The organism is Luteimonas sp. KH_071, assembly GCF_057838005.1.
On record NZ_CM174458.1, the window covers coordinates 3635362 to 3692603 of the forward strand.

The window sequence follows — 57242 nt, forward strand, 5'->3', positions numbered from 1 at the left end:
GCCATTGTCGGAAGTCCGCGGCATCGGTCATCTCCTCAACGCGCTGGTAGTGGACCAGACCCCGGATCCCGGCGGCGCCGGAATCCGGGCCAGCCTGCAGGCGCTCGTGCTCGACGATGTCTCCGCCCTGTCAGACATGAAGCCGAGGCCGGCGACCGCCAAGCCGGCCCACGGCGCAGGCGGGCGAAAATGACCCGTCGCATCTCCTCGGCTTCCCCAATGCAGCAGTAAGCCCGGGTTGGCAGCATGCGGCTGGCGTGAGGCTCTTTGTTTCAACATCATTGGAAAGGAATCCATGCATCAGACGGGCAGTGACGGGAAGGCTATGCGGGCCAGTTCGCACACGCCGGGGGTGCGGTGTCGGCTCACCGTGGTACTGGCGATCGTGCTGTCCAACCCGGGCTGCGCTGGCGCTACTCCAGAGGGCGACGCAGTGCGCACCGTGCAGGATGTCGCCTGGTTCGAAGGTATGCGGAGTAACGGTGCACGCGTCGACGAGGTCGAGAACTGGGCTGATTGGCTGGAGCGGCCCTGGGTTTCGGAGGCGGGTGATCCGATCGGTTTCCATGTCCACCGTCTCGGCGGCGCTCCGGAACCGAACCTGGTGGACGAAGCGAGGGTCACCACCTGTACGCAGCTATTCGAGGCCGATCTACGCGCGCTGCAGCCGCCCACGCAGCGTGAGCGCGTGCCGTACGCGGGCGTTCGGCGGCAGTGCTACGCGGCCCGCGTGATCAGCCAGGGCCTGACGGCCGAGACGTCGTTCGTGACCGATTTCGAAATGGACGAACCGACGTTTCGCACCCTGCCCGCGCAACTGGTGACCGTCATGTCACCGGGACGGCAGGCCGCGCGAGTGGATGAGATCCTCCGTAGCGGCGGCACGCTGGGTGAGGCCATCGACGACACGATGGATGCGCCCGCGACGGACGCCTCCGGTATCGAGCGCCTGAAGCAGATTGCATTCGTCGATCAGGACGGCTGGCGCCAGGACTGGACCTGGCTGGCACGCGGGGATTTCAATCACGACGGGGTCGAGGATCTCCTGGTGTCATCGAGACTGCGCGCGCCTGTGAGCGAACATCTCGACGACTACCGGCTTTTCCTGCTGACCCGTCGTGCTGCGGATTCTCCGATCGAATTGCTGCAGGAAATCCCGCTCTCCGCTGGAGACGAGAAGGACGCATGCAGTGATCCGGTGATCCGATGCGGACGTGAAATCGTGCGTTGAGCGTGGAGTCGCTCCATCCGCTGAAACGTCCATAGCAGCGGTCGAGGTGACGATCGCGAGCGCGCGTCGGACGCGTGCGTGAAGCGGGTGAGATTCTGTTGAGGTTTCGCACGTCACGAGCACGCTCAGGACGTGGCATGGGTGACCGGATCGGGCGCCCCCAACTGCAAGGAGATGTGGGATGTTCGGATCGCGTTGTGTACCTGCCGCCTGTCTGGCACTGCTGATCGCTGGTTGCACGGCCGAGGATGCCGTTGCGCCGGCCGATACCGGCGACGCCGTGGACGCTGCGGTGGTCGAGCAGTCACCCGACGTCGATGCCGACGTGGCGACCCACCCGGCCCCCGATACGCAGACCGACGCGTCCGACGGGACGGCCGTTGCCGGTTTCGACATCGAGGCATTGCCGGTCTCGGAGCATCCGCTGGGCGAGTTCCCGTTCTTCACGGTGCCCGCGGGGTACCGGGAAACCGCCAACACCACGCGCCGACTGGAGTTCGGCGAAGCCATGTTCTGGACCGGTTCGGGACTCGAACGGGTGGAAGGACGCGTGTACTCGACCGGTATCCGCGCCGACCGTCAGGCATCCGCCGGGACGTTCTCCGACCTGGAGGTCGTGCGCAACCTGCAGCACGTGGTACTCGCCGCCGGCGGCGTGGAACTCGCGTCGGGCCAGACCCCCGCTGATCTGCGTAAAGAGATGACCGAGGCGATGGCCCAGCACCATCCCGAGGCCAAATGCTGGGGCCACTCGGTGCAGCAGGTGTTCGTGCTGCGCCGGGCGGAGGGCAACGTCTGGGTGCGCACCTGCCGTGGCGGCAGGTATGCAGGCCTGATCGTGATCCAGCAGCAGCCGCTGGAGGTCACCTCCACGCTGTTGCCGGCCAGCCGGTTGCAGCAGGCGCTGGCCGACGCCGGCCGTGTCGCGCTGCAGGTGCATTTCGCAACCGACCGCGCGGAGATCCTGCCCGACTCCCAGCCGCAGATCGCAGCGATCGTCGAGCTGTTGCGGGCCGACGACACGTTGTCGCTGTCGGTCGAAGGCCATACCGACAACACCGGCGACGCCGCTCGCAATCGCACGCTGTCACAGGCACGCGCTGCGTCCGTGGTCGCCGCGATCACGGATGCGGGCATCGCGGGGCATCGCCTGGCATCCGTGGGTCACGGCGACACCCGACCCGTCGCCGACAACACGACCGATGACGGCCGCGCGCAGAATCGCCGTGTCGAACTGGTGCGACGGGACTGACACGCCGCCGGAAAAACCGCGTGGGGTAGCATGGCCGGTCACTCGCTATCGGCGACCATGCCAGTGACCACACGCTTCCGCATCCCGCATACGCTCGTCCTGCTGTTCCTGATCATGATCGCTGCGCTGGTCGCGACGTGGCTGCTGCCGCAGGGCAGCTTCACCACCGAGGCAGATGACGCGGGCCGGATGATGGTCGTGCCCGGCACGTATGCGGTGCATGCCGAGCGCGTCTGGCTCAGCCCCGCCGCGCTGTTCACCTCGGTGCCGCGCGCGCTCGCAGACGCCCAGGCGATCATCTTCTTCCTGCTGATCGTCGGCGGCGCGATTGCGGTGCTGCGCGCGACCGGCCTGATCGACGCGCTGCTCGGCTGGTTGCTGCGCACGCTGGGCGGGCATCCGGCGCTGCTGATCCTGTTCGGCACGGCCGCCTTCGCCGCCGGCTCCGGCACGCTCGGCGTGTCCACCGAATACATTCCATTCGCGGCGGTCCTGGTGGCGCTGTGCCTGGCCATGCGTCTGGATGCGATGACCGCGATGGGCATCATGATCGGCGGCTACGTGGTGGGCTACGGCGTGGCCTGGACGAACCCGTACACGGTGCTGGTCGCGCAGGACATCGCCGAACTGCCGCCAACTTCGGGCATCGGCTTCCGGCTCGCGCTGTTCCTGCCGTTCGTGCTGATCGCCGCGCATCACGTGTGGCGCTACGCACGCCGCGTCGCCGCCGATCCGGGCGCAAGCCTGATGGTCGGTATCGACAGCGCAGCGCCGGCCGCCGCCAACGAGCATCCGCCGTTCGACCGCCGCCACGCGGCGATCGCCGTCGTCGTCGTCGCCGCAGTCGTGCTGATGGTCTACGGCATCTCGCAGCGCGGCTGGTATCTCACCGAACTCGGTGCGCTGTGGCTGGTGGTCGCACTGGCGGCGGGCCTGATCGGCCGGCTCGGCGTGGACGAGACCGCGCGGCGTTTCGCCGCGGGCGCCGCGGAACTCGCGGTGGTCGCGCTGCTGGTCGGCTTCGCGCGGTCGATCGCATTGATCCTCGAAGACGGCCAGGTGCTGCACACCATCGTGCATGCGGCTTCGATGCCGCTGTCGCGGCTGGGGCCGGAACTGTCGGCCGTGGGCATGCTGCTGATGCAGACGCTGATCAACTTCTTCATCCCGTCCGGCTCCGGCCAGGCGTTCGCGACGATGCCGATCATGACCCCGCTGGCCGACGTCGCCGGCGTCGAACGCCAGGTCGCGGTGCTCGCGTTCCAGTTCGGCGACGGCTTCGCCAACCTGATCCTGCCGACCAACATCGTGCTGATGGCGATCCTCGGCATGGCCGGCGTGCCGTACGACCGCTGGTTCCGCTTCGCCTGGCCGCTGATGCTCAAGCTGATGGCGGCCGCGTCAATCGCGCTGGTGATCGCAGTGTGGATCGGCTACGCCTGATGCGCCGCGTGCAGTGCAGGGCCTGACGCCACCCGCCACCGCCGGCTACCATCGCGACATGCGAATCCTCGTTCTCGGCGCCGGTGGCACCGGCGGTTACTTCGGCGGTCGCCTCGCGCAGGCCGGTGTCGACGTCACCTTCCTGGTGCGTCCCGCACGCGCGGCGCAGCTCGAGCGTGACGGCCTGCGGATCCGCAGCGGGCTTGGGGACGCGCAGTTCCCGGTTGCGCATATCACCGCCGACGCGCTGCCTGCGCTTGCTGCGGACCGGCCGTTCGATCTGGTGCTGCTGAGCTGCAAGGCCTACGACCTCGACAGTTCGATCGAGGCGATCGCGCCGGCCGTCGGTGCGGACACCGCGGTGCTGCCGATCCTCAACGGCCTGCTGCATTACCCCGCGCTCGATGCGCGCTTCGGCGCGGAGCGTGTGCTGGGCGGACTGTGTTTTATCAGCGCGATGAAGGGCGAGGATGGCGAAGTGGTGCACCTGCCGTCGCCGCCCTCGATGACCTTCGGCGAGCGCGATGCGGCGCATAACGGCAGTGCGCGCACGCGTGCGCTGGAGGCGGTGTGCGCAGACGCCGCCGGCTTCGACGCGGTGCGCAGCGACAGCTTCATGCAGGCCGCCTGGAACAAGTTCACCTTCCTCGCCGCGCTGGCCGCAGCGACCTGCCTGATGCGCGCCAGCATCGGCCGCATCGTCGAGACCGATGGCGGCACCGCATTCCTGACGGCGCTGCACGACGAATGTCTCGCAGTCGCCGCCGCGGACGGCCATGCGATTCCGGTCGAAGCCGCGCAACAGGCGCGCACGTTGCTGACCAGGGCCGGCTCAACGGTCACCGCCTCGATGCTGCGCGACCTCGAAGCCGGACAGGATGTCGAGGCGCTGCAGATCATCGGCGACCTGCGCGCACGTGCGCGCGCAGCGGATCACGCGGTGCCGCATCTCGATGCGGCCTGGGTGCATCTGCAGGCCTACCAGTCGCGCCGCGAGACGCCGCAGACGCCCTGAAGCAGAACGCCTGGCCTTCGCAACGCCTTTGCTAGGCTCGCCGCTCCCCTGATGGAGATGGCCGCATGACGCTTCCCCGTACCCGACGTTTCGCCTGCCTGCTCGTGCCCGCGGTGTTCGGCCTCGCCGCGTGCAATCCCGCGCCGCAGCCCGCGACTGATGAGGCAGCGCAGACCCAGCCGGTCGAGGACACGCAGACCCAGCCATCGGAAGCCGCGCAGGCCCAGATCGAATCGGGCACACCACCGGTCGATGCCCCGCTGACGGGCGACGCCGCCACGACGATGCTGACCCAGATCGCCGGGATCGCCGGCGCGATGCACGCCGCCGCGAAGCTGTGCGACCCCAATGTGTCGGACGCGCAGCTCAACCAGGCCAAGGACCAGCTGCGCCAGGAGTTCACGAAGATGGGGGGCGATGTCGGCACCTTCGACGGCGAGTTCGCCTCCGCGCACGAAAAGACCAACGCCCAGTTCACCCAGGCCACGCCGTCGCAGCAGAAGCAGATGTGCGACGAACTCGAAGCGATGGCGTCTCAGTCGACGCCCACGCCTGCCGGCTGAGGCCTCTGGCTTTTGAGCACCTCTTCCTATGGGGGAGGTCGACGCGCACGGCGCGTCGGGTGAGGGATGGAATAGAGGAAGCGTTCACAAGCGCCCTCATCCGCCCTTCGGGCACCCCGTATCAAGTACGGGGCAGGCTCTTCTCCCAGAGGAAGAAGGGCTGAAGAAGAGAAGCGCTGTAACACGCAGCGTTGACCGGTCAGGCGCCGATCCATCGGCAGCAGCGAAGCAGCACCTCTCCTTCTGGGAGACGGGCTCCGACGCCACAGTGACCAGGTCTGTCCTTGTTCGTCATTCCCGCGAAGGCGGATGCGCTTTTCAACAGCCAAATGGCTGGTCAATCCAGCGCCTTTGTTTTCAACGGCTCGAGAGCCTCTGGATTCCCGCCTCCGCGGGAATGACGATTTTCAGCGTTGCTCTAACGCCACTCAATCCTTGAAATCCCCGCCGATAAACACCGACAACGCCTCCGGCTGCAGATGCCGCTTCATCGCCGCCCGCACCGCTTCCGGCGTCAGCGCACGCAACTTCTCTTCGAACGCCGCCGAATACGCCATGTCGCGGCCGGTGTAGAGATTGCTGTCGAGCATGCCGACGAGTTCTGGATCGTTCGCGCGTGAGGTGCGGCGGGCGCGCAGCATGCCTTCGAGCGCGTCGTCGAGCTCGGCCTGGGTGATGCCTTCGCTGCGGATGCGCTGCAGTTCTTCGCGCATCGCGGTTTCCACCTGCGCCATGTTTTCCGGCGCGGCGATCGCCGACACGCCGAACGCACCCGCATCGTCGAATACGCTGGCCGAGAAATTCGAGCCCACGCCATAGCTCAGGCCTTCACGCTGGCGAATGCGGTCGCCCAGACGCGACTTCATGCCCGAGCCGCCGAGGATGTAGTTGCCGATCAGCAGCGCCGGGTAATCCGCGTCGTCCTGATTGATCTGCAGGGACTGCCGCGCGACCAGCGTCGCGTTCGCCTTGTCGGGCGTGACCAGTGTCTGGCGCACCGCCTCACGCGCGACGTACGGTGTTTCGATGCGCACGAACGGTGTCGGCAGCGCCCAGTCGCCGAACAGGTCTTCGAGTTGTGTGCGGACCGCATCCGGATCGACATCGCCGACCACCGCGATCGTCGCGCCCTCGCCCATTCCGTAGAAATCACGGTGGAACGCGCGCACGTCGTCGAGATGGAGGCCTTCGATGTCCGCGATGCGTTCGTCGAAGCTCTTCGCATAGTACGGATGGCCCTTGGGAAACACGTTGAAGTGCTGCGACAGGGCCTCGTTCGCCACCGCGCCCGGCTCGGTCATACTGTCGCGGATGCCGGCCAGCTGCCGGTTGCGCAGCTGGGTGAACTCGCTCTCCGGGAACTTGGGGGTGCGCAGCACATCGGCGACGAGATCGAGCAATGCGCCGACATTGTCGCGGTCGGTGGTTGCCGCGACCGTCACCGTGGTCGCAGTACCGCCGATGCTCAGCGTCGAGCGCAGTGCAGTAAGCCGCCGCGCCAGCGCCGCACGGTCGAGCTGCCCGCTGCCGCGCATCAGCATCGTCGCTGTGGCAGAACCGGCCATCGCGCGATCCTGCAGGCGTGTCGCATCGCCCAGGCGCAGGCTCATCCGCAGTTGCACCGAACCACCGCGCGTGGACTTGTCCAGCACCGCGAGCTTCGCGCCGTTCGACAGTGTCGCCAGCCTCGTGCGCGCGTCGATGTTGGCGTAGGACGGATCGAAGGCTTCGCCGGCATCGAGTGCGGGGCGGGCGACGAATCCTTCCAGTGCGGCTTCGGCGGTCGGCGCTTCGGTGATCACCACGCGTTCGACCTTGTCGGTCGGCAGGAACTGGCCGGTGGTGCGGTTGTCGCGGCGCAGGTAGGTGCCTGCGACACGTGTCACGTCATTGGCCGTGACCGCTTCGATCTGATCACGATTGAGCAGCAGCAGGCGCCAGTCACCTTGCGCGATGGCCTCGGACAGCGCAACGCCGATTGCATTGGGGTCGCGCATCGCGCGTTCATAACCCAGCAACATCTGCTTCTTGGCTTCCCCGACCTCTGTTGGTGTGAATGGTTTGGCGGTTCCAACTTCCACCAGCGTCAGCAGTTCCCTCTGCACTGTGTCGAGATCACTTCCTTCCGGCACTTCTGCGGTCAGCGTGAGATAGCCCGGCTCGTCCATGGCCATCGCCGAAACACCCGTGCTCAAGGCGCGGCCTGACTCGACCAGCGCGCGATGCATCCGGCCATTGGGTATGTCGCCGATAACCTGCGAGAGAACAGCTACAGCGGCCGTATCGGGATGGCGTCCTGCAGGGATGTGATAGCCAGCCGCTATATAGGGCGTGCTGCCGACACGTCGCACCACCACATGACGTTCGCCGTCCTGTGCGGGCTCACGCGTGTAGGTGACGGGCAATGCCCGTGTCGGCTTGGGCAGCGCGCCGAAGCTCTCGGCCACCGCGGCCAGCGCCTGTGCCGGATCGAAATCGCCGGCGATCACCAGCACCGCGTTGTCGGGCTGGTACCAGGTCCGGTAGAACGCCTGCAGCCGGTCGATCGGCACGTTCTCCACATCGCTGCGCGCACCGATCGTCGAGTTGCCGTAGTTGTGCCACTGGTAGGCCGCGCCCATCACCCGCTGCATCAGCGCGCGCACCGGATTGTTCTCGCCCGATTCCATCTCGTTGCGGACGACGGTCATCTCGCTGTCGAGATCAGCGCGCGCGATGTGCGAGTTGACCATGCGATCGGCTTCCATGCGCAGCACCCAGTCCAGGGTGTCGGCATCGGTGGAGAAGCTGGCGAAGTAGTTGGTGCGGTCCAGCCACGTGGTGCCGTTGAAGCGCACGCCGCGGCGGCGCATCTCGCCGGGAATGTCGGTGTGCGTCGGTGTGCCCTTGAACACCAGGTGTTCGAGCAGATGCGCCATGCCGGTCTCGCCGTAGCCCTCGTGGCGCGAGCCCACCCGGTAGGTCACGTTGACCGTGGTCACCGGCTTGCTCGTGTCGGGAAACAGCACCAGCGCCAGGCCGTTGTCGAAGCGGTATTCGCGGATGCCCTCGGCTTCGTGCACCGGCGCGTCGAGCTGCGGCGGCGCGGCCCAGAGCGGCCATGCGCTGCCGAGCAGCAGCACCACAACGCAGGCACGTAGACGACGTTGCATGCGGATCCCCCGTTGGCGAAGACGATCGACGAAAATAGCAGATCAGTGGCGGCCGACCGGCTGCGACACGTCAGTGGATTCACGATGATCGAGGTGCGCTACGCGGACGACTGGCTGGCCGTCGTCAACAAGCCGGCGGGCCTGATGGTCCACGACAGCGCGCTGGCGCGCGACGAGCACGACTTCCTCGCCGATCGCCTGCGCGAACAGTTCGGCCGTCCCCTGTTCCTGATCCACCGCCTCGACCGCGCGACCAGCGGCGGCCTGCTCGTGGCCTTCGATCGCGACACGGCGTCCGCGCTCGGCACGCAATGGATGGCGCGCAGCGTCGACAAGCACTACCTCGCGATCTGCCGTGGCTGGCCGGATGACGTCGTCGTCGACCACCCGCTCGACGGCGGCCCCGGCAAGCCGGTGAAGAAACCCGCGGTCACCCGGTTCACGCGACTGGCGACGACCGAACTGGCGGTGCCGTCATCGGGTTTCCCGACCTCGCGTTACGCATTGCTGCGCGCCGAGCCGATGACCGGCCGCTTCCGCCAGATCCGCCGGCATCTCAAGCACCTGTCGCATCACCTGATCGGCGACACCAGCCACGGCGACGGCCGCCACAACCGCAACTTCCGCATGCTCGGTATCCACCGCATGCTGCTGCACGCCGAGCGGGTGGGGTTCGACCATCCGCAGACCGGCGCGCGGCTGGTGGTCGACACGCCGCCCGGCGACGAGTTCGCGAAGGCGTTGTTGCTGTTTCCGGGCACCGCGACGGTGTGAGCGTCGCGGTGCAGGGTTGACTCACTCCGCCGGCGTCGCCGGATCGGTCGCAAGTTCCGAGCGCATGTCCCGCTCCATCTGCTGCAGCATCGGGATCACCAGCTGCTGCACCGCCGACATGGTGTTCTGCATCAGCAGCGGCATCTTGTCGAGCAGGTTCTGCCCGGCCGGGCTGCTGTAGAACGTCACCATCGCTTCGGCGTCCTCGGCGGTGAACGTGTCCATGTAGATCTTGCGGTACAGCGGCTGCAGCGACTCCCACGACAGCGCCGACTCCACCGCGCGCAACGACGACGCGGCGGCCCGCTGCGCGGCTTCGCGCTGCTGGGGATCGGCGTCCTGGGTGAGCTGGGCGATCATCTGCTGCTGCGAGGCCATGACCTGCGGGACCATCGCAGTCGCGGTCTGCTCGGCCCGCATCACCTCGAGCAGGCGATCGATCTGGGCTTCGCTCGGTGGTGCGGCCAGGGCGACCGGCGCGCAGAACGCGAGGGCCAGCAGGGCGGCCAGTGGGAAACGACGTGCCATCGGAGAACTCCATTTGTCCGTGAGTGGCCGCTACTGTAAACCGTGCCCACCGGGCGCCGCGCACCACGGGGTTATGCGGTCGCGGCCCGGGCCACCGTCTACAATCGCCGCCGATGTCCACGCCGCCCGCCATTCCCGAAGACGAGCTCGTCGAGCGTTTCGTGCGCGCGAGCGGTCCCGGTGGCCAGAACGTCAACAAGGTGTCGACTGCGGTGGAACTGCGTTTCGACATCGCCGGCTCGCCCTCGTTGCCCGAACACGTCCGCACGCGGTTGCTGGCGCGCCGCGACCGGCGCATCACCGAGGCCGGCGTGCTGGTGATCAACGCGCAGCGCTTCCGCACCCAGGACCGCAACCGCGAAGACGCGCGCGAGCGTCTGGCGGCCTTCGTCGCCTTCGGCTACGAAGTGCCCAAGGCCCGCGTGGCGACCAAGCCCACGCGCGGATCGAAGGAGCGACGGCTCGGGGCGAAACGCGAACGCAGTACCATCAAGCGCGGTCGCGCCACGCGCGACTGGGATTGACCCGCATTGTTGGCCTTGCGCCGAGGACGCATGAGTACTTCGAAGTATCCGTTCCTGATTCCGGTTCCACCGCGCGCGCCGCGCGTCAAACCCAGTCGTCTTGCGCGCTGGATCGGCCGCAGCATCCTGCGGCTCGGCGGCTGGCGCATCGTCGGCGAACTGCCTGACGTCTCGCGTCTGGTGTTGATCGGTGCCCCGCATTCCTCCAACTGGGACGGCATCTGGGGCTTCGCCGCCAAGGCGGCGCTGGGCCTCGACATCCGCGTGCTCGGCAAGGATTCGCTGTTCCGCATTCCGGTGCTCGGCTGGGCGCTGCGCGGGCTGGGCGTGATTCCCGTCGACCGCAGTCGCGCCTCGCGCGTGATCGAACAGGCCGCCGCCGCGATCCACGGCAAGGAGGCCTTCTGGTACGGCCTCGCGCCGGAAGGCACGCGCAAGCGCGTCGAGCGCTGGAAGTCCGGTTTCTGGAAGATCGCCAAGGCCGCCAACGTGCCGATCCTGACCATGTACTTCCATTACCCGGACAAGGTCATCGGCTTCGGCCCGATCATCCATCCCAGCGACGATCCCGACGCCGACATGGCGATGATCCGCACCTGGTACGCGCCCTTCATGGGCAAGAACCGCGGCACGGTATGACGCCGCGCGTCCGCACCGCGGTGTTCGGTGCGCTTGCGATTACAGCCGCGGTCGGCCTCGGCGTCGTGCTGCTGCAGGGGCGCAACGCCGGCGAGCGCGCGTCCACCGCGGCGCCGTCGACAGGGTCCGGCGCCGAAGTGTCGGCCGATGTCGACGCCCGCTCTGCCAGTGCGCAGGCCCGCCGCCTGGCCGACCAGCCGTTGCCGGCCGACGACCAGCCACTGCGCCTGATCCATGACGAACTTCGCAGCCGGGCCGCATCCGGTGATGCGCGTGCGGCCTGCCGGCTGGCCGCCGAGATCGAACGCTGCGATGGCCTGCGCGAGCGGCATCGCGGCTTGCAGGTGTTCGTCGACGGCCAGGACGCCGCGCTCGAGCGCGGCGCATTTCCCGAACCGCTGCGCGCGCGTCTCACGGCCGCGCAGCAGGCCCAGCGCGCGCAGATCGAGCAGCTCGGCGTCGGGGTGGTGCATTGCGAGGGCGCGCCGACGCTGAGCGCCGAGGCACGCGCCCGCACCTGGCGGCAGGCCGCACTGGCCGGGCACCTGCCATCGATGCGGCATTACGCCAGCGGCAATGCCTTCCGCCGCAGCGACCTGCTCGATGCACTTCCAGCGCTGCAGGTCTATCGGCGCGAAGCGGAGGCCATCGCCATCCAGGCGGCCGCGCACGGCGACATCGAGACCATGCGCGCCCTCGCGGTCGCATATTCGGATGGCGGCGACGGCCGCTTCCGCCCCTTCCTGGCCCAGGTGGTGGTGCCGGATCTCACCCGCGCGCTGGCCTGGTACCAGTTGCTCGACAGCCATCCCGACATCGTTGCCCTGGCCCCGCAGCAACCGCAGCGCGAAGCCATCGCCCGCGAACGCGCCAGCTTGGAGGCCGCGGCTACGCCGGCCGAGCGCGAGGCCGCCGCCCGTCTCGCGGCGTCGTTCCCGAAGGCACACGCGCGCGTGGCCGGGGATGTGCCGCCGATGCGCCGGCTCGCCACCGGCAACGGCGCCGTGCAGGACATCGCGCCTGCCACCTGCGCCGAGTCCCGGTTCACCGGCACCTGATCCGGACTTTGCCGATCCCGGGGATTGGAGAGCGGCCAACGAACGGCCTATTCCCCGGCCCGCGCGACAGGCGCACGCTGCACGGTTGGCGGGCCGCGTACAGCGACCGACGCTATCCCTGCGTTGTTTTTCCGGAGTGTCCTCCCATGTTGCGTACGTTGCTCCTGTCTTCCGCGATCGCGCTGGCGCTGTCCGCCTGCGGCGACCGCACCGCCCCCGAGTCCACGATGCCCGCCACCGAATCCACCACCGCCGCGCCGGCGCAGAACGCCCTGTTCACCGCCAGCACGCTGCCGTTCCAGGCCCCGCCCTTCGACAAGCTGAAAGACGCCGATTACCAGCCGGCCATCGAAGAAGGCATGAAACAGCACCTAGCCGAGATCCGCACGATCGCCGACAACCCCGACGCGCCGACCTTCGAGAACACCATCGAAGCCATGGAGCGCAGCGGCGAACTGCTGACCCGCTCGATCAACGTGTTCTTCATGCTCACCGGCGCCCATACCAACGAGACGCTGCAGGCCGCCGAGGAAGCGCTGGCGCCGAAGCTCGCCGAACACAGCGATGCGATCTATCTGGATCCGGCGCTGTTCGCACGCGTCAAGACGATCTACGACCAGCGCGCCACGCTCGGCCTCACGCCCGAGCAGACCACCGTCGTCGAACACACGCACGACGGTTTCGTCCGCGCCGGCGCCCTGCTCAGCGATGCCGACAAGGCCGAGCTGCGCACGCTTAATTCCGAGTCCTCCACGCTGTCTACCGCGTTCGGCAACAAGCTGCTGGCGGCCAACAATGCCGGCGGCGTGTTCGTCACCGACGTGGCCGAACTCGACGGCCTGGACGCGGGCGCGATCGCCGCCGCGGCCGATGCCGCCAAGGCCGCCGGCAAGGACGGCCAGTGGCTGCTGAGCCTGCAGAACACGACGCAGCAGCCGGTGCTCGCCTCGCTGAAGAACCGCGCCCTGCGTGAGCGCGTGCTCGCCGCGTCCACCGGCCGCACCGAACGCGGTGATGCCAACGACACCCGCGCCACGATCCAGCGCCTGGCCGAGATCCGCGCGCGTCAGGCGCAGCTGCTGGGCTTCCCGAACTACGCCGCCTACAGCATCGCCGACCAGATGGCGAAGACCCCGGAAGCCGCGCTCAAGCTGCTCACCGACACCGTGCCCGCCGCTACCGCGCGTGCGCGCGCCGAGCTCGCCAAGATCCAGGGCGTGGTCGACGCGCAGAACGGCGGCTTCACCGCCGGCGCCGCTGATTGGGACTTCTACGCCGAGCAGGTCCGCAAGGCCGAGTTCGATCTCGACGAGTCGCAGATCAAGCCCTACTTCGAACTCGACCGCGTGCTCGTTGATGGCGTGTTCTTCGCCGCCAACCAGCTCTACGGCATCACCGCCAAGGAGCGGAAAGACATTCCCGTCTACCACCCCGACGTGCGCGTGTTCGACATCTTCGATGCCGACGGCAAGCAGCTCGCTCTGTTCTATCTCGACCCCTTCAAGCGCGACAGCAAGCAGGGCGGCGCGTGGATGGGCAACTTCGTCGAGCAGAACGGCCTGACCGGCACGATTCCCGTCGTCTACAACGTCGAGAACTTCACCAAGCCCGCCGCCGGCCAGCCCGCGCTGCTGAGCTTCGACGACGTGACCACCCTGTTCCACGAGTTCGGCCACGCGCTGCACGGCTTCTTCTCGAACACCAAGTACCCGTCCGTCGCCGGCACGAACACCCCGCGCGACTTCGTCGAGTTCCCCTCGCAGTTCAACGAGCACTGGGCGCTCGACCCCAAGGTCTTCGCCAACTACGCCAAGCACTACCAGACCGGCGAAGCCATGCCGCAGGAACTGGTCGACAAGATCGTCACCGCGCGCACCTTCAACCAGGGCTACGCCACCACCGAATACCTCTCGGCCGCCCTGCTCGACCTCGCCTGGCACACCCTGCCCGCGGGCGAAGCCAAGCAGGACGTCGATGCATTCGAGAAGCAGGCGCTCACGAAGTACAAGGTCGACCTCGCCGCCGTGCCGCCGCGCTACCGCACCAGCTACTTCAGCCACATCTGGGGCGGCGGCTATGCGGCCGGCTACTACGCCTACTTCGGCGCCGAAGTCCTCGACCACGACGCGTTCCAGTGGTTCCGCGAAAACGGCGGCCTGACCCGCGAGAACGGCCAGATCTTCCGCGACAAGATCCTGTCGATCGGCCACTCGCGTGATCTGGCGGTGGCGTACCGCGAGTTCCGCGGCAAGGACCCGAGTGTCGAGCCGTTGCTGGAGCATCGTGGATTGAAGTGAAACGCGCGTACCTGCATGCACTGAGTTGAAGCGTCCAGAAAGGCGGCCCCCGGGCCGCCTTTTCTTCTGTGCGCGTAAATCGATCCCTGCGTTATGCGACGAAAACACCTGATAACGCACTGGAGATCAGGATGCCGCATAACGCGGCATTCGCTTTCGCAGGGCTACGGGCAGGAGCGGCGCAAGCGACTGATGCGAATGAAATTTTGCTGCGTGGCAGGAGACGCGTCGACGGGGCATACTCGGTGCAACACCCCGCATCCGGGGTCTAATACTAGTTAGACCTGCCATGAAAGTACTGGAGTACTTGCTAGTTCTCATTGCAGTCAGTGCCTCGCCCGCGTGCTCTATGGGTGAGTCCATCGCTAGTTGCCCATCTGACCTCATTCCACTATCTACGGTCGTCCCCGTGCTACCGCCCAGGTTGCACAATGAATTCACTGGAGTAGCTCAGGTACTCTTCGTTATCGATCCAGCTGGACAAGTGGAGTCTCCCACCATTGGAGGTGCGGACTGGCATCCCGTGGGGCACCGTAACACTCAGCCGGTGGGGTACTCCGGGGCCATTATTTTGGCTGTATCCCAGTGGAGATACCCGCCCAGAGCGCATGCTTGCCGCCACCAGGTCCCGATAGAGTTCCACTTCGAGAACCCGCCAGATGCCATCACTGGCAGGTCTAACAATTCGTTCAAGCCGAACCCGCTTCGCGGGTCGGCTTAACACAGGTGTTAGGCGGCGTACGCGGCTAGCTCGCATACTCAGAAGCAACAGACAGTTCACTGATAAAAGGAGATGTTGCGTGAAATGGATCATAGCCGCTGTAGTTCTGGCAATCGTCATTGCGTTGGCCATGTCGACGAAGTGGGATGTGAGTTGTGCTGCGTCAGGTGTTGGTGGCATCTACGTGCCGCCCTCTGAGCCTACCTATGACGGGAGTAGATCCTTCTCTCGACCAAAACAGCCTGGATGTGTGGTCACAGCAACAAATCCTGCTAGAAAATCGTTTGATCGCATCTTCTTTAAGGATGCTGGTGAACCGCAACCGCGCGCCTAACAATTCATTCAAGCCGACGCCGCTTCGCGGCGCGGCTTAATTCAGGCGTTAGGCATCGCATGACAGATGATCGCTGGTGCCGGAACAAGAGCTGGGATGCCGATATCGCATCTCTCTTTGAGGAGAAGCTGCGGCGCGCTCGTCGCAAAAGCCAGTATCTTCGGATTCAGGCCTACTCCCTCACGCAAACTAATCCGCAGGTAGCCTTAGATCTGCTTGATCGGTACTTTGCACTTGGTGAAGACTTTGACCATGCTCAAGCTCATGTTGATCGTGCGGCGGCCTACATAACTCTTGGCCGCTTAGAAGATGCATTCACGTCTTACGAGGCAGCTCTAAATCGCGAGGCGGAGTTCCCAAATTTGCGCACCGGCGCATACTTGGAGCTGCCATATCAAATAGCCCTACGGGGCGCAGCTCATCGCTACGATCAGGCAATGGCCCTACTTTCCAAAGCCGCTGAGAACCTCATGTTTTCCGTGGATCACTTTGTGTTTCATGCAACAAAAGCAATCATCCTCTCTGCCCAAGGGAACCTCGCCGATGCTCGCGCCGAGGCTAGACCTGCCCTTGAGGCTGCAAGCCGTGACCATTCTGGATTCCGCTACCATCCCGGCGTGGGCCTCGTATCGGACAAGCATGCACAAGCTCTGGCTTTGCTGCGTCCGCTGTGCGATGCCTAACAATTCATTCAAGCCGACGCCGCTTCGCGGCGCGGCTTAATTCAGGCGTTAGATGCCATGTGGAAGATTGCCGCAAGTGTGAGTCTTGTCTTTCTCATCGCGTGCAGTCCTGCCTCCGAAAATTCTCCCCGCCCGGCTCCTTTAGAACCGCCGCCTCCACCAGACATGTCCTTTCTTGACGCACTAGATGGCACATGCACCGGATCACTCGCTGATGGCGTGGTGCTAACCGCTGCGGAGGCATGCTGGGTCAAAGAGCTTGCAGCCCAGTGCGGTCCCGCAAATGACTGCCTGGTTGGTTGTTTAGCCTCAGGACAAGCTCGCCAGACAGGCGGTGGTTGCTGGCACGTATGCTGGCCAAATGTTCCCGAATTCAAAAATTGGCAAGAGCCTCAAGGGGCCACGCAGTGCAGGTCATTGGGCAAGGTAAATGGCATCTAACAATTCATTCAAGCCGACCCTGCTTCGCGGGTCGGCTTAACTCAGGTGTTAGGTGGCGATGAATCGCTGGGAAGTCTTTGGGGCAATCTTCTTCGGCAGCATCTTTGCACTCTTTGCGGTCTTCCGCTTTGAGATCCTTGATGCTCGTGCCGCTAAAGGCATTGCCGCCGTGTTCTTGTTCGGCGTCTACTGCGGCATCGTCGCCTTCGGTACCGCCGGAAAGAAGCGCTCGCTATCTCTACCAGGGCAGACCGTTCTGGGTATAGGGGTGGCCTTGGCAATCGCTGCATTGTTCAGCCCTCCCACGGAGGGATTTGCTCTCGCAGCCCTTCTTGGGCTTATCCTTGGCTTTACTGCAGATCGGTGGGTGGAGCACGTGCAGTTGCCGTAGTTGCCACCTAACAATTCATTCAAGCCGACGCCGCTTCGCGGCGCGGCTTAATTCAGGCGTTAGGCTGCTATGGACCCCTCTCCGCGCATTGAATTCTCAGTTCGCTATCGGCTCGGCGAGTACCTCCAGTTCGTCACGCAGCACGCCTTTGATACGGATGACGAGTTGCGGACACTGAGCGGAGTGAAGAGGCATCTTTCGCGCATCGCTATGCAAGGCGTTGCAGCACTTGGGTTCGTATACAAGTCGTCTCGCGTCGGCCGGTGTGAGTTCACTATCGACGCGTTGGGTGTGAGCAGACGCACCAGACTCGGCCCTGGCTCTGTGCCTTGGTCCCGGGTGAAAGCAGTTCACACCTACAGTCCGGGCTTCCTAATTGAGCTTGAGAGTGGTGCTATGCCCATACCCTTCCGCGTACTCTCAGCCGAGCAGCGCAGCCACATCTGTCAGTTGGCAGCGGGGCTGCTCGTTACGAGGGCGCAGCCTAACAATTCATTCAAGCCGAACTCGCTTCGCGAGTCGGCTTAATTCAGGTGTTAGGTGCCTTGCTGAATGTCTGCGGCCATCACAAAACATGAGCCTTCTCCGCACCCTGACGACGACTCGGAGCATCCGATCCCGTCGCTCGCCGTTCTCGATGTAGTGACAATCCTTGTTGGGGGTGGCGCGGATTTATTCATCGTTGTCGCGTCGCCGCTCGCGGCAGATCATAGGTCGCTTACCCGGCTGCAGGACAAGATTGAGGGCTATCTGCGCCACATCCAGTCGCCGGATTTCCTGGCTGAGGCGGGTCCGCCACATCCAAGCAACACTACTATCAAGGTTAGGCTCCACCCGGACTCTGCGCCGGAGGCCTATGATCTCTTGGAGCGCTCCAAAGACTGGGTGTCGGCCAATCATGCGTCTCTCGAGATCGAACAGCTTGATCTTGCTGTTCACTAGACCGGCACCTAACAATTCATTCAAGCCGAACCCGCTTTGCGGGTCGGCTTAATTCAGTCGTTAGGCCGCATGGCAGTCACGTCGCAAGTGATGAAAGGAATTCTGGCAACGTGCGTAGCCTTGGCTGCCGCTGCCACGATTCCAGTTCTGCCAAATCCCCCTGCGGCCGGAGATCCGGTTGCGCCCACCGATCCTCGAATTGACGTGGACATCACTGCCGAAGACCTCGCAGCCATACTTCAGTTAGCCCGGGGAAAGCGCCGGATCAACGTGCACCAGCGCTACTTCGTTAAAACAGATCTCCCGCTCCGATCCATCTCAGCCGCAGAGTCGTCACTCCAAATCACCCCGGGTAGCATGCCTATCAAGGTGCCTCCATTCGGAGATGTCGAAGCAACGTTCTACGCAGACTCTGCTCCAGGTCATGAGTCCGGCGTCACCTACTACTTCATCAAGAGTCGAAAGACGTGGAGAATCAGCAAGATCAGCCACTGGGTCGTATGAGCTTGCGGCCTAACCATTCATTCAAGCCGACGCCACTTCGTGGCGCGGCTTAATTCCAGCGTTAGGCAACTGGAGACGGTGAATGGCGCTTCTTGATCTGCTGGAACTCGGAGAGCTCTTTCTCTCTTGGCGCCTTTACGTTGGCATGGCAGTCACTGTTGCTCTCTGCGCCGTCGCCTTCTCACTGATTCCTTCGGGTGGCCCCGGCTGGGTTGCTTGGTCGGTTTGCACGCCAATTGGGGTTGTCGGGGTTATCCTCAGCTTTGCGTGGCAAGTGCGCTCTGACTCTAGCAACTAGATCATGGTGGCCGGCTTTCCACGGCCAGCTGCCTAACAATTCATTCAAGCCGACGCCGCTTCGCGGCGCGGCTTAACTCAGGCGTTAGGCGTCACACTGAATGTCTCGACAGATCTCACAAGAAGAAGCCGAGCTTTTGGAGCGGGTGTTGGCCGTCGGCGCGCGTGACCAGACTATTCCTGGAGTCGTCGCCTCTATTCCAGCGCTCCGAGTCACCGCCACATGCAAATGCGGCTGTGCCACAGTCTGGTTTGGGCCTGACGGCGACGCCACCGTCGGGAACAACCTTGCTGAGGCGCTTGCCTCTCTGGGTGATGAGACGGTTACTGTGATCGTCTGGTCGCAAGGTGGGTCTATTGCGGGCTTAGAGATCATCGGCCAGGAGCAAACTGGGCTTCCCAGTCCCCATTCGGTCAGGGGTTACCGGTGACGCCTAACAATTCATTCAAGCCGATGCCGCTTCGCGGCACGGCTTAATTCAAGCGTTAGGCGCACAAGAGCATGAGCTACGCACCATCCGAACTTGTTGAGCGCGCGTGGGCAGCGCCACCTAGGTGCCTGACTAGCTTTGCCGCCGCCCCTGTCCGCGAGCCGCTAGAGGGAGTCTTCAATGAGTTGGGCTACTTCGCGGTCGCCTGCACATGCGGCTGCAATTCGTTCAAGGTTATAGGCCACGTCGAGGAGGAGCTCTTTGCTGCCCCGATCAGCCTCACCTGCAACCTGTGCGATAAAACCAAGGTCTTGTTTGATATAGCAGCCCACGGATACGACGCCGAGTTCGGTCATCCGTGCTGCAGCATCCGCGGCACAGGTGCCCCGTCGGAGTACCGTTGCACTGCCGGCAAGGAGTCTAGTTTCTCGGTGCAGGCTGGCTTTAGCTATCAGATTGAGCCTATTGAAGAACTGGGGGCGGAGAACCAGGGCCGGATCCAGGACCTGTTCGATTGGTTCTATCTCGAGGCGCAGTGCGTGACGTGTGGTGAGAAACAGGGCGTGACTGACTACGAGTGCGCCTAACAATTCATTCAAGCCGAACTTGCTTCGCAAGTCGGCTTAATTCAAGTGTTAGGCGGAACAGATGGCCCACTGCAAGTCGAACCATGAAGCTCGCTTCGAAAAGTGGCAGCGCCTTACCGTTCCTGCAACTAGGCTTCTGAGTGATCTAGTCAATTCGCAGCTTGCAGCCGGACTGCAGGTGCAAGGCTTTGAGCGCGTTGACTGTCGTCTTCACCAGTCAGCGTGCTAACGGTGCCAGGTTCACTTATCTGAGGCTGCGCGTTGAGAAAATCGCTGCTCGAACCGGTTCCAGAGCTCGATCTTGCGGCTAGGAAGCGGGAACAGGCTCACTTCCGGCGCACACTTATCCATTCGAATCGATGCCGCTTTCCTGCGCGGTTGAACTCAGACCTCAGGTCGCGGAGACAAGATGCACGCAAACGTTTTGGAAGCGCTGATCCTTCGTACGACCTCTGAGCCGGCCCTTCGGCCACAAAACTAAGTGTTCCAGGTTCACTTAATCTCGTTCGTGGACAACGGTGCCAGGTTCATTTTCGGGACCTAATAATTCACTCAATCCGATGCCGATTCTCGGCTCGGCTTATTTCGAGCATCGTGTTGCGGAGGTTGAGATGCACGCAAACGAGTTGGAAGCGCTGATCATTCGTGCGACCTCCGAGCCGGCCCTTCGGCCAGAGCTCATCACGATGCTGCTGCGCTCGCGCGTCGCCGTGCCCCTGAATAAAGGGCTGGAGAACGGCGTGCTGCCTGCAGATTTCAAGCCCATGACGTTGAATGGTCCTCAGGGGTTTCCGGTGCTGGCGGTCTTTACGAGCCCGGACAAGGCCGCGCCGTGGATCAAGGAGCAGCCGGCGTTCCAACACGCCCTGGTCACGGAATTCAATTGGGCGCTGAAGATCACACGTCCCCTGTTCGGAATCGCGGTCAATCCGGGCTACAAGCACTCGGTCGTGCTCTCACCGGCAGAGGTCCAAGGGTTGTCCGCCGGATAACCCGGCCGGATTCACCTGGTCCCGGTGGGCGCGTCGCGCGTCATCGACTGATCTGCGGCGTAGTGCATTCGATATGGATCGCGCCATCCGCAGAGGTTTTGTAGTGCCAAGGCCACCGCGATCAGCGAGCGCTTTGCCGCCACAATGCGTGTCCGTTCCGAACAGGCCTCGCGTGTGACGACCACACTGAAATGGCTGCGCGTTGCACTGCTCACTGCAGCGACAGTGGCGTGCTCACTGGCCGCTGCGCAGACACCCGTCGAGTTCACGCCGAGCGCTGGATTCGGCGGTGAGAGCACCGGCCTCGGCACGCTGAAGTTCGTCTTCCGCGAGCCGCGCGCGTTTCAGGTCACCAGCCGCGGCACCGAACTGGGTGACGGGACGTTCCGTCTGGATCAGACCATCACCTTCGCAGGCGAGCCGCCGCAATCGCGGTTCTGGGTCATGACGCGGACCGCGCCCCATCGTTACGCCGCCACGCTCAGCGACGCGGCCGGGCCGGTCGAGGCGACGGTCTCGGGATCGCGCCTGTCGCTGCGCTATCGGGTCAAGGGCCCGGTGTACATGCATCAGGAACTGATGCTGTCTCCCGACGGACGCACGATCGACAACGGGGGCGTGGTCAGACTGCTCGGCATCCCGATCGGTCGTCTGCAGGAGACGATCACGCGCAAGGCGCCGGCCGTCGCGGCGGATGCGCTTGCCGATCCGGGGCCGTAACGGGGCGGGTGCACGCAGAGCGTCGCGAGTGCAGGGCGTGCGACGCGAGCGATGTCGGCGGCACCTTCGCAGCGACGTTCGGCGGCTCAGGATGTCGGCACGGTGCCGCCATCGATCACGAACTCGGTGCCGGTCACCGTGGCCGCGCGCGGCGATGCCACGAAGGCGATCAGATGGGCGACTTCGTCGGGTGTCGACGGCCGACCGATCGGAATGCCACCCAGCGACTGCATGATGATCGCCTTGCCGCCCGCGTAATCGGTGCCGGCGTCGGCGGCCAGCCGTTCGGCCAGTGCGACCGACGCCTCGGTCTCCACCCAGCCCGGCGCGACACGCACCACGCGCACGCCGCCGGGCGCGAGTTCCTTGGACAGGCTCTTGCTGTACGTCGACAGCGCGGCCTTGGCAGCGGCGTAGGCGGTGGTGGATTCGGGCAGCGGCAAGCGGTGCTGGATCGACGTCAGGTGGATCACCACGCCGGCGCCCTGCGCCAGCATCCCTGGCACCAGCAGACGGTCCAGACGCACGGCAGGCATCAGGTTGAGCTGCAGTTCGTCCTGCCAGACCGCTTCGGTCAGCGCGGCGTAGCCGCCGCCGGGCGCGCTCGAGCCGCCCACGACATGCACCAGGACATCCACACCGCCCAGGCGCTCGCGCACGACATTGGCCACGTGGGCGCAGCCGGCCCCGGTGCGCAGATCGGCGACGATGACATCGGCATCCGGTGCGTCGGCCGGCGCGTTGCGCGCGGTGGTCAACACGCGCGCGCCCTGTGCGCGGAACAACGCGACGGTCGCTGCGCCGATGCCGCGCGTGCCACCCGTGACGAGCACGCGCTTGCCGGCGAGGTCGAGATCCAGCGCCATCAGCCGATCTCCAGGTCGGCGATCCGGCCGTCGACCATTGCGAAGCGATACGCCAGCGTGACCGGGCTGCCCGGGAAGCTGCCGGTGAGATGCACCTGCACGACCGGATGGTCGGCATCACCGGCGATCCCGAACGGTTCGGCGCGCCACTCGGAGGCCGCGCGGGCATCGGCAAGCCAGGTTTCGATGGCGGCGATGCCGGTATGGGTCTGGCGCTCGTCCTGCACGACCGCATCGGCGGTGAAGCAGTCGCGCAGGCCGGCAGGATCGGCGCCGTTGCCGATGGCGAAGAAAGACGCGATGGTGTCGGGGAGTTGCATGGGTCTCTGCCTCGATGCAGTGGAGATCCCCGGAATGTCGGTGCGGCGCCACGCGCCCGCAAGAACGCACGCAAAAGGAAGTCACTTCCCCATGGGTAAGTCCTATACGCCCGCGACCGCGGCAGCCGACGTGGAAACGGTGTTCAAGCGCCTCGGCGGCCGCTGGAAGCTGCTGATCCTGTTCCACCTGTTCGGCGGCCAGGTGCAGCGCTATTCCGACCTCGAACGTCTGATGCCCGGCATCTCGCCGAAGATGCTGGCCCAGCAACTGCGCCAGCTCGAACACGACGGCATCGTGGCGCGGCGGGTCTATCCGGAAGTCCCGCCGAAAGTGGAATACCGGCTCACCGCGTGGGGCCAGGCGCTGTGCCCGGCGCTCGATGCGTTGCTGCGGTGGGATGCGGCGCGGGACGTGGATGCGGAGAGCAGGGATTCGTGACGTCGGGTTCGCCCGTCCGCGTGCCGCGATCCGCACAGTGCAGCCGCATATGTGCCTGCGTGAAGTAGGTCGCCGATGACCGGATACCCGACGCCGCCGTTCCGACCCTCGCGTCTGCGTCGGATCGCGAACTGGCTGGCATTCACCTGGACGGTCGTGGGCGTTTTCTTCGTGTTCCTGATCATGCTGCCGGGCCGATCGAACCCTTTCCCGTTCGGCCCGGGGCGCATCCATGTTCAAGTCGATGACGTTGCGATACGCGCGATAGCAGGAAACGTTCTGTTCAAAGAATCGAATGCAGCCAGCCGCGTGCTCGCGCCCCGCGACGTTCTCGAGTTCCGCATTTCCAGTGAGGTCGAGCTGATCGAACGTCTCAAGCGTGGTGGCAAGCAGATTCAGGTGAGATGCGAGGTCGAGGGTAATGCCGACGGATGGACATACCGCGGCCTCTCGTTCGGTCCTGAGCCGCTGGTGGACCCGGTGCGTGCGGCTGGGGGCGTCAGGCCCAACGGTCTCGCGCCCCTGCATCATCGCTACGCCGTCTATGCGTTCATCGATCTTGACGCCGAGAACAATCGGAACGGATTCGGCGCATCGGCGTCCAAACTGGATTTGAAACGCGATCCATTCGAATCGCTGCGGTGCAGGATTCTCGGTGTCACCATGGGTGGTCTGTGGCCCAGCACCAATGCGCTGGTCGTCACGAGGGACGAATTCCGGGTGATGCTGCGCGAGGCTGCGATGCGCTGAAGCTGCGCAACTTGTGCATTTCTCGTTTCAACGCGGCCCGCGGATGTTGTCGAGGGACGCCGTGGCAATCCAGAACCATCGACCCCCGCGGATCCGCCGCCCACCACGACGCTTCGCCCAGGCGAGCGTGACGGCGATCGAAAGCGCAATCACCAGCAGGCGCAAGCCGACGGTCCACAGTGGCCCAAGCGCGTTGTCGGCCACCGGGAGCACCACCCACCAGGCGTTCATCAATACGTGGAACGCCACCGGCACCCACAGGTCGAAATCCCACTCGACGTAGAGCCACGCGAACCACACGCCCCCCAGCGCGGTGATGGCGAAGATGCCGGCCGCCTCGGCCGTGCTGCCGCCCTGCGACAGATGCGCGATACCGAACAGCAGCGCGCCGGTCAGGGCCGCCGGCAGAAATCCCCAGCCGGCGATGCGGAACAGCAGGCCGAACAGCAGACCGCGATACAGCAGTTCTTCGCCGAAGCCGGGCAGCAGCGCGTGGCGCACGAGCGCATGCGGCGTGTCGGCATCGAGTGTCAGCGGTGCCTTGAGCGCAAGGCCCAGGGCCATCGGTGCGGTCAACAGCAGACCGAGCAGCATCGCGCGCAGGGGACGCCCGTCGAGGCCGAGCGCACTGGCGGCATGGCGCGGCCGGGTCAGGAGCGCCGCGAGGCCCCATGCAACGACGCAGTGCGGCAGATAGCCCAGCAGCGCCAATGCCCCTGTACGTGCCGCACCGCTCCAGTCGCCGGCGACGGTGCGGAACAGATCGAGATGGAAGTGGTCCTGCCACAGGAAGACCGCGATGATCGGCAGTGCGGTCCAGCGTCTGATGCGGAATCTGCGGGCGGTCGTGTCCGCAGTGCCAGTGATGATGGACATGGGCGTCGGATGGCGGGTCGGGGATCGGTTGCCATCCTTGCGTGCCACGCATGGCACTCACAAAGGCCGCAAGTCATGGCGCGCCCTCGATGTCGAAGGCCGGCCCGTGTTCGTGTCGACCCATAATGCGTGGCGCACAATGCACATCTCGAATTCGATCCGGACGCGTCATGGAACTTGAAGCCCTTCTCATCGCTGCCTTGCGCGAGGCCGGCTACGGCCCGGACGCGATCGGCTCGGCGATGCCGCGGATCATCCGTATCATGCAGGCCGAAGACGTGCGGATCGAAATGGGCCGCAGCCTGTCGCGCAAGGAGCGCGAATACGTGCGCCTGCAGCTCGAACTGGGGCTCAACGTGTCGGAAGTCGTGGCGGGTCTGAAAAAATGACGGACGCCCCTGCAGCCGGGCGGCCTTCGATGCGGACGGTCATCGGCAGCTGCCACTGCAAGGCGGTGGAATTCGAGGTCGATCTGATCGACGGCTTCGAGAACATCCGACGCTGCAACTGCTCGCTGTGCAGCCGCAAGGGCGCGGTGATGGCCGGCGTGACGCTGGACCGCCTGCGCGTGACCCGCGGCGCCGATGTGCTCAGCCTGTACCAGTGGAACACGAAGATCGCGAAACACTGGTTCTGCAGCGTGTGCGGCATCTACACGCATCACCAGCGCCGCAGCGCGCCGGACGAGTACGGGTTCAATCTGGCGTGCATCGAAGATGTCGATCTCACGGCCATCGGCGAGATCGGGCGTAGCAATGGGGCGGCGCAGAGTCTGGTGTAGTTCGCACTGAAGGAAAGCAAGGATGCGTGTCTCGCCATTCGTCATTCAAGTATCCACCGCAGCAGCCTTTCTCGGCTTGATGCTCTGGTTCGCACAGGCGCCTACTGCGCCGTCCTTTGAGACGCAGGCGCGCGTCGTCGACCAGCGATCCGTACTCCGGTTTCACACCGAGCAAGGGCTGACGCCTTGCGGTCCGACGGAACAGCAAGTTCTTGCACGAGCGGACATCAGATTGCTCGACGCGGGCCACGCCAGCGGTGACTTCAAGATCGTTATCCTGCACGCCTTCGAAGACGCGAATATTGTGACGCTGGGGCCCGACTCGATCGCGTCCTATCGCATCGATGGCGCGACCAACCTGGCGCCGCCAACGCGCCGCTGGTTAGAGGGCGACGTACGAGAAGACGTTCGCACGCGTGTCGATCCGATGCACATCTATCGCGTCATCCGAACGCTCGATCGCGCGGTCACCCACGCGGCCAGTGCGTCTGCCTTCGAAGGGCTCGACGGGGTCGCTTACTACGTGGGGCGGGATTCCGAGCACTGTGCTTTTACCGAAGAACCAAGAGGCACGGGCATCGGCGCGCTGGTCAGGCGAATGGCCGCGGCGGCGTCACACAGGAATGCCGATGTACATAATTTGCTCGAGATTGCTGCAGAGATCGACAGAGTCGACGCGAGAAAGTAGTTGTGTGCCGGCACATGGACGTTACTCGCCCGGGGGGCGCTGCCTGCTAGCATCCCCACGCCGTCGTCATTCCGGCGACGCAGCACGCAAGGGGATTGCAATGCGCAATTGGGGAGTGGGCGCCGTACTGGCGCTGGCGGTCGCGGCGTCGGGGACGAGCGCGGCCAACGAAGGACAGACGCGGGAAGTGCAGTCGAAGGACGGCACGTTCACCGGCGAGATCGTCGGTACGCCGGCCGAGGGCAGCAAGTTCGCGCAGCTCGAGATCGGCATGAGCATGCAGGACGTGCAGGAACTGCTGGACCGCACGCCGGACCGCTTCCACACCTACGAATCGGGCAAGCGCTGGATTCCGTTCTACTTCGGCAACGATGCAACGCGCCTGCAGGCGCTGTTCCGCGAAGAGGGCTGCCTGATCTTCACCGGCGGCAACGTCTGGGGCGGCGGCGGCAGCGAACTGATCCAGATCGAGGTCGATCCATCGGGCGCCTGCTACCAGCCTTAACCGCATGACATGGAGCGCGATGTCATCGCGGTCCGCCGGGCTGCACGGTTGGAGCGCCAGTCCGTGCGGTCTGTTTCAATTCGGCGCCGGGACGTTTTCAGACTTTCAGGGAAGACAGATGACTTCAAAAAGCATGGCGGCATTCCTTGCCGCACTTCTTGCGACCGGTTGCGCGAGCAGCGTCTCCAATGACCAGGCGCGATGGCTGCAACCCGCCCAGGCGATCCAGCTTGCCGCGGACGCTGCGCCGCGTGGCGTATCCGGGGTGTTCTCGATGCAGGTCCAGGCGACCGGCGAACAGGGCGGTGAGATCTATCTCAACTCCGAACTCGACTACCGCGACCAGCGCAATCTGACGGTCGTGCTCACGCCCGCGGCGGCACACCAGCTGGCACTGCGCCTGGGCGAACCGGTGGCGGCCGCGCTCGATCGCAAGCGCATCCTGGTGCGGGGCTCAGCACAACGTGTCCGGATCGACTTCACCACGGCCGGCCTGCCGACGGGCAAGTACTACTACCAGACCCACGTGCGTGTGACCGACGCCGCGCAGATCCAGTTGCAGTAGGCGAACGCGCTACGCGGCCGTATCGCGCCGCCCTTCACCCGTCCGACCGCGCCCTGGCGTACGCTCGGCGCGTTCCGCCACGAGCCACGTCCATGTCGCAAGTCCCCGCACCCCGCCGCCGCACCGGTGCCTATGTCGCGATCGCGGCGATCGTGGCCGCCGTCGGCGGTGCCTTCGCCTGGACCGCGGGCTGGCTCACGCCGGACCGGCTCACGTCCGCGCGCATGACCGACGCCATCGAAGCGACGTCGACGACGCCGTATCCCGGCTTCCGTCGCGCGCATGCCAAGGGCATCTGCGTCGTCGGCCATTTCGACGGCACGCCGGAGGGTGCGGCCCTGAGCCGCGCGCGTGTGTTTGCCGACACCGGCACGCCGGTGCTCGGCCGGATGTCGATCGGCGGCGGCTCGCCCTACGGCCTGGATGCGCAGGCGCGCGTGCGCAGCATGGCGCTGGTGCTCAACGGCGCCGACGGCAGCGAGTGGCGCATGGCGATGAACAGTTTTCCGTTCTTCGGCGCGGCGTCGATCGAGACCTTCCTCGAACAGACCCGCGCGTCGGCGCCGGATCCGGCGACCGGCAAGCCCGATCCCGAACGCATGGCGGCCTTCGCCGCGCAGCATCCCGAGGCCCAGCGTTTTGCCGCATGGGCGAAGTCGGCGCCCTGGTCCGACAGCTTCGCCAACACGCAGTACAACGGCATCCACGCGTTTCGCTTCACCGGTGATCGCGGCGAACAGCTGGTGCGCTGGTCGATGCGTCCGCAGGCGCCGTTCGTGGAGATCACTGCCGCGCAGCGCGAGGCGGCGGAACGTGACTATCTGCAGGACGAACTGCGCGAGCGGCTCGCGGCGGGGCCGCTGCGCTGGGACATGGTCGCCACGCTCGCCGGCCCGGGCGACGACGCCAGCGATCCGAGCACGCCCTGGCCCGAGGACCGCGAGCAGGTGGTCGTCGGCACCGTGGTGCTGACGCAAGCGCAGGACCAGGCGAGCGGCCCGTGCCGAGATCTCAATTTCGATCCGACCATCGTGCCGGGCGGCGTCGCCCTGTCGGACGATCCGATCCTCGCCGCGCGCGCGGCCGTGTACGCGCAGTCCTTCGATCGCCGCGAACGCGAGGTCGCACGCGGCGCCGATGTCGATGGCACGCCGCCTGCGGAGGCCGCCCGATGAACCCCCCGACCGATCGCCACGATGCATTCGCCCGCGTGCTGCACTGGAGCATGGCGGTCCTGATCATGGCGATGCTGTTCGTCGGCGTGGCGATGGTGTCGTCGATGACGCTGCGCCCGTCGCTGCTGATGCTGCACCGGCCGATCGGCATCGCACTGCTGGTGCTGGTGATCGTGCGGTTGATCCATCGCCTGCGCCGTCGCGTGCCGGACCTGCCGCGCGACCTGCCGGGCTGGCAACGCGCGGCCGCGCACGCGTCGCACATCGCGCTGTACGCGCTGATGTTCGCGATGCCCTTGATCGGCTGGGCGATGGTGTCGGCGGCCGGCAATCCGGTCGTGCTGTGGGGCGATGTGCATCTGCCCGCCATCGCGCCGCACGATCCCACGCTCTACAGCCTGCTGCGCGCCGCGCACACGTGGCTGGCGCGCGCGCTGCTCGCGGTGATCCTGCTGCATCTCGCCGCCGCGCTGTATCACGCCTGGGTGCGCCGCGATGGCGTCTATCGCACGATGGCGCCGGTGCCGCTGGGACCGCGTCCGGATGAGGATCGCGCTGTCACGCGCGCGGAGATCGACGCGCCTTGAGCATGGCCGTCCCCGATCGCGCGCACCGCATCGATGCAGGCGCGCCGCGCGTTGTGACGTGCCCGACACCGGCCGCTCTCTAGGCTGCGTCATTTCGTCCAGAACCGCGCGATGCAGACCGACCAGATCCTGATCCTCGCCATCCTGGCCTGCACGGTCGGTCTGTTCCTGTGGGGCCGCTGGCGGCACGACCTGGTGGCCGGGGCGTCGTTGCTGGCCTGTGTGGCGGTGGGGCTGGTGGGCGCGGAGCAGGCGTTCGCGGGTTTCGGGCATCCCGCGGTGATCACGGTGGCCTGCGTGCTGGTGCTCAGCCGGGGGCTGCAGACCTCGGGCGCGGTGGACGCGCTGACCCGCGCGGTGCTGCCGTCCAAGGCCGGGCCGATGCTGTCGATCGCCGCGCTGACCGCGCTGGCCGCGCTGCTGTCGGCCTTCATGAACAACGTCGGCGCGCTGGCACTCTTAATGCCCGTGGCGGTGCAGATCGCCCGCAAGCAGTCGCTCGCGCCGGGCCAGGTGCTGATGCCGCTGGCGTTCGGCTCGATCCTGGGCGGCATGACCACGCTGATCGGCACGCCGCCCAATCTCATCGTGGCCGGCTTCCGGCAGGAACTGGGCGGCGCGCCGTTCTCGATGTTCGACTACACGCCGGTCGGCGCAGCGGTCGCGGTGGCGGGCGTGCTGCTGCTCGTGCTCGGTGGCTGGAAACTGGTGCCGGTGCGGCGCGAGGCAGCGGTGGAAGGCTTCGACCCGGGCGCCTATCTGACCGAGGTGCGCGTGCCCGAGGGCGCGCGGGCGGTGGGCAAGACCGTGCGCGAGATCGAGACGCTGCTCGACGAACACGACGCGCAGGTGGTCGGCATGGTCCAGGCGGAGCTGCGCGTGCATGCGCCCAATCCGTCGCGCGTGGTGCGCGCCAACGACGTCCTGGTGATCGAGGCCGACGCCGACGTGCTCAGCGAGGTGCTCGCCCGGCTCGGGGCGAAGCTGGAGGAAGACGTGCCTTCGGAGCCGGAGCCGGACGACGCCGACGCGACGGATGCCGGCAGCAATGACACCGATGCGCACGACACCGCGCCGACACCGATCGACGGCGCGGCGCCCGACGAAGACACGGCGCCGGACGACCGCAGCGACGATGCGCGCACGCCACATGCCGACATCGTGTTGCAGGAAATCGCGGTACTGCCGGGCTCGGGCCTCGCCGGACGCTCGGCCTCGGAACTGGACCTGCGCACGCGCTACAGCATCAACGTGCTCGCGATCTCGCGCGCCGGCCACCGGTCGCGGCGGCGGTTGAGATCTCAGCGCCTGCAGGACGGCGATCTGCTGCTGGTGCAGGGCACGCAGGCGGCGATCGCCGCGTTCGCTGCCGAGTTCGGGGGCGTGCCGCTGGCCGAACGGGCGCTGCGCATTCCCGACCGGCGCAAGGCGATCACCGCCGCATTGATCCTGCTCGGCGCCATCATCGCCACCGCATCCGGGCTGGTGCCTGCAGCGGTCGCATTCGCGGCGGGCGTGGTCGTCTCGATGGCGCTGCGCACGGTGCCGCCGCGCGAGGTCTACGGCGCGATCGACTGGCCGGTGGTGGTGCTGCTGGCGGCCCTGATCCCGGTGGCCGGCGCCATGGAATCCACCGGCACCGCCGATCTCATCGCCCGCGTACTGTTCGAAAGCGTCGCCCAGGGGCATCCGGTGATCGGTCTGGTCCTGATCCTCGTGGTGACCATGACGCTGTCTGACCTGATGAACAACGCCGCCACTGCGGCCGTGATGTGCCCGATCGCGATCGGCGCGGCCGGCACCCTGGGCGTCAACGCAGACCCCTATCTGATGGCGGTCGCGGTGGGCGCGTCCTGCGCGTTCCTCACGCCTATCGGCCACCAGAACAACACGCTGATCCTCGGCCCCGGCGGTTTCCGCTTCAGTGACTACTGGCGTCTGGGCCTGCCGGTGCAGCTGCTGGTGCTGCTGGTGTCGATTCCGATGCTGCTGTGGATCTGGCCGCTGTAGGTCGACCACGTGGGGGGCACGGGGCGTCCGGCACACTGGGACGCGTCCGTTCCAGGAGGTCGCCATGTCCGCGCGCCGCATCCCGCACAGCACCCCGGCCGATACATCCGCCGCCGTCGACGCCTTCATGGCGACGCTCGACCATCCGCATGCCGACGCCATGCAACGGCTGCGCGCGCTGGTGCTCGGCGTCGATCCGACCGTCGCGGAGGGGGTGAAGTGGAATGCGCCCAGCTGGCGCACCACCGAGTATTTCGCCACCACCCAGCTGCGCCTGAAAGCCGGCGTCGGTCTGGTGCTGCATCGGGGCGCCAAGACACGCGCCCAGCCTGACGGCGGCTTCGCCATCGACGATCCACAGGGCCTGCTGCGCTGGCCCGCGCCCGACCGCGCGCTGCTGGTGTTCGCGGATCGTGCCGCCATCGAAACGCAGGCCCTCGCGGTGCAGGCGCTGTTGCGGCAATGGATCGCGCACGTCTGACGGCGTCGCCACGCGCCGGCGTGATGTCCCGCTTGGACGACGCAATCCCCATGGAGGGAGCCAGCCCCCGCGCGCGGCAGCGGGCAATACCCCGTCGTCCGCGGGGCAGCCCGGCCCGGCGCATGGCGTCGGATCGCCTGCGCCGGCCTACGCTTGAAAGCCGGCCATCCACACCAATATCCCCGGCTCGCACCACAGCCACACGGACGCCACACGCAATGACCGCACCCGCCGAAACCCGCAAGTTCGAAGCCGAAGTCGCCCAGGTCCTGCACCTGGTCACGCACTCGCTGTACTCGCACAAGGAGATCTTCCTGCGCGAGCTGATCTCCAACGCCTCCGACGCCTGCGACAAGCTGCGCTTCGAGTCGATCGCCAATCCCGACCTGCTGGCCGGAACGAGCGAGCTGCACATCGACGTCAGCTGGGACAAGGCGGCGCGCACGGTGACGATCCGCGACACCGGCATCGGCATGAGCCGCGACGATGTGGTCGCCAACATCGGCACGATCGCCAGCTCCGGCACACGCCGCTTCCTCGAAGCGATGAGCGGCGAGCAGAAGGCCGATGCGCGGCTGATCGGCCAGTTCGGCGTGGGCTTCTATTCGGCCTTCGTCGTCGCCGACCGCGTGACCGTGCTGACGCGTCATGCAGGCGCGGCGCCCGAGGCCGGCGTGAAGTGGGAAAGCGATGGCCGCGGCGAGTATTCGCTGGAAGCGGTGACCCTGCCCGAGCGCGGCACCACGGTGATCCTGCATCTCAAGAATGATGAGGACGAATTCCTCGACGGCTGGAAGCTGCGGTCGCTGGTCACCAAGTACTCCGACCACGTCGCGTTCCCGATCCGGATGCCCAAGGACGCGCCGTCCGCCGCCGAAGGTGAAGACGCGAAGACCGATGCCGCGCCCGAATGGGAAACCGCGAACGACGCGTCGGCGCTGTGGACCCGGCCGAAGTCGGAGATCAGCGACGAGGAGTACCAGAACTTCTACAAGGCGCTCGGCCACGATTTCAACGACGCCGCCGCGTGGACCCACAACCGCGTCGAAGGCAGCCAGAGCTTCACCACGCTGCTGTACCTGCCGTCGCAGCCGCCGTTCGACCTGATGATGGGCGGGCGCGACGAGCGCAAGGGCCTGAAGCTCTACATCAAGCGCGTGTTCGTCATGGACGCCGCCGAAGAACTGTTGCCGAACTACCTGCGCTTCGTGCGCGGCGTGGTCGATGCCGATGATCTGCCGCTCAACGTCAGCCGCGAACTGCTGCAGCACAACCGCCAGCTCGACCGCATCAAGGGCGCCTGCGTGAAGCGCGTGCTCGACCTGATCGAGAAGCTGGCGCGCGACGAGCCCGAAAAGTTCACCGCCTTCTACAAGGCCTTCGGCAATACGCTGAAAGAAGGCATCGTCGAAGACGCCAGCAACCGCGAGCGCATCGCCAAGCTGCTTCGCTTCGCATCGACCAGGGGTGAGGGCGCGGCGCAGACCGTGTCGCTGGACGACTACGTCAGCCGCATGCCGGTCGGCCAGGACACCATCTGGTACATCACCGCCGATGGTCACAAGGCCGCCGCCGGCAGCCCGCAGCTCGAAGCCTTCCGCGCGAAGGATATCGAAGTGCTGCTGATGTTCGACCGCATCGACGAATGGATGCTCGGCAGCCTGCACGAGTACGCCGGCAAGTCGATGAAGAACGTCGCCAAGGGCGAGCTGCCGCTCGACGAGGCGGACAAGGCGAAGCAGGCCGAAGCCGCGACCGCTGCCGCACCGCTGGTCGAACGCATCAAGACGTTGCTCGGCGATCGCGTCGGCGACGTGCGCGTGTCCGCGCGTCTGACGGACTCGCCGTCGTGCCTCGCCCTGGCCGACTACGAGATGGCCCCGCATCTCGCGCGCCTGCTGCGCGAGGCCGGCCAGGCCGTGCCCGACAGCAAGCCCACGCTCGAGATCAACCCGCAGCACGCGCTGCTGCAGCGGATCGAAAGCGAAGCGGATGACGCGAAGGCGACCGATCTTTCGACGCTGCTGCTCGAACAGGCCGAGATCGCCGCCGGCGCGCCGCTGCCGGATCCGGCTGCGTTCGTGCAGCGGATGAACCGGGTGCTGCTGGGCGGCTGAGGCAGAGCTGTCGCCGCCGTCGGACTGCGGATCTTTAAAGCAGCTTCGTGCATGCCCGAAACGCGGAACAACGTAACGCGCCATCACGGACGTGATGGCGCGCCGCGCGACTCATTCCAGATGCTGCTTCGTTCTTGCGCAGGTGGACCGGTGCCCACGGCAACCGCGCACCGGTCAAGGCGACCTCGGCGCATCCAGACATCCCCAAGGCTCGAACACGGCATTATCCTTGCGCGGTTGAAGGTATGAACGACGCGCTTCGTGCTGCAATGCTGCGTGGCCTACCCACATCATCGCGCGGTGATCCCCGATTTCCCGGCAAGCTCAGCTGAGGCATCCTGTGTCCTCAATCCGACGCGCGTCCAGAGGTGCTTGTCAGAAGCACGACGCCGCACGGCGTTGGATGGACTCAGCGCAGGAGCACGGCAATGGTCCTCAGGCACGGGTACTTATCTAGCTGCCTCACCCAGCGCACGCTCGCGGTTGCGATCGCTGCGTCTGCACTGACAACGACAGGGTGCCAGAGTATGGCGACGACATCGGGCGAGGCTCCGTCACCTTCTGCGGCAAGTGTGCAGGGCGATGTGCGCGAGTGGCCGCTGCGCTTCATGCGGCATAACTTTGGAATCGCGCCTTATGCCGTGCAGGAGTGCACAGTGCTGTACGCCGATCGGCCGCATACCAGCGGGCCGCGTCCGCGCCTGGAGGATGTGCATCCCAATTCACTCAAAGCGAAGACTGCAAACCATCTGATGATCCGAAACTTTCCGCCGCCGGCTGTGGTGAGGTGGAAAAGCCTGGACGGGACTGCGCTCGAAGCGGAAATCGACATCGGCGAGATCTTCAAGGACGAGCTGGTCGTCCATAACACGCCACGTCATGAGGCTTCAGAGCGCACGCCCATGATCAACCCAGACGTCATCATGGAGATCAACGATCGGACGATCAATGTCTACATGAATGCATTCATCTCGTTGAAACAAGCGCGTATCCCCGGGAATCCGCACAGCAATTTCAGGAGCGAACCCGTACTGGCATGGAGCCGGACGTACTGATCTGATCCACATGGAGGTGGAAGATGGGCGGAAATCGACATCCGGACGGGGTGCGCGCTGATCCGGTTTCACGGGATCAGCTGTCGCTCTTCGACAACGCCGAAACGTCGTTGGCCAACTTCAGTGCGCCTGTCCTGTTGGATGAACGCAATTTGGAGCAGCGTCTGTTTGTTGCTTCATTCGATGGGACAGGAAACAGCAAGCGAGATCCGGAGAAACTGACCAACATCGCCCTGGTCGACGAGCAGTTCCGCAGCTATGCACGCGATGCAGAAGATCGACTGGGCTTTGTCCCGATCCATGCCGGTTACGTCGCAGGCCCGGGAACGCAGGGCGGTGTCAGCGGGCTGATCGATGCTGCATCCGGAAGCAGCTATCAAGCACGCATCGAGGACATGTATCTGCAGTTCGTGACTCAGGCCCGGAAATGGCTGGTCGAGAACCCGGATGCCGACATCCGCATCTTCGCCACCGGCTTCAGCCGCGGCGCGGAGCAGGCGGCCGGCTTTACCCGGCTGGTGGAAGAGCGGGGTATCCAAGATCCGACGGATGCGGTCTTCAAACGCAATGCGGATGGCCTGATCGTCGGTCAGGTCGTTTACCCCAATCCTCCCTTGCGTGAGCCCGGCACGGTCGTCCAGGCGGCTGTGCTGCTTGACCCGGTCGGCACCGGTGCGCCCCGCCAGAGCGATCGGCGGCTCGCGGAATCCGTCGTGTCCGCTTTCCAGATCACCGCGTTGGACGAGCGCCGCAATCTGTTCCAGGGCACCTTGATCACGGATCCCGGCCAGACCGCGGATGGTCGCTTTCTCAATGTCAGCGTCGCAGGCGCGCACAGTGATGTCGGCGGCGGCTATCGTCGGGATGGGCTGGGCGTTCTGAGCGGAAATCTCGCGATCGACTACGCCAATGCATTGATCCGTCCGCCACCGCTGGAGAAGCGGGCGCTGCCCGACGATCCTGACCGATATGTGATTCATCGCTCCGAGCAGCACTCGGCGATCTACGGCACGTCGATCTTCGACCGGAATAGTGCGCGCGCGATGCAGGATCTGCTGGCGCCGCCCACGCTTTGCCGGCTCGACTGCCGCGACGCGATGCCGCGCAACGAGACGATGGCCGCGGCGCTGGCGTGGCAACGCGTCGAGATCGGACCTGTCGATGGCGGCGTGCCGGTCCGGGATACGGGTCTGGAAACATCCGCGTTCGCGAGTGCTCTGCTGTCAGCCGCCGCGCGCGAGGATGGACATGCGATCTCGGAACGCCTGCGCGAGCAACTTGCGAGTGATACGGGCCAGACGTGGTTGCAGCAGGGTTTCGAAGCGCTGGAGCGGCACTCGCGTGAATTCGCGGGGCGGAGCGGTACGCACGGCCTGGCGCCTGCGCATCAGGTGGATGTGCCTGCGCTTTGATCGATTCGGTGGGCTGGAACCGGGCCGAGTCCCGGGAGCGGCGATCCTGCACCGGGCCAGATCCGTCGCATCCGGGCGCACTCCTGGGGCCCCTGCCTCGGGCGGAGCAAGAATTGCCGGGGCGTCGTGCTCCAACGCCCGGAGCTGCGCGACGGGACAGCGTGCGCGGCGCGTGGAAGGGGCTGGATCCCGGCCTGCGCGGGAGGTACCGGGTCGAACATTGCACTACCCTGTATGTCAGCCAACACCAAGGACGACGCCATGAAGGCATCCAGAGTGATCGCGGTTGCAGCTTCCCTGTTGACGGTCAGTTTTGCGTCGATCGCGGCCCCTCTCCTGCAGGCCGATCCGGGCAGCCCGGGCGAAGTCCGCCCGGCGGTGGACGCAGCGGCCGCGGCGCAAGAGCCGAGGCAGATCTGCCGGCGGGAAAAACAGACCGGCTCGAATCGTTCGACCCGCGTCTGTCGTTCGGCCGAGGAGATGGAGCGGGACCGGCAGAACGCGGAGCGGCAACTGACGCCCAAAAGCCTGCCGCAATCGCGCAAAGGTTGAGAGATGCGGCCGCCCCGCTCAGGGGCGGGGTTCGCCTGCGCCCATGGCCACCTGCCCGGGCACCGTCTGCGGCCAGCCGCCTGACAACGCGCGATACAGCGCCACCGCATCGGTCGCGGTCCGTGTGCGTCCGGACGCGAAGGCGTCTTCCGCCTGCAGCTGCGTGCGCTCGGCGTCGAGGACTTCCAGCAGGCTGGTCGCACCGGCGTCGAACCGCATGCGGGCGAGCTGGGCGGCGCGGGCGCTGTCGCGGGCGGCGCGTTCGAGTTCGACGTCGGCGTGGTGCGCGCGCTCGAAGCGCACCAGGGCATTGCCGGTGTCCTCGAGTGCGCGCAGCACGGTCTGCTGGTAGCGCGCGAGTTCCATCGAGGCGTCCGCGTCCGCAGCGGCGATGCGTGCGCGCACGCGTCCGATGTCCAGGAACGACCAGTCGATGCCGAGCGCGACCAGGCGCGTCTCGCTTTCGCGGCCGAACAGCGCGTCGATGTCGCCGGCCTGGCTGCCGATCAGACCGCCCAGCGTGAGCCGCGGGAACAGATCGGCGGTCGCGACGCCGATACGCGCGGTTGCCGAGTGCAGGCGATGTTCGGCCGCGGACACGTCGGGACGCAGACGCAGCACGTCGGCCGGCGTACCGGGATCGATCGCACGCGGCACCGCCGGCAATGCACGCGCGACACTCAGCTGCGCGCGCAGTGCCTCGGGCGTGCGCCCGGTCAGCACGGCGATGCGGTGGGTCGCGACGGCGATCTCGGCTTCCAGCACCGGAATGCGCGACGCGGTCGAGGCGGCCTGCGCCGAGGCGCGCGCGCTGTCGAAATCGCTGTCTTGGCCGGCGTTGCGACGCGCTTCGACCAGCGCCAGCGTGTGCTGCTGGTTGCCGGCATTCTCGGTCGCCACGCGCAGGCGTTCCTGCAGGCCGCGCAGATCGAGATACGCCGTCGCCACTTCACCGACGATCGCGACCTGCAACGCACGCAGATCGTCCGCGCTCGCGGCGACATCGGCGCGTCCGGCCTCGACGCTGCGACGCACGCGGCCGAACAGATCGAGTTCCCAGCTCGCGCCGATCCCGACCTCGAAGCTGTCGGTGTCGCGTGCATCGTGGGGTACGCCGGGCGCCTGGTCGGCACTCGCGCGATTACTCGCGGCCGTGCCACTGGCGTCGATCGTCGGAAACTGATCGAAGCGTGTGCCACGCAGCAAGGCGTTCGCGCGGTCATAGCGGGCGAGCGCGATGCGCAGGTCGTGGTTCGCGAGCAGAGTGTCGTCGACCAGTGCGTTCAACTGCGGATCGCCGAAGGCCTGCCAGAACGCGGTGTCGGCCACGGCTGGTGTGGTGTTCGTGCTCGCTGTGTCCGCGGTCGCCGCAGTCGCATCCGGCGCGGCCGTGACTTCGAACGTCTGCGGCACCACCATCGACGGCCGCACGTGGTCGGGGCCGACCGCGCAGGCGGCGAGCAACGCCGCCGCCAGCACCGTGATCAGCGGGCGCGTCACCACGGCAGCACCTGATCGAGATAGAAATAGCCGCCGGTCGGGCCGTCGTCGTCGATCAGCGCGAGGCGCACGCTGGTGCGCGCCCCGTCGGCGACCTCGAGTTCGCCGTTCTGTTCATCGCCCGCCTTATTCATGTCGGTGCGCACGTAGCCCGGATGGATCGTGTTGACCTTGATGCCGGCGTCCTTGAGCACGTGGGCCAAGTGCACGGTCCATGCGTTCACGGCGCTCTTGGAGACGTTGTAGGCCGGCACGCCCTTGAAGTCGTAGATGAAGGAGTCCGGGTTCTGGTGCTCGCTGATCGAGCCGAGCAGGCTGGACACATTGACGATGCGGCCGGCCTCGGATGCGTGCAGCAGCGGCAGCAGCGCCTGGGTGGTGGCGATCAGCCCGAACACGTTGGTCTCGAACGTCGTGCGCCAGGTATCGAGCGACTGCCCGGCGGCGCCGAGCTGCGCATCGTCGGCGACGATGCCGGCGTTGTTGACCAGGATATCGAGCCGGCCGTGGCGGTCTTCGATGGTCTTCGCCGCCGCGGCGATGCTCGCGGCGTCGGTGACATCGAGGGCGATGGCTTCGACCGGCAGGCCGTCGGCCTGCAGCTTCAATGCAGCTTCGACGGCCCGGTCGCGATTGCGGCCGGCCAGCAGCGTGTGCACGCCGGCCTCGGCGAGCTGCCGCACGGTTTCCAGACCGATGCCGCGGGTGGCACCAGTGACGAGGGCGATGCGGGGCGAGGTGCTCATGGGTGACTCCTTGGGTGGGGATATGAGGTGCGACCGCGCGCATCGGCGCGGTCGGGTTTGAAGCGGCGAACGTGTTCGAGTCGCACTGCAACAGCGGCGGTCATGCGTGCAGACTCGTGTCTGGAACGTCGTGCGCGGGCGCAACCGGCTTGTGCGAGACCAGCGGCGTGTTCGCGAGCTTGCGCAGCGCGACGTAGAACACCGGCGTCAGGAACAGGCCGAAGATGGTCACGCCCAACATGCCGGCGAATACGGTGACGCCGGTGATCGAGCGGACTTCCGCGCCCGCACCCGTCGACAGCACCAGCGGCACGGTGCCGGCGATGAAGGCGACCGAGGTCATGACGATCGGACGCAGACGCAGACGGCTGGCTTCCAGTGCGGCCTCGACGATGCCCTTGCCCTGCAGCTCCAGTTCGCGGGCGAATTCGACGATCAGAATCGCGTTCTTGCAGGCCAGGCCCATCAGCACGACCAGGCCCACCTGCACGAACACGTTGTTGTCACCGCCGGCCAGCCACACGCCGAACAGGGCGGACAGCAGCGTCATCGGCACGATCAGGATCACCGCCAGCGGCAGCGACCAGCTCTCGTACAACGCCGCGAGCACCAGGAACGCGAGCAGGACCGCGAGCGGGAACACCACCATGGCCGCGCCGCTCTGGTTCGACTGCTGGTAACTCAGGTCGCTCCAGCCGATGCCCATGCCGGCCGGCAGGACCTGCCCGGCGAGCTCGGTGACCTTGGCCATGGCCTCGCCCGACGACAGCACGCGCGGGTCGGCGTCGCCCAGCAGATCGGCCGCGGGATAGCCATTGAAGCGGATCACTGGGTCCGGCCCGTAGGTCTGGCGGACGTTGACCATCGAACCCACCGGCACCATCTCGCCCGCTTCGTTGCGCGTGCGCAGGTTGGCGATGTCGGTCACCTCGTCGCGGAACTGGCCGTCGGCCTGGGCGATGACCTGCCAGGTGCGGCCGAACATGTTGAAGTCGTTGACATAGGCCGAGCCGAGATAGGTCTGCAGGGTGTCGAAGAGCTCGGTCAGCGGCACGCCCTGCGCCTTGGCCTTCTCGCGATCGACGTCGGCATCGAGTTGCGGCACGTTGGCCTGGTAGCTGCTGATCGGATAGCCCAGACCCGGCGTCTGCATCGCCGCGCCCTGGAACGCCTGCACCGCGGCCTGCAGCTCGCCGTAGCCCAGACGCGTGCGGTCCTCGACGAACAGCGACCAGCCCGACCCGTTGCCGAGGCCCTGGATCGGCGGCGGCATAAAGGCGAAGGTGAAGCCTTCCTGGATCGTCGAGAACTTCTGGTTGAGCTCGGCAGTGATCTCCTCGGCGCTGCGCGCGCGCTCGCTGAAGGGATCGAGGGTAAAGAAGATCACGCCGTTGTTGGGCGTGTTGGTGAACTGCAGCGGGTTGAGTCCGGGGAACGCGATCTCGCTGGCGACGCCATCCACTTCATTCGCCAGTGCGGCCATTTTCTTCAGCACCGCGTCGGTGCGCTCGATCGACGCGCCTTCCGGCATCTTCACGCCGGCAATCACGTACAGCTTGTCCTGCACCGGAATGAAGCCCGCGGGCACCACCTTGAACATCAGGCCGGCGCCGACCAGCAGCACCGCATAGACCAGGAACACCGCGCCGCGACGGCCGAGCACGCGCGACACCCCAGCTTCGTATCGCTGCGAGCTGCGGTTGAAGAAGCGGTTGAAGGGCCGGAACGCCCAGCCGAACAGCCGGTCGATCAGGCGTGAGGCGGGATCCTTCGGCGCGTCGTGCGAGCGCAGCAGGATCGCCGCGAGCGCCGGCGACAGCGTCAGCGAGTTGAGGCCGGAGATCGCGGTGGCGATCGCGATGGTGACCGCGAACTGCTTGTAGAACTGCCCGGTCACGCCGGTCAGGAACGCCATCGGCACGAACACCGCGCACAGCACCAGGGTGATGGCGATGATCGGCCCCGAGACCTCGCGCATGGCCCGGTGCGCGGCCTCGAGCGGCGCCGCGCCGAGCTCGATGTGTCGCTCGACGTTCTCGACCACGACGATCGCGTCGTCGACGACGATGCCGATCGCCAGAACAAGACCGAACAGGGTCAGCGTATTGATCGAGTAGCCCAGCAGGTACAGCACCGCGAACGTGCCGACGATCGAAACCGGCACCGCGATCAACGGGATGATCGACGCCCGCCAGGTCTGCAGGAACAGGATCACCACCAGCACCACCAGCAGCGTGGCTTCGAGCAGGGTGACGACGACCGACTTGATCGAATCGCGGACGAAGATCGTGGTGTCGTAGATCGACTGGATCTCGACGCCCGGCGGCAGCTGCGGGCGCAGCTCGTCCATCTTCGCGACGACACCGTCGCGGATGTCGAGTGCGTTCGCACCCGGCGCCTGGAAGATACCGATCGCGGCCGCGTTCTTGCCGTCGAGGCGCGCACGCAGCGTGTAGTCACCGGCAGCGAGTTCGATGCGCGCGACATCGGCCAGGCGCACGAGCTCACCGTCGGCGCCGGACTTCAGCACGATGTCGCCGAATTCCTCGACGCTTTCGAGACGGCCCTTGGCGTTGATCGGCAACAGGAAGTCGCTGCCGTTAGGCATCGGTTCGGCGCCGAGCTGGCCGGCGGAGACCTGCACGTTCTGCTCGCGGACCGCGCGCACCACGTCGCTCGCGGTCATGCCGCGTGCGGCGATCCTGTCGGGATCGAGCCACAGCCGCATCGCGTAATCGCCGCCACCGAACAGCTGCGCATCGCCGACGCCGGTGATCTTGGCCATCTCGTCCTTGACGTGCAGGCGCATGTAATTGCGCAGATACAGCGAGTCGTAGCGGCCGTCCTCCGAGGTCAGATGCACGACCATCAGGAACACCGGCGACTGCTTCTGCGTCGTCACGCCCTGCCGTCGGACGTCCTCCGGCAATCGCGCCTGCGCCTGGGCCACGCGGTTCTGCACGCGCACCGCCGCCTCGTCGGCATCCGTGCCGGGCTTGAAGGTCACGGTGAGCTGCAGCACGCCGTCGGAGCCGGCGACGGACTTGATGTACATCATGTCCTCGACGCCGTTGATGGCTTCCTCGAGCGGCGTCGCCACGGTTTCGGCGATCACCTTCGGGTTGGCGCCGGGATACACGGTGCGCACGACCACCGACGGCGGCACGACCTCCGGGTATTCGCCGATCGGCAGCAGCGGGATGGCGATCAGGCCACCGGCGAAGATCAGGATCGACAGCACCGCGGCGAAGATCGGCCGGTCGATGAAGAAGCGGGAGAAGTCCACGGGGAAATCCTTGTGGGCGGCGCGGGGGCCGCAGAGAAAGCGGGAAAAACGATCCCGTCATCCCCGCGCAGGCGGGAGTTGTGCTTCAACAGCCGAATGGCTGGTCATCCATGGACGTAGGACTTGTTGGAATCAAAGTCCCTGGATGACCAGCGGGAAACGCTGTTGAAAAGCGCCTCCCGCTTTCGCGGGAATGACGATGGGTGTTTACGAGGCGCGGCGAAGCTCAGCGCTTCGCGACCGCCTCGACTGGCTGGCCGCCACGCATCGCGACCGCCTTCGGCGCCACCGGCATGCCCGGCATGAAGACCTTCTGCACGCCGTTGACGATCACGCGATCACCCGCGGCCAGCCCCGACTCGACGACGCGCAGACCTTCGACGATCCGGCCCGGCACGATGTCGCGGCGCTGCGCGGTGTTGTCCTCACCGACGATGTAGACGTACTTGCGGTCCTGGTCGGTGATCACCGCCTTGTCGTCGATCAGGATGGCCGGGCGCGCGGCCGCGCCTTCCAGCTGCACGCGGGCGAACATGCCGGGGGTGAAGCGACGGTCCGGATTCGGCAGCACGGCGCGGGCGCGCACGGTGCCGGTGGCCGGATCGATCTGGTTGTCGAGGAAGTCGACCGTGCCGGCGTGTGGATAACCGGTCTCGTCGGCCAGACCCACCCGCACGGCGTTGTCGGCGTTGGTGCGTGTCCCTTCGCGCGACATCGCCTGGTGGCGCAGATAGGTGCGCTCGTCGGTTTCGAAGTAGACGTGCACCGGATCCTGCGAGACCACGGTGGTCAGCATCGACGCGTCGGCCTGGGCGAGGTTGCCGGTGGTCAGCATCGCGCGACCGGCGCGACCGGCGACCGGCGCGCGCACTTCGGTGAATGCCAGATCCAGTCGCGCGGTCTCCACCGCCGCCTGGGCGCCGCGGACCGCAGCTTCGGCTTCGGCGCGGCCGGCGCTGCGGGCTTCGAAATCGTCGCGCGAAATCGCGCTGGCATCGATCAGTTGCTGTGCACGCGTGTGACGCGTGGTCGCCAGCTGGGCATCGGCGCGGGCGCGGGCCAGCTCGGCTTCCGCCCGCTGCAGCGCCGCGCGATACGGACGCGGGTCGATGACGAACAGCAGGTCGCCCTGCTTCACTTCATCACCTTCGGCATAGGCCACGCGCTGCACGTAACCGCTGACCCGCGGGCGCAGCTCGACGCTTTCGATCGCGGCGATGCGGCCGGTGGCGTCATTCCAGTCCTGCACCTGTTCCGACAGCACGGCGGCGACACCGACATCCGGCGGTGGCGGCTGGGTCTGGTCCTGGGCCTGGGTGTCGCAACCGGCGACGACGAGCGCCACGGCAACGGCCAGGCCGGTCGCAGCGAGGGCGCGCCACGCGCGCGGTGTGATGTGGGTGCGGATCATGAGCGGGATTCCTGGGGGGAGGCGGCAGTGGCGAGGCGACGCAGCAGCGCGCTGGCGTCGGTCTGGTGTTGGTTGGGGGGCGCGCATGGACCGACGTCGAGGTCGTCGGACAGGCCGGGCGGGCGGACGGCGGCACCGATCGGAAAGCGCACGAGGGCGACGTCGGCGTTCGCTGCGCCATCGACCAGGCGCAGCGCGTGGTCGGCGATCGCGTCGACATCCGGCCACTGCGCGCGCGCAGTCGCCGCGTTGGCATCGCAGCGCACCGGCGAATCGACGGCGAGCATCTGCACGCGCACCGGGAGGGTGCGGGCTTCTTCGTGCAGCACCCGCGCGAGCATCCGCAGCGCGGACGCGCCGATCGAGTGATGGCCGTAACCGGACCATGGATGGTCCGCGCCCGGGCCGCCGATCAGGACGTAGCCGGCGCGCGGTTGCGTCGCCAGCAGCGGCAGCAGATGGCGCGCGATCGACAGGTGCGGCAGCAGGTCTTCGTCCAGGCGACGGCGCAGGAAGTCCGCAGGTGCATCGAGCACACGCCGGCTGCCGGCCGCGCCGCGGATCGCCGCGATCACCGCGCCCGGCGCCGGGCCAGGCAATGCATGCAGGCGCGCGGCGAGATCGGCGGCGTCACCGTCACTACGGATATCGGCGGACAGGGTGGTCAGCGCGGCGCCGTATCGGGCCTGCAGACGGTCGAGCGCATCGGCGTCATTGGCGACCGCGATCGTGCGGCGTCCGGCAGCCAGGGCCTGCGCAACCAGGCGCATTCCGACCATCCCGGTGGCGCCTACAATCACCAGAGGCGCCTTGATTGTCCCTTTCATGGGATTTTGTCTCCCGAAAACCGGTCTTCGATCGATGCCGGAGCACTGCGGCGGCGGGCATTGCCGGGCAGCCAGGACCACAGCCAGCCCCAGCCTGCATGACCGGCCTGGAGCCGCTTGGGGGTCGCAATCCGCGCGCTAGACGATTGATTCGGCGGGATTTCCATATGCGGTCCGCGGCGACGCGCGGGGGCGTTCGCGGGGCGTGGCACAGGGGGCGCGGCGGGACGGGGGGCGGACATGGGCGGCGTCGACTCGGGGGATGCCGCAGATCATCCGCCTCGAAAGGGGACTTGATTAGTCCCTATTCGAGGGAATAATTATCCCCGTCACGGTCCAATCCTTCGCGCACCGTGCGCGCGCCCGCTTCAGGAGTTCCACATGGCACACGATCTCAACGAGACCCTGATCTTCGTCAAGGTGGTCGAGCAGGGCAGCTTCATCGCGGCCGCCAACGCGCTGGGACTGCCCAAGACCACCGTCAGCCGCAAGGTGCAGGAACTGGAACAGCGACTGGGCGCGCGCCTGCTCAACCGCACCACGCGCCGGCTCGGCCTGACCGAGGCCGGCAGCGTCTATCACGAGCACTGCCAGCGCATCGCGCGCGGACTCGAAGACGCCGAGAGCGCCGTCGCCCAGCTGCAGTCCGGCCCACGCGGCTGGCTGCGTTTCACCGTGCCGTACTCGATCGGCATCACCTGGATCGCGCCGCTGCTCGGCGACTTCCAGGCGCAGTACCCCGAGATCCAGCTCGACATGCACATGGGCAATGAGAAGCTCGACCTGATTGCAGGCGAAGCCGATCTCGCCCTGCGCATCGGCACCCTGCCCGATTCCAACCTCGTCGCCCGCAAGCTCGGCAGCCTGCGCACGCAGGTGTTCGCCAGCCAGTCCTATCTCGAGCAGCACGGCGAACCGCTGCACCCCGACGACCTGCAGCACCACCGTACGCTGGTGATGCGCAAGAGCCACAACGCGAACAACCGCTTCGTCTGGTCCTTGACCGACGGTCGCGCGCTGCGCGATTTCCCGGTCAACCCGCAGCTCGTCGCCAACGATCCCGCCGCGCTCAACTGGGCCCTGATCAAGGGCGAAGGCCTGATGCTGACCGGCGACGTCATGGCCAAGGCCTTCGTCGAAGCCGGCATGGTGCAGCGTGTGCTCGCCGGCTGGACCGGCCCGGAGGTCGACTTCAATGCCGTCTTCCCCGGCGGCCGTCTGGTCTCGCCGAAGGTCCGCGCGTTCGTGGACTTCCTGATCGACCGCCTGAACTTCGACGCCGACCACATGCAGACGCTGTGCAAGGTGCAGCAGCAGGCGATGGAAGCCAGGACGGCGGGCAAGGTCGCGCTCGCGCAACTGGAGAAGGCGACGCGGCGTGCGGTGGCGCCGGTGGTGGATGTCGAGGAAGAAGTTGTGCCGGTCGGCAGGTAATTTTTCTGGCACGCGCCGTAGGCGGTGTGCCTGCTCTGCTCTTCGCTCTTCGCGGTTGCTCGCCGGAACACCATCGCGTCTGCATGCAGACCCGTAGGGCGCCGCACATGGGCGACGAGGCGCGAGTTGCGAGCCACGGCTCGCACGCCGATGGAGCGCCCGCGCTGCGAGCGCGGGCCGGTCTTTGACTGCGAAGCAGGCAAAGTGCGGCGTTCTTCGACCGAGCCAGGATGGCGAGTCGAGAAATCCCGGAACGAATGACTGGCCGGATTTGCTCCCTCGGGGCTGGCCCTTTTCTTTGGTTCCGTTTCTTTGACTCGCATCTGCGATGCTCGCCCCTTCGGGGCCGGCTGCGCCGTTCGCACTGCGTGCGTGGGGCCAGCAAAAGAAATGAACCCGCTCGCCGCAAGGCGAGTGGAAGCGTTGGACTTTGATGTTCGCTTTTGATTGCGGAGCGACCCGCCTCAGCGCGGAGCAAGATCAACCGCTTTCGTCCGCTGACGCGGCCGAGTTCATTTCTTTTGGTTAACGCCAAAAGAAACGGAACCAAAGAAAAACGTCTCCCCGACACGTCCGAAGCCCGCGGCTCTTAGCGCATCTGGATTTTCCGACTCGGCATCCTGCCTCGGTCGGAAAACGCCGGCCATCCATGGCCGACGCCCTCCGGGTAAGCGTGGGTGCGGGTGCGTTAAGGAGATCAAAAGCCCGAAGCGCAGAGCGCAAGCGGAAACGCAGAGGCGAAGAACGTCAGCGCGCGAGGCGCAAAAATCAGCCCAGGTTGACCAGCAACTTCCCGAAATTCTTCCCCGCCAGCATCCCGATGAACGCCTCCGGCGCGTTCTCCAGACCCTCCACGACGTCCTCCCGATACCGCACGCGCCCATCGCGCAACCACTGCCCCATCTCCCGCACGAACTCGGGGTAGAGCGCGATGAAATCGCGCTGGATGAAGCCGCGCACGGTCAGGTGCCGGCTCAGGATCAGGCCCATCAGTTGCGGCACGCGATCCGGACCGGCGGGTGGTGCGGTGTCGTTGTAGTGGGCAACGAGGCCACACACGGGAACGCGAGCGAAGTCATTGAGCAGGGGCAGCACGGCGTCGAAGACCTTGCCGCCGACGTTCTCGAAGTAGACGTCGATACCGTCCGGGCACGCGGCCGCGAGCTGCTCGGCGAAGTCGTCGGCGCGGTGGTCGAGCGCGATGTCGAAACCGAGATCGTCGCGGACATGGGCAACCTTGTCCGGGCCACCCGCGATGCCGATGGCGCGGGCGCCGTGCAGTTTCGCGATCTGGCCGACCGTCGCGCCGACCGGCCCGCTCGCGGCAGCGACGACCACGGTTTCGCCATGTTGCGGCTTGCCGATTTCGTGCAGGCCGGCGTACGCGGTGAACCCGGGCATGCCGTGCACCCCGAGCGCGGTCTGCGGGGGCAGGCCGGTGGGATCGAGCTTGCGTCGCAGGGTTTCTCCGTCTACGACGGCGTGCGTCTGCCAGCCTGCGTGCGCGAGCACGAGATCGCCCGGCGCCCAGGCCGGGTGCAGTGACTCCACGACTTCCGAAATCGTGCCGCCATCCATGACCTCGCCGATCTCGACCGGCGCCGCATACGAGCGCCCCGCGTTCATGCGGCCGCGCATGTAGGGATCGAGCGACAGCCAGCGGTTGCGCAGCAGCACCTGGCCGTTGCGCGGCGCCGGCAGCTGGAAGGTTTCGAGCCTGAAATCCTCGGGTCGGGGGGCGCCCGTGGGGCGCGCGGCGAGGACGATGCGGGTGGCGGTGGCGTCGCTCATGGGGGCGGCCTGTTCGATTGGAGACCCTTCATAGCGCATGCGCGCGTGCAGCGCCGTCAAACGCCGTTGCGCGCGCTGGTGTCGCTCAGCCGGCGCTGGCGCCGTCGAGCGCGGCGATATCAGACTTCGTCAACAGTAGCGTGCGTGCCGCAGCCAGTTCGCGCAGCTGGGCGATGCTGGTCGCGCTGACGATCGGCGCGGTCACGCCCGGCCGTGCGATCAGCCACGCCAGCGCCACCTGGGCCACGGTGGCCGCGTGTCGGCATGCGGCATCGTCGAGTGCGGCGAGCACGCGCTTGCCGCGCGCGTTGAGGTACTGCTTCACGACCTGCGCACCGCGGGCGCTGCTCTTCGCCGCATCGGCGTCTGTGCGGTACTTGCCGCTGAGGAACCCGCTCGCGAGCGAGTAGTAGCCGATCACGCCGAGCCCGTGTTCGCGCACCAGCGGTTCCAGCGCGGCTTCGTAGCCGACACGGTCGACGAGGTTGTACTCGGGCTGCAGCGTCTCGTAGCGCGGCATGTGGTGGCGCCTGGACACGTCCAGTGCTTCAGCCAGACGCGGCGCGGTGTAGTTCGACGCGCCGATCGCCCGCACCTTGCCCTGCTCGATCAAACGCGAGAATGCACCGAGCGTGTCTGCCAGCGGCACCGTCGGGTCGTCCTCGTGCGCCTGGTAGAGATCGATGACATCGGTCTGCAGGCGTCGCAGGGAGTCCTCGCACGCAGCCTGGATGTTGGCCGGCGACAGCCCCTTGCGCTGCGGCCACTTGCCGACCTTGGTGGCGATGACCACGCGCTGGCGCTTGCCACTCGCCTGCAACCACCGGCCGATCAGGGTTTCGGATTCGCCGCCCGCATTGCCGTCGACCCAGGCCGAATAGACATCGGCGGTGTCGACGAGATTGAGGCCCAGCGCGACGCATTCGTCGAGCAGCGCATGCGTCGTCGCCGCGTCGGCGCTCCAGCCGAAGACGTTCCCTCCGAACGCCAGTGGCGAGACCTTGAGGCCCGAGCGCCCGAGTTCGCGTTCCGACATGTGCCGCTCCTGTGTGCAAAACAATCGCCACAGCATAGGCAGGCCTGCCGCATGCACGACACCACGAAGCACGCAAAGCTGTGTTCCGGCATGCTGTCGCAGGCGCGGCGCGACGGACGGCGACCTTCGCCACACGGCTTGTGGCACCCTTTGCGCCACGTCCGCGTCCGGAGTTCCGCCCATGCAACGCAGCTTGTCGTTCTGCGCCGTCGCCCTGATCGCCCTCGCCGGTTGCGCCAGTGCACCGCAGGTGCCCGCCGATTCGGCCGCCGATCTCGATGCCAGCAATGTCGCCCGTCTCGATACCGTCCTCGCCGGCGACTGGCGCAGCGCCGAGAACCGCGCGCGTGACCAGTACCGCCATCCACGCGAAACGCTGGCGTTCTTCGGCGTGCGTCCGGAGCAGACCGTCATCGAGATCACGCCCGGCAGCGGCGCGTGGTACGCGGAGGTGCTGGCGCCGTATCTGCGCGACAACGGCCGCTACATCGCCGCGATGGTGGATCCGGCGAGTGCCGCCGAAGGCCGCGGCCGCGATTACCAGACCAGCCAGCGCGACGGCCTGCAGGCACGCTTCGACGCCGCGCCCGCACAGTTCGACCGCGCACGCATGGTGAGTTACGACCCGAAGGCACCGCGCTTCGGCCCCTCGAACTCCGCCGATGTGGTGCTGACGTTCCGCAACGTGCACAACTGGCGTGCATCCGGTCAGGCCGAGGCGATGTTCAAGGGCTTCTACGATGTGCTGCGCCCGGGCGGCGTGCTGGGCGTGGTCGAACATCGGGCGAAGGCCGACGTGCCGGCCGACGACCGCAGCGGTTATGTCGGCACCGCGCAGGTCATCGCGCTCGCCCAGGCCGCGGGTTTCCGCGTCGACGGCAGCAGCGAGGTCAACGCGAACCCGAAGGACACCCGCGACCATCCCAATGGCGTGTGGATGCTGCCGCCGGCGAACCGCCACGATGCCGCGGACGCCGCGAAGTACAGGGCGATCGGCGAAAGCGACCGGATGACGCTGCGGTTCGTAAAGCCCTGAGCTGCGTTGACGGGTGATGCGCGCTGGGTGTGGCGTCGGCGCGGGTCGTCTGCGACGACTCGTGCCGTCGTCGCGCATGGACCGGTGTCGGCCCACACCGGGGACATGGGGCACGCGGCGCATCCGCCCGGAGTGCAGGTGCCATGCTGATCGCCTTCAACAAGCCCTACGGCGTGCTCTGCCAGTTCACCGACCGCAGCACGCCGCCTCGGCCCACGCTGGCCGGCTTCGGCCTGCCGGCCGATGTCTACGCCGCCGGCCGCCTCGATCACGACAGCGAAGGCCTGCTGCTGCTCACCGATGACGGCACTCTGGCGCACCGCATCACGGACCCGCGCCACAAGCTGGCCAAGACCTATCGCGTGCAGGTGGAAGGCGCGCCGACGCCGGACCAGCTGCAGGCGCTGCGCGATGGCGTGACGCTCAACGATGGCCCGACCCGACCTGCGCACGCCACACTGCTCGCATCGCCACCCGCATTGTGGCCACGCGATCCACCCGTGCGCTTCCGCAAGACCGTGCCCGATGCATGGCTGGAACTGACCATTGCCGAGGGCCGCAATCGTCAGGTACGACGCATGACCGCTGCGGTGGGCCTGCCCACGCTGCGGCTGGTGCGCGTGGCGATCGGCGACTGGTCGCTGGGCGATCTCGTGCCCGGCGCCTGGCGGGTGATCTAGGGGCGTCGACGGTCCGGACAGGCCCCGCAATCGACCGGCTTTCTGTTAACGTGCCGGGCGGACAGCGCGCGTTCGACGCGTGTCGCCCACTCCCCGTTCGGGGCCACCCCGGAGCCCCATGCCGAACTCTGCAAACGCCAGCGGTCGCATCCTCGTCGTCGATGACCAGCCTGCGAACCTGCGTGTCGTCAGTTCGCTGCTGAGCCGTCACGGCTACGAAGTGCAGACGGCGCCCGATGGCGCCGAGGCGCTGGCGATGCTCGAATCGCGCCAGCCCGATCTGCTGCTGCTCGACATGCTGATGCCGAACATGGACGGCTTCGCGCTGCTGGCCGAGATCAAGCAGAACCCGGACCTGCTGCGCCTGCCGGTGGTGTTCCTCACCGTGGCCCAGGATCGCGAACTGCTGCTGCGCGCGTTCGACGCCGGCGCGGTCGATTACGTGACCAAGCCTTTCATGCCCGAGGAACTGCTGGCGCGCGTCAACGCGCACGTCGGCCTCAAGCAGACCCGCGACCGCCTCGAGCGCATCGCGCGCGAGCGCCAGGAACTGGTGAACCTGGTCGCCCACGATCTGAAGAATCCGCTGTCGAGCATCTGGTTCGCCAGCGACATGCTGGTCAAGAACGAGACCAAGCCCGAGCGCATTCCGCGCTACCACAAGATGATCCACGAGAGCGCCGAAGACGCGCTCGGCTACATCCGCCGTTATCTGGAAACCCAGGACACCTCGCGCAAGGCCGCAGAAGCCATGCAGGCCACCGGTCTGCGGGATGTGCTGGAGTGGATCATCGCGCGCTACGGCATGCAATTCGAAGATCGCGGCGTGCAGCTGCAGGTACGTGCGCCCGACGCGGCGCCGATGGTCGCCATCGACGGACTGGTGCTGCGCCAGGTCGCCGAGAATCTCATCACCAACGCGATCAAGTACGCCCCCGACAGCAACGTCGACATCTCGCTGCGGGGCGGTGGCGTGGGGTTCTGGCAGTTGCTGGTCGAAGACCGTGGTCCCGGTATCGCCCGCGATCAGCAGCATGCGCTGTTCCGGCCGTTTCAGCGGCTGGCGCATGCCGGCAAGGACGACGGCCGTTCGAGTGGTCTGGGCCTGTCGCTGGCCAAGCAGATCATCGTCGACCTGGGCGGTCAGCTCTGGTACGAGGACCGCGAAGGCGGCGGCGCGCGGTTCGTCATCGAGCTGCCGGAGATTCCGGCCGACGCCGAACCGCTGTCGACGCGCGACGACACGTCCGCGACCTGAGTCCGTCGCTGCGCACCGCGCGGCACGCATTCAAAGCACAGCAAACAGGTATCAGGCCGCGCGCAAGATGTCCGGGGCTGATCGCAGTGCCCGTGGTCCTGTCACGCAAGGCGCGGGACACGCCGTACGTCCGGATGCACCGGCACGGACCGCCGTGGGTGAACGTCGTCCCGCCTCGAAACGGCGCGCATAAAAAAACGCGGGCCTTCGCCCGCGTCCGGTCGACCTGCGCCTGGCCGCATGGCCAGCGCACGGGTGTCCTGTCGAACTCAGTCGTTGCTGCTCGACGCCGCAGCGCCGCGGCGCGCGGTGGTGCGCTTGCGGGCCGGCGCACGCGTCGGCTCGATCCGGCGCGAACTGCCTTCGACCGCGCCGTTTTCCTTGCGCTTCTTGTACTGGCGGGCCGCGACCCAGACCAGGCCGGCGCCGATCGCGGTCGCCGCCAGAATCGCCGGATTGCGGCGCAGGAAGCCACCGGCCAGCTTGGTGCCGGTGCGTGCTGCACCGAGCGCGACGCCCGTCTGCAGCCACTTCTCGGCGGAATCGGGAATCGCATGACGCAGGCTATCGCCTGCCTGGCCGACCAGCGACAGTGCCTTGTCGGACAACGCTTCGAACTTGCTCATGGAAGGACCTCGGATGTCCGATGTGGGACGAGGAGTCTTCGTTACCGGCTGTCTATCTGGCGTGATCGCTGCAGCGCAGCGCGACGGCCGTTGTGCTGGCGTTCGGCCATGCGCTCGTCACGATCCGTAACCGGGTCCAGCGTCGCGAGCGCAGATTCCGGCTGGCCGCCGCGATGATCGCGCAGCTCGCCACAGGTCCGGATCGACGGATCTCAGGTCCCGCGCGGTTTCGCGCGATGGGTCGCCGGTGCGTTCCAGGGGTCTTCCGGCCACGGATGTTTCGGATACCGCCCTTTCATTTCCTTGCGCACCTCCGGGTACGTCCGCTCCCAGAAGCCGGCGAGGTCGCGCGTGACCTGCAGCGGGCGACCGGCGGGCGACAGCAGATGGATCGTCAACGGGACGCGGCCATCGGCGACAGCCGGCGTCTTCGCCAAGCCGAACAGTTCCTGCAGCTTGACCGCGAGCACCGGCGGCGCTGGCGTGCCGTCGACCTCGACCGCGTAGTCGATCGCGCGCGCCATGCCCGACGGCACGGTGATACGCACAGGCGCCAGACGCTCGAGCTGCTGGCGCAGCGACCAGTCCAGCTGGTTGTGCAGGGCATCGGCCAGTGCGTCCGCGCCGAGTGCATCGAGCCGGGTGATGCCGGCGAACGCGGGGCGCAGCCATGCATCGCGTGTCGCCAGCAGCGCCGCGTCCGAGAGATCCGGGAAGGCGAGTTCGGGCATCCACGTGCGGACCGCCTGCACGCGCGCCTGCCATTGGCGCAGGGCGTCGCGCCACGGCAGCACATCGAGGCCCAATGCGCCGACGGCATCGCTCAGCGCCTGCGCGGCCTGCGCCGGATCGACGCGGCCATTGGCGCGCGCGTCGAGCGCGATGCCGTCGAAGCGGCGCACGCGCTCGCCGACCAGCGCACGACGCTCGGCATCCCAGCGCGTCTCGTCGGCATCGGTGAAACGCTCCGGCCATTGCCGCCGCAACCGTGCCTCGTCGATGGGCGCGCCACGCAGCAGCAGGGCGTCCTTGGCCTCGTGGCGCAGCTCGCTGGCGACGATCCATGTCTCACCGCGCAGCGTGCTGTCGTCGAACAGGCGCGCCATGCGCCCGTTGCTGAGTGTGTAACGCGCATCGTCGCGCGCGTGGCGATAGCCGATGCGATCCGGGAACGCGTGGCCGAGGAGATCCCCGAGCACGTGCGCCGGTGCGGATGACGGCGGCGCGGCGTCGAGTTTCAGACGTCGCCGCCATTGTTTCGCGGCCGCATCGATCGCGGCGAGTGCGCCGCGCTGCGCATCGGCCGGCGTGCGTCCACTGCGGAATGCGGCCAGCGCCTGCCAGCGCGCGGCGACGCCATCCGAGCGCGGCGCACCCGGCAGCGGCCGCAGCGGATCGCGCGCTTCCAGCAGCGCACACAGATCGCAGGCCAGCGCACGTTCGCCGGCATCCGCGCCGGCCAGCAGCATCGCCGCGAGACGTGGATGGGTGCCGAGCGCGAGCATGCGACGCCCGGTCTGGGTGATCGCGCCCCGCGTATCCAGCGCATCGAGGCGTTGCAGCAGATCGTGCGCGGCGCCCATCGCACCGGCCGGCGGCGCGTCCGGAAACGCGAGCGATGGATCGCCCCAGGCGGCGAGTTCGAGGGCGAGCGCGGCCAGATCGACCTGCGCGATCTCCGGCCGCCGCTGCGGTTCGAGCCGCTGCGATTCCGGCCACAGGCGCAGCGCGACCCCCGAGGCGACGCGCCCCGCGCGGCCGGCGCGCTGATCGGCCGAGGCCTGCGAGATGGACACGATCTCCAGCCGCGAGAAGCCACTGTTGGGATCGAAACGCGGCTCGCGCGCCTGGCCGCTGTCGACGACGATACGCACGCCCGGCAGCGTCACGCTGCTCTCGGCGACGTTGGTCGCCAGCACCACGCGGCGACGGCCATCGGTCGACGGCTGCAGCACATGCGTCTGCGCATCGACCGGCAGTTCGCCATGCAGCGCCAGCAGTTCTATGTCGCCGGGTAACGCGGCTTCGAGCTGCGAGCGACAGCGCGCGATCTCGCGCTGGCCAGGCAGGAACACCAGCGCATCGCCGGGCTGCGACGCCAACGCGTCGACGAGTACGCGGCGCACCTGGTGTTCGAGCGCCTCGTCCCGCTTCGGCGGCGCATGCGACACCTCGACCGGAAAACTGCGGCCCGCGCTCGACAGCCGCGGCGCGTCGAGCCACGTCGCGATGCGCGCGCCGTCGAGCGTCGCCGACATCACCACCAGGCGCAGGTCTTCGCGCAGACCCGTCTGCACGTCGCGCGCGAGTGCGAGGCCGAGATCGCCGGCGAGATGGCGCTCGTGGAATTCGTCGAACAGCAGCGCGCCGACGTCGCGCAGTTCCGGATCGTCCTGCAGCATTCGAGTCAGGATGCCTTCGGTGACGACCTCGATCCGCGTGCGCGCGCTGACGCGCTGCTCGAAGCGGATGCGATAGCCGACGAGGCCGCCGATCTCGTCGCCGAGCTGGCGCGCCATGAAGGTCGCCGCCGAACGCGCGGCGACGCGTCGCGGTTCCAGCATCACGATCTTCTTCCCGGCCAGCCAATCCGCGTCGCGAAGCGCCAGTGGCACCTGCGTGGTCTTGCCCGCGCCCGGCGGCGCTTCGAGCACCAGACGCGGATGCACGGCGAGGCTGGAGACGATCTCCGGCAACAACGACGTGATGGGAAAGACGGGAGCGGCGGCATGCGTCACGGCGCACAGGCTAACGACGTCACGCATCGGCGTCGATGCATGCATGCAAGGGTTTGCCCCGGTATCGGTGGTCATCGCCGGCGACTAGATTCGGCCGCTTCACCGTCACCGGATCCGCCATGCGCGCTCGTCTTCGTCGTCTTACGCACGTCCTGCTGCTCTGCGGCCTGTCCGCGACCGCGCCTGCCGCGTTCGCCGAGGTCTTCATCAACGAGCTGCACTACGACAACGCGGGCGCGGATGCCGGCGAAGCGGTGGAGATCGTCGCGACCGCGGGCGAGAACCTGTCGGGCTACCGCGTGTGGCTCTACAACGGCAGCAACGCGCCCAACGCGGCGACCACCTACGGCAACGTCGCGGTGCCGGCCGCGCAGACGCGCAGCTGCGGCGCGAGTGTCGGGATCGCCACGGTCACCTGGCCGCGCGACGGCCTGCAGAACGGATCCAACGACGGCATCGCGCTGGTCGATAGCGCCGGCAACGTCGTGCAGTTCATCAGCTACGAAGGCACGATCGTCGCCGGCAACGGTCCTGCCGCCGGACTGACCAGCCAGAACCTGCCGGTGTCGGAAAGCGCGACCGCGCCCGTCGGCACGTCGCTGCAACTGACCGGCAACGGCCGCACGGCGGCCGACTTCGACTGGGCGCCGTCATCGACGCAGACCTTCGGTGCCTGCAACACCGGCCAGACCTTCGGTGGTAATGGCGGCGGCGGTGACACGACGCCGCCGTCGATCACTGCGACTACGCCGGCCAGCGGCGCGCCCGACTTCCCTGCTGCCGGCGACCTCTCGGTGACCTTCAGCGAGCCGGTCACCCTCGCCAGCGGCGCATTCGCGCTGCAGTGCGCGAGCTCCGGCGCGGTGACGCTCGACCACGCCAACAGCGGTAGCAGCTTCGCGATCGGCACCGGCACTGCGCTGCATGCCGGCGAGGCCTGCACGCTGACGGTCAACGCGAACGCAGTGACCGATGCTGCGGGCCTGTCACCGTCCGCCAATGCGGTCATCGCGTTCAATGTCGCCAGCAGCGGTGGCGGAGGCGGCAGCGGCGACTACTACGCGCGCGTCAACACCAGCAGCCCCGGCCAGCTGCGCTGCTCGCTGCACGCGACGATCCGCGGCCATACCGCGTATCCCTACAGCGCTGGCACGACGAACGCCTGGACGATCCTCGAGATCGCCGACGAGGATCCCAGCGACAGCAACAAGGTGCTCGACGTCTACCGCAACCGCAGCTACACCAAGGGCAGCGGCCGCGCGGGCACCGGCAGCGGGCTGACCTACAACCGCGAACACACCTGGCCCAAGTCGCTCGGCTTCCCGTCCACCAGCGGCGACAAGGGCCTGCCGAACGCGCCGCACACCGACGCACACATGCTCTATCTCAGCGATACCGACCACAACGCGGCGCGCGGCAACAAGCCGCTGGTCGACTGCTCGGCCTCGGCCAACTGCAGCGAGCGCGCGACCGAAGCGAACCAGGGCGTCGGCGGCGGCACCGGCCTGTTCCCGGGCAATTCCAACTGGACCAACGCCAACGGCTTCCAGGTCTGGGGCCATCGCAAGGGCGACATCGCACGCGCGGTGCTGTACATGGCGATCCGCTACGAAGGCGGCGCGCACCCGACGACCGGTCAGGGCGAGCCCGACCTCGAACTGACCGACGACCGCAGCCGCATCGTCTCGACCTCGGCATCGCCGGCCTACATGGGCCTGCTGTCGACGCTGCTGGCCTGGCACCAGGCCGATCCGCCGGACGCGCGCGAGCGCGAACGCAACGAAGTGGTCTTCAGCTTCCAGGGCAACCGCAATCCCTTCATCGACCAGCCGCAATGGGCCACGCGCGCGCTGTTCGAGAGCACGACGCCGGCAAGTTGCCAGTTGTTGAACTAGGTATTTGCACCTCTCCCTCCGGGAGAGGTCGACGCGCGAAGTGCGTCGGGTGAGGGTTGGGTTCTACAGGCGAATCGAGGGCATGCAGGGCGGGCTTCGAAGCCCGCCGTCTACAATGCACGCCCCCACGTTGCCCGCATTCCGCCATGCAGCTGATCGATATCGGCGCCAATCTCACCCACGACAGCTTCGACCACGATCGCGACGCGGTGCTGCAGCGCGCGCGGGACGCGGGTGTCACGCGCATGGTGATTACTGGCGCGAGCCGCGAGCATTCGCC

General features: G+C 66.8%; 52 protein-coding genes (2 of these 52 only partly in view). 38 read left to right on the top strand and 14 right to left on the bottom strand.

Translation table 11 applies throughout. The features are described from left to right. From AC3IRM_RS16705 to AC3IRM_RS16730, 6 genes are all read left to right on the top strand, one after another. Positions 1–193, top strand: partial view of a hypothetical protein gene (locus AC3IRM_RS16705; protein WP_489204207.1) — the 3' portion only. 629 nt of this gene lie to the left of the window's left edge; only the last 193 of its 822 coding nucleotides appear in the window; its start codon lies off the left edge, out of view; the stop codon is at positions 191–193. Positions 194–295: 102 nt separating this feature from the next. Further along, positions 296–1231, top strand: a complete 936-nt coding sequence (locus tag AC3IRM_RS16710) for a hypothetical protein (RefSeq protein WP_489204208.1) — start codon at positions 296–298, stop codon at positions 1229–1231. A 181-nt stretch (positions 1232–1412) separates the two neighbouring features. Then, entirely contained in the window at positions 1413–2483 is a 1071-nt protein-coding gene (locus AC3IRM_RS16715; protein WP_489204209.1) for an OmpA family protein, read from the top strand. A 63-nt stretch (positions 2484–2546) separates the two neighbouring features. Beyond that, on the top strand, positions 2547–3926 hold the full coding sequence (locus AC3IRM_RS16720; protein ID WP_489204210.1) for a YfcC family protein: 1380 nt from the start codon (positions 2547–2549) through the stop codon (positions 3924–3926). Between the two features lie 58 nt (positions 3927–3984). Continuing rightward, the gene (gene panE, locus AC3IRM_RS16725) at positions 3985–4941 is read left to right on the top strand and encodes a 2-dehydropantoate 2-reductase (RefSeq protein ID WP_489204211.1); all 957 of its coding nucleotides are present in this window, start codon (positions 3985–3987) and stop codon (positions 4939–4941) included. Between the two features lie 65 nt (positions 4942–5006). After that, on the top strand, positions 5007–5504 hold the full coding sequence (locus AC3IRM_RS16730; protein WP_489204212.1) for a hypothetical protein: 498 nt from the start codon (positions 5007–5009) through the stop codon (positions 5502–5504). 428 nt (positions 5505–5932) lie between these two features. Here AC3IRM_RS16730 and AC3IRM_RS16735 read toward each other — a convergent pair whose 3' ends face one another. After that, a complete protein-coding gene (locus AC3IRM_RS16735; protein ID WP_489204213.1) occupies positions 5933–8656 on the bottom strand; it encodes a M16 family metallopeptidase in 2724 nt (907 codons plus the stop codon). Between the two features lie 84 nt (positions 8657–8740). On the opposite strand from AC3IRM_RS16735, the gene AC3IRM_RS16740 reads away from it, so the two are divergent. After that, positions 8741–9430: a pseudouridine synthase gene (locus AC3IRM_RS16740; protein WP_489204214.1), complete on the top strand. Its 690-nt coding sequence runs from the start codon at positions 8741–8743 to the stop codon at positions 9428–9430. Between the two features lie 21 nt (positions 9431–9451). Here the strand turns inward: AC3IRM_RS16740 and AC3IRM_RS16745 are convergent, their stop codons facing one another. Further along, the gene (locus AC3IRM_RS16745; RefSeq protein WP_489204215.1) at positions 9452–9958 is read right to left on the bottom strand and encodes a DUF2059 domain-containing protein; all 507 of its coding nucleotides are present in this window, start codon (positions 9956–9958) and stop codon (positions 9452–9454) included. A gap of 113 nt (positions 9959–10071) precedes the next feature. Between AC3IRM_RS16745 and arfB the strand changes: the two genes are divergently transcribed. The 10 genes from arfB to AC3IRM_RS16795 all read left to right on the top strand — a co-directional run bounded on the left by arfB (position 10072) and on the right by AC3IRM_RS16795 (position 21519). Then, positions 10072–10482, top strand: a complete 411-nt coding sequence (gene arfB, locus AC3IRM_RS16750; RefSeq protein WP_232136571.1) for an alternative ribosome rescue aminoacyl-tRNA hydrolase ArfB — start codon at positions 10072–10074, stop codon at positions 10480–10482. 30 nt (positions 10483–10512) lie between these two features. Next, entirely contained in the window at positions 10513–11121 is a 609-nt protein-coding gene (locus AC3IRM_RS16755) for a lysophospholipid acyltransferase family protein (RefSeq protein WP_489204216.1), read from the top strand. Next, entirely contained in the window at positions 11118–12179 is a 1062-nt protein-coding gene (locus AC3IRM_RS16760) for a hypothetical protein (protein WP_489204217.1), read from the top strand. Before AC3IRM_RS16755 ends, AC3IRM_RS16760 begins: the two co-directional genes overlap by 4 nt. A gap of 146 nt (positions 12180–12325) precedes the next feature. Then, positions 12326–14476 carry a peptidyl-dipeptidase Dcp gene (gene dcp, locus AC3IRM_RS16765; protein WP_489204218.1) on the top strand — a complete coding sequence of 717 codons (2151 nt, stop codon included), beginning with the start codon at positions 12326–12328 and terminating at the stop codon, positions 14474–14476. A gap of 1114 nt (positions 14477–15590) precedes the next feature. Continuing rightward, positions 15591–16214: a hypothetical protein gene (locus tag AC3IRM_RS16770; RefSeq protein WP_489204219.1), complete on the top strand. Its 624-nt coding sequence runs from the start codon at positions 15591–15593 to the stop codon at positions 16212–16214. A 499-nt stretch (positions 16215–16713) separates the two neighbouring features. Further along, a complete protein-coding gene (locus AC3IRM_RS16775; RefSeq protein WP_489204220.1) occupies positions 16714–17046 on the top strand; it encodes a hypothetical protein in 333 nt (110 codons plus the stop codon). A gap of 552 nt (positions 17047–17598) precedes the next feature. Continuing rightward, on the top strand, positions 17599–17988 hold the full coding sequence (locus AC3IRM_RS16780; RefSeq protein ID WP_489204221.1) for a hypothetical protein: 390 nt from the start codon (positions 17599–17601) through the stop codon (positions 17986–17988). Positions 17989–19291: 1303 nt separating this feature from the next. After that, positions 19292–19807, top strand: coding sequence for a hypothetical protein (locus AC3IRM_RS16785; RefSeq protein ID WP_489204222.1), 516 nt, complete (start codon positions 19292–19294; stop codon positions 19805–19807). A gap of 560 nt (positions 19808–20367) precedes the next feature. Then, the gene (locus tag AC3IRM_RS16790; protein ID WP_489204223.1) at positions 20368–20799 is read left to right on the top strand and encodes an SseB family protein; all 432 of its coding nucleotides are present in this window, start codon (positions 20368–20370) and stop codon (positions 20797–20799) included. 174 nt (positions 20800–20973) lie between these two features. After that, positions 20974–21519 (top strand): DUF3833 family protein, encoded by a 546-nt coding sequence (locus AC3IRM_RS16795; RefSeq protein WP_489204224.1) that lies wholly within the window; start codon positions 20974–20976, stop codon positions 21517–21519. Positions 21520–21605: 86 nt separating this feature from the next. Here the strand turns inward: AC3IRM_RS16795 and AC3IRM_RS16800 are convergent, their stop codons facing one another. Further along, the gene (locus AC3IRM_RS16800; RefSeq protein WP_489204225.1) at positions 21606–22385 is read right to left on the bottom strand and encodes an SDR family oxidoreductase; all 780 of its coding nucleotides are present in this window, start codon (positions 22383–22385) and stop codon (positions 21606–21608) included. Continuing rightward, complete coding sequence (locus AC3IRM_RS16805; RefSeq protein WP_489204226.1) at positions 22385–22705, bottom strand: nuclear transport factor 2 family protein; 321 nt, start codon at positions 22703–22705, stop codon at positions 22385–22387. Before AC3IRM_RS16805 ends, AC3IRM_RS16800 begins: the two co-directional genes overlap by 1 nt. Before the next feature lie 91 nt (positions 22706–22796). Between AC3IRM_RS16805 and AC3IRM_RS16810 the strand changes: the two genes are divergently transcribed. Together AC3IRM_RS16810 and AC3IRM_RS16815 are read left to right on the top strand one after the other, a co-directional pair. Further along, entirely contained in the window at positions 22797–23144 is a 348-nt protein-coding gene (locus AC3IRM_RS16810; RefSeq protein ID WP_489204227.1) for a winged helix-turn-helix transcriptional regulator, read from the top strand. Positions 23145–23219: 75 nt separating this feature from the next. Next, complete coding sequence (locus AC3IRM_RS16815) at positions 23220–23894, top strand: hypothetical protein (RefSeq protein WP_489204228.1); 675 nt, start codon at positions 23220–23222, stop codon at positions 23892–23894. Between the two features lie 27 nt (positions 23895–23921). On the opposite strand, the gene AC3IRM_RS16820 is transcribed toward AC3IRM_RS16815, so the two are convergent. Beyond that, the gene (locus AC3IRM_RS16820; RefSeq protein ID WP_489204229.1) at positions 23922–24770 is read right to left on the bottom strand and encodes a CPBP family intramembrane glutamic endopeptidase; all 849 of its coding nucleotides are present in this window, start codon (positions 24768–24770) and stop codon (positions 23922–23924) included. 170 nt (positions 24771–24940) lie between these two features. Between AC3IRM_RS16820 and AC3IRM_RS16825 the strand changes: the two genes are divergently transcribed. The 13 genes from AC3IRM_RS16825 to AC3IRM_RS16885 all read left to right on the top strand — a co-directional run bounded on the left by AC3IRM_RS16825 (position 24941) and on the right by AC3IRM_RS16885 (position 36698). Continuing rightward, positions 24941–25159: a polyprenyl synthetase gene (locus AC3IRM_RS16825; protein WP_310147598.1), complete on the top strand. Its 219-nt coding sequence runs from the start codon at positions 24941–24943 to the stop codon at positions 25157–25159. A 29-nt stretch (positions 25160–25188) separates the two neighbouring features. Next, complete coding sequence (locus tag AC3IRM_RS16830; RefSeq protein ID WP_489204230.1) at positions 25189–25551, top strand: GFA family protein; 363 nt, start codon at positions 25189–25191, stop codon at positions 25549–25551. Between the two features lie 22 nt (positions 25552–25573). Then, the gene (locus tag AC3IRM_RS16835; RefSeq protein WP_489204231.1) at positions 25574–26239 is read left to right on the top strand and encodes a hypothetical protein; all 666 of its coding nucleotides are present in this window, start codon (positions 25574–25576) and stop codon (positions 26237–26239) included. Between the two features lie 100 nt (positions 26240–26339). Then, on the top strand, positions 26340–26744 hold the full coding sequence (locus AC3IRM_RS16840; RefSeq protein WP_489204232.1) for a hypothetical protein: 405 nt from the start codon (positions 26340–26342) through the stop codon (positions 26742–26744). A 133-nt stretch (positions 26745–26877) separates the two neighbouring features. Further along, entirely contained in the window at positions 26878–27309 is a 432-nt protein-coding gene (locus tag AC3IRM_RS16845; protein ID WP_489204233.1) for a hypothetical protein, read from the top strand. 92 nt (positions 27310–27401) lie between these two features. Next, positions 27402–28484, top strand: a complete 1083-nt coding sequence (locus AC3IRM_RS16850) for a catalase family peroxidase (protein ID WP_489204234.1) — start codon at positions 27402–27404, stop codon at positions 28482–28484. Next, positions 28481–29071, top strand: coding sequence for a cytochrome b (locus tag AC3IRM_RS16855; protein ID WP_489204235.1), 591 nt, complete (start codon positions 28481–28483; stop codon positions 29069–29071). The genes AC3IRM_RS16850 and AC3IRM_RS16855 overlap by 4 nt, the downstream gene beginning before the upstream one ends. 111 nt (positions 29072–29182) lie before the next feature. Then, entirely contained in the window at positions 29183–31081 is a 1899-nt protein-coding gene (locus tag AC3IRM_RS16860; RefSeq protein WP_489204236.1) for an SLC13 family permease, read from the top strand. 64 nt (positions 31082–31145) lie between these two features. Next, entirely contained in the window at positions 31146–31562 is a 417-nt protein-coding gene (locus AC3IRM_RS16865) for a DUF1801 domain-containing protein (protein ID WP_489204238.1), read from the top strand. 218 nt (positions 31563–31780) lie between these two features. Beyond that, positions 31781–33679 carry a molecular chaperone HtpG gene (htpG, locus tag AC3IRM_RS16870; RefSeq protein ID WP_489204239.1) on the top strand — a complete coding sequence of 633 codons (1899 nt, stop codon included), beginning with the start codon at positions 31781–31783 and terminating at the stop codon, positions 33677–33679. Positions 33680–34206: 527 nt separating this feature from the next. Continuing rightward, positions 34207–34734: a hypothetical protein gene (locus tag AC3IRM_RS16875; protein ID WP_489204241.1), complete on the top strand. Its 528-nt coding sequence runs from the start codon at positions 34207–34209 to the stop codon at positions 34732–34734. 23 nt (positions 34735–34757) lie between these two features. Next, positions 34758–36146, top strand: coding sequence for a T6SS phospholipase effector Tle1-like catalytic domain-containing protein (locus AC3IRM_RS16880; RefSeq protein WP_489204242.1), 1389 nt, complete (start codon positions 34758–34760; stop codon positions 36144–36146). A gap of 234 nt (positions 36147–36380) precedes the next feature. Further along, positions 36381–36698 (top strand): hypothetical protein, encoded by a 318-nt coding sequence (locus tag AC3IRM_RS16885; RefSeq protein ID WP_489204243.1) that lies wholly within the window; start codon positions 36381–36383, stop codon positions 36696–36698. Between the two features lie 18 nt (positions 36699–36716). On the opposite strand, the gene AC3IRM_RS16890 is transcribed toward AC3IRM_RS16885, so the two are convergent. The 5 genes from AC3IRM_RS16890 to AC3IRM_RS16910 form a co-directional block, all read right to left on the bottom strand. Next, a complete protein-coding gene (locus tag AC3IRM_RS16890; protein ID WP_489204244.1) occupies positions 36717–38198 on the bottom strand; it encodes an efflux transporter outer membrane subunit in 1482 nt (493 codons plus the stop codon). After that, positions 38195–38944, bottom strand: a complete 750-nt coding sequence (locus tag AC3IRM_RS16895) for an SDR family oxidoreductase (protein WP_489204245.1) — start codon at positions 38942–38944, stop codon at positions 38195–38197. Before AC3IRM_RS16895 ends, AC3IRM_RS16890 begins: the two co-directional genes overlap by 4 nt. Positions 38945–39044: 100 nt before the next feature. Continuing rightward, positions 39045–42230 (bottom strand): efflux RND transporter permease subunit, encoded by a 3186-nt coding sequence (locus AC3IRM_RS16900; protein ID WP_489204246.1) that lies wholly within the window; start codon positions 42228–42230, stop codon positions 39045–39047. 226 nt (positions 42231–42456) lie between these two features. Beyond that, positions 42457–43641, bottom strand: coding sequence for an efflux RND transporter periplasmic adaptor subunit (locus tag AC3IRM_RS16905; protein WP_489204247.1), 1185 nt, complete (start codon positions 43639–43641; stop codon positions 42457–42459). Continuing rightward, positions 43638–44411 (bottom strand): SDR family oxidoreductase, encoded by a 774-nt coding sequence (locus tag AC3IRM_RS16910; protein ID WP_489204249.1) that lies wholly within the window; start codon positions 44409–44411, stop codon positions 43638–43640. The genes AC3IRM_RS16905 and AC3IRM_RS16910 overlap by 4 nt, the downstream gene beginning before the upstream one ends. 438 nt (positions 44412–44849) lie before the next feature. Between AC3IRM_RS16910 and AC3IRM_RS16915 the strand changes: the two genes are divergently transcribed. Next, positions 44850–45902 (top strand): LysR family transcriptional regulator, encoded by a 1053-nt coding sequence (locus AC3IRM_RS16915; protein ID WP_489204251.1) that lies wholly within the window; start codon positions 44850–44852, stop codon positions 45900–45902. A 768-nt stretch (positions 45903–46670) separates the two neighbouring features. Here the strand turns inward: AC3IRM_RS16915 and AC3IRM_RS16920 are convergent. Both AC3IRM_RS16920 and AC3IRM_RS16925 read right to left on the bottom strand, forming a co-directional pair. Beyond that, the gene (locus AC3IRM_RS16920) at positions 46671–47693 is read right to left on the bottom strand and encodes an NADP-dependent oxidoreductase (protein WP_489204252.1); all 1023 of its coding nucleotides are present in this window, start codon (positions 47691–47693) and stop codon (positions 46671–46673) included. 85 nt (positions 47694–47778) lie between these two features. After that, positions 47779–48729 (bottom strand): aldo/keto reductase, encoded by a 951-nt coding sequence (locus tag AC3IRM_RS16925; RefSeq protein WP_489204253.1) that lies wholly within the window; start codon positions 48727–48729, stop codon positions 47779–47781. A gap of 181 nt (positions 48730–48910) precedes the next feature. Between AC3IRM_RS16925 and AC3IRM_RS16930 the strand changes: the two genes are divergently transcribed. From AC3IRM_RS16930 to AC3IRM_RS16940, 3 genes are all read left to right on the top strand, one after another. After that, complete coding sequence (locus tag AC3IRM_RS16930) at positions 48911–49765, top strand: class I SAM-dependent methyltransferase (RefSeq protein ID WP_489204254.1); 855 nt, start codon at positions 48911–48913, stop codon at positions 49763–49765. Between the two features lie 143 nt (positions 49766–49908). After that, positions 49909–50445, top strand: a complete 537-nt coding sequence (locus AC3IRM_RS16935) for a pseudouridine synthase (protein ID WP_489204255.1) — start codon at positions 49909–49911, stop codon at positions 50443–50445. Positions 50446–50563: 118 nt separating this feature from the next. Next, positions 50564–51703 carry a hybrid sensor histidine kinase/response regulator gene (locus AC3IRM_RS16940; protein WP_489204256.1) on the top strand — a complete coding sequence of 380 codons (1140 nt, stop codon included), beginning with the start codon at positions 50564–50566 and terminating at the stop codon, positions 51701–51703. Positions 51704–51972: 269 nt separating this feature from the next. On the opposite strand, the gene AC3IRM_RS16945 is transcribed toward AC3IRM_RS16940, so the two are convergent. Both AC3IRM_RS16945 and hrpB read right to left on the bottom strand, forming a co-directional pair. Continuing rightward, a complete protein-coding gene (locus AC3IRM_RS16945) occupies positions 51973–52329 on the bottom strand; it encodes a hypothetical protein (protein WP_489204257.1) in 357 nt (118 codons plus the stop codon). A 212-nt stretch (positions 52330–52541) separates the two neighbouring features. Then, positions 52542–55094, bottom strand: coding sequence for an ATP-dependent helicase HrpB (gene hrpB / locus AC3IRM_RS16950; RefSeq protein ID WP_489204258.1), 2553 nt, complete (start codon positions 55092–55094; stop codon positions 52542–52544). A 92-nt stretch (positions 55095–55186) separates the two neighbouring features. On the opposite strand from hrpB, the gene AC3IRM_RS16955 reads away from it, so the two are divergent. Then, entirely contained in the window at positions 55187–56962 is a 1776-nt protein-coding gene (locus AC3IRM_RS16955; protein ID WP_489204259.1) for an endonuclease, read from the top strand. Positions 56963–57108: 146 nt separating this feature from the next. Continuing rightward, positions 57109–57242: the start of a TatD family hydrolase gene (locus AC3IRM_RS16960; RefSeq protein ID WP_489204260.1), read on the top strand. It continues 655 nt past the right edge of the window; only the first 134 of its 789 coding nucleotides appear in the window; it begins with the start codon at positions 57109–57111; its stop codon lies beyond the right edge, outside the window.

Bases quoted from the DNA above. Each gene is read 5' to 3' on its own strand.
- dcp (WP_489204218.1), top strand. From the start codon at position 12,326: ATGTTGCGTACGTTGCTCCTGTCTTCCGCGATCGCGCTGGCGCTGTCC.
- AC3IRM_RS16730 (WP_489204212.1), top strand. From the start codon at position 5,007: ATGACGCTTCCCCGTACCCGACGTTTCGCCTGCCTGCTCGTGCCCGCG.
- AC3IRM_RS16710 (WP_489204208.1), top strand. From the start codon at position 296: ATGCATCAGACGGGCAGTGACGGGAAGGCTATGCGGGCCAGTTCGCAC.
- AC3IRM_RS16830 (WP_489204230.1), top strand. From the start codon at position 25,189: ATGCGGACGGTCATCGGCAGCTGCCACTGCAAGGCGGTGGAATTCGAG.
- AC3IRM_RS16835 (WP_489204231.1), top strand. From the start codon at position 25,574: ATGCGTGTCTCGCCATTCGTCATTCAAGTATCCACCGCAGCAGCCTTT.
- hrpB (WP_489204258.1), bottom strand. From the start codon at position 55,094: ATGCGTGACGTCGTTAGCCTGTGCGCCGTGACGCATGCCGCCGCTCCC.
- AC3IRM_RS16915 (WP_489204251.1), top strand. From the start codon at position 44,850: ATGGCACACGATCTCAACGAGACCCTGATCTTCGTCAAGGTGGTCGAG.
- AC3IRM_RS16925 (WP_489204253.1), bottom strand. From the start codon at position 48,729: ATGTCGGAACGCGAACTCGGGCGCTCGGGCCTCAAGGTCTCGCCACTG.
- AC3IRM_RS16840 (WP_489204232.1), top strand. From the start codon at position 26,340: ATGCGCAATTGGGGAGTGGGCGCCGTACTGGCGCTGGCGGTCGCGGCG.
- AC3IRM_RS16735 (WP_489204213.1), bottom strand. From the start codon at position 8,656: ATGCAACGTCGTCTACGTGCCTGCGTTGTGGTGCTGCTGCTCGGCAGC.
- AC3IRM_RS16880 (WP_489204242.1), top strand. From the start codon at position 34,758: ATGGGCGGAAATCGACATCCGGACGGGGTGCGCGCTGATCCGGTTTCA.
- arfB (WP_232136571.1), top strand. From the start codon at position 10,072: ATGTCCACGCCGCCCGCCATTCCCGAAGACGAGCTCGTCGAGCGTTTC.
- AC3IRM_RS16845 (WP_489204233.1), top strand. From the start codon at position 26,878: ATGGCGGCATTCCTTGCCGCACTTCTTGCGACCGGTTGCGCGAGCAGC.
- AC3IRM_RS16775 (WP_489204220.1), top strand. From the start codon at position 16,714: ATGAATCGCTGGGAAGTCTTTGGGGCAATCTTCTTCGGCAGCATCTTT.
- AC3IRM_RS16755 (WP_489204216.1), top strand. From the start codon at position 10,513: ATGAGTACTTCGAAGTATCCGTTCCTGATTCCGGTTCCACCGCGCGCG.
- AC3IRM_RS16790 (WP_489204223.1), top strand. From the start codon at position 20,368: ATGCCGATTCTCGGCTCGGCTTATTTCGAGCATCGTGTTGCGGAGGTT.
- AC3IRM_RS16945 (WP_489204257.1), bottom strand. From the start codon at position 52,329: ATGAGCAAGTTCGAAGCGTTGTCCGACAAGGCACTGTCGCTGGTCGGC.
- AC3IRM_RS16865 (WP_489204238.1), top strand. From the start codon at position 31,146: ATGTCCGCGCGCCGCATCCCGCACAGCACCCCGGCCGATACATCCGCC.
- AC3IRM_RS16760 (WP_489204217.1), top strand. From the start codon at position 11,118: ATGACGCCGCGCGTCCGCACCGCGGTGTTCGGTGCGCTTGCGATTACA.
- AC3IRM_RS16935 (WP_489204255.1), top strand. From the start codon at position 49,909: ATGCTGATCGCCTTCAACAAGCCCTACGGCGTGCTCTGCCAGTTCACC.
- AC3IRM_RS16920 (WP_489204252.1), bottom strand. From the start codon at position 47,693: ATGAGCGACGCCACCGCCACCCGCATCGTCCTCGCCGCGCGCCCCACG.
- AC3IRM_RS16860 (WP_489204236.1), top strand. From the start codon at position 29,183: ATGCAGACCGACCAGATCCTGATCCTCGCCATCCTGGCCTGCACGGTC.
- htpG (WP_489204239.1), top strand. From the start codon at position 31,781: ATGACCGCACCCGCCGAAACCCGCAAGTTCGAAGCCGAAGTCGCCCAG.
- AC3IRM_RS16905 (WP_489204247.1), bottom strand. From the start codon at position 43,641: ATGATCCGCACCCACATCACACCGCGCGCGTGGCGCGCCCTCGCTGCG.
- AC3IRM_RS16885 (WP_489204243.1), top strand. From the start codon at position 36,381: ATGTCAGCCAACACCAAGGACGACGCCATGAAGGCATCCAGAGTGATC.
- AC3IRM_RS16745 (WP_489204215.1), bottom strand. From the start codon at position 9,958: ATGGCACGTCGTTTCCCACTGGCCGCCCTGCTGGCCCTCGCGTTCTGC.
- AC3IRM_RS16800 (WP_489204225.1), bottom strand. From the start codon at position 22,385: ATGGCGCTGGATCTCGACCTCGCCGGCAAGCGCGTGCTCGTCACGGGT.
- AC3IRM_RS16805 (WP_489204226.1), bottom strand. From the start codon at position 22,705: ATGCAACTCCCCGACACCATCGCGTCTTTCTTCGCCATCGGCAACGGC.
- AC3IRM_RS16715 (WP_489204209.1), top strand. From the start codon at position 1,413: ATGTTCGGATCGCGTTGTGTACCTGCCGCCTGTCTGGCACTGCTGATC.
- AC3IRM_RS16770 (WP_489204219.1), top strand. From the start codon at position 15,591: ATGACAGATGATCGCTGGTGCCGGAACAAGAGCTGGGATGCCGATATC.
- AC3IRM_RS16815 (WP_489204228.1), top strand. From the start codon at position 23,220: ATGACCGGATACCCGACGCCGCCGTTCCGACCCTCGCGTCTGCGTCGG.
- AC3IRM_RS16910 (WP_489204249.1), bottom strand. From the start codon at position 44,411: ATGCGCCTGGTTGCGCAGGCCCTGGCTGCCGGACGCCGCACGATCGCG.
- AC3IRM_RS16940 (WP_489204256.1), top strand. From the start codon at position 50,564: ATGCCGAACTCTGCAAACGCCAGCGGTCGCATCCTCGTCGTCGATGAC.
- AC3IRM_RS16895 (WP_489204245.1), bottom strand. From the start codon at position 38,944: ATGAGCACCTCGCCCCGCATCGCCCTCGTCACTGGTGCCACCCGCGGC.
- AC3IRM_RS16930 (WP_489204254.1), top strand. From the start codon at position 48,911: ATGCAACGCAGCTTGTCGTTCTGCGCCGTCGCCCTGATCGCCCTCGCC.
- AC3IRM_RS16820 (WP_489204229.1), bottom strand. From the start codon at position 24,770: ATGTCCATCATCACTGGCACTGCGGACACGACCGCCCGCAGATTCCGC.
- AC3IRM_RS16785 (WP_489204222.1), top strand. From the start codon at position 19,292: ATGAGCTACGCACCATCCGAACTTGTTGAGCGCGCGTGGGCAGCGCCA.
- panE (WP_489204211.1), top strand. From the start codon at position 3,985: ATGCGAATCCTCGTTCTCGGCGCCGGTGGCACCGGCGGTTACTTCGGC.
- AC3IRM_RS16855 (WP_489204235.1), top strand. From the start codon at position 28,481: ATGAACCCCCCGACCGATCGCCACGATGCATTCGCCCGCGTGCTGCAC.
- AC3IRM_RS16780 (WP_489204221.1), top strand. From the start codon at position 17,599: ATGTCTGCGGCCATCACAAAACATGAGCCTTCTCCGCACCCTGACGAC.
- AC3IRM_RS16875 (WP_489204241.1), top strand. From the start codon at position 34,207: ATGGCGACGACATCGGGCGAGGCTCCGTCACCTTCTGCGGCAAGTGTG.
- AC3IRM_RS16810 (WP_489204227.1), top strand. From the start codon at position 22,797: ATGGGTAAGTCCTATACGCCCGCGACCGCGGCAGCCGACGTGGAAACG.
- AC3IRM_RS16850 (WP_489204234.1), top strand. From the start codon at position 27,402: ATGTCGCAAGTCCCCGCACCCCGCCGCCGCACCGGTGCCTATGTCGCG.
- AC3IRM_RS16825 (WP_310147598.1), top strand. From the start codon at position 24,941: ATGGAACTTGAAGCCCTTCTCATCGCTGCCTTGCGCGAGGCCGGCTAC.
- AC3IRM_RS16740 (WP_489204214.1), top strand. From the start codon at position 8,741: ATGATCGAGGTGCGCTACGCGGACGACTGGCTGGCCGTCGTCAACAAG.
- AC3IRM_RS16955 (WP_489204259.1), top strand. From the start codon at position 55,187: ATGCGCGCTCGTCTTCGTCGTCTTACGCACGTCCTGCTGCTCTGCGGC.